This window comes from Nocardioides turkmenicus (assembly GCF_011045035.1).
Lineage (GTDB): Bacteria > Actinomycetota > Actinomycetes > Propionibacteriales > Nocardioidaceae > Nocardioides > Nocardioides turkmenicus.
Map to the genome: position 1 here is coordinate 1 of NZ_JAALAA010000028.1, position 56499 is coordinate 56499.

Annotated in this window: 50 protein-coding genes and 1 tRNA gene (1 of these 51 only partly in view); 27 read left to right on the forward strand and 24 right to left on the reverse strand. The window is 69.6% G+C overall.

What is annotated here, in order from left to right; genetic code table 11:
* The 3 genes from G5C66_RS23275 to G5C66_RS23285 form a co-directional block, all read right to left on the reverse strand.
* Nucleotides 1–1289 (reverse strand): protein kinase domain-containing protein (locus G5C66_RS23275; protein WP_165113616.1); only part of this gene is annotated, 1289 nt, incomplete at its 3' end.
* The gene (locus tag G5C66_RS23280; RefSeq protein WP_165113618.1) at nt 1286–2680 is read right to left on the reverse strand and encodes an FHA domain-containing protein; all 1395 of its coding nucleotides are present in this window, start codon (nt 2678–2680) and stop codon (nt 1286–1288) included. The genes G5C66_RS23275 and G5C66_RS23280, both read right to left, overlap by 4 nt.
* Entirely contained in the window at nt 2673–3500 is an 828-nt protein-coding gene (locus G5C66_RS23285) for a PP2C family protein-serine/threonine phosphatase (RefSeq protein WP_165113620.1), read from the reverse strand. Before G5C66_RS23285 ends, G5C66_RS23280 begins: the two co-directional genes overlap by 8 nt.
* A 226-nt stretch (nt 3501–3726) precedes the next feature.
* On the opposite strand from G5C66_RS23285, the gene G5C66_RS23290 reads away from it, so the two are divergent.
* The 4 genes from G5C66_RS23290 to G5C66_RS23305 all read left to right on the forward strand — a co-directional run bounded on the left by G5C66_RS23290 (nt 3727) and on the right by G5C66_RS23305 (nt 14549).
* Nucleotides 3727–10032, forward strand: a complete 6306-nt coding sequence (locus G5C66_RS23290) for an Ig-like domain-containing protein (protein ID WP_165113622.1) — start codon at nt 3727–3729, stop codon at nt 10030–10032.
* A gap of 10 nt (nt 10033–10042) precedes the next feature.
* Entirely contained in the window at nt 10043–11011 is a 969-nt protein-coding gene (locus G5C66_RS23295) for an AAA family ATPase (protein ID WP_165113624.1), read from the forward strand.
* Between the two features lie 155 nt (nt 11012–11166).
* Nucleotides 11167–12315 (forward strand): DUF58 domain-containing protein, encoded by a 1149-nt coding sequence (locus tag G5C66_RS26975; RefSeq protein WP_165113626.1) that lies wholly within the window; start codon nt 11167–11169, stop codon nt 12313–12315.
* Entirely contained in the window at nt 12312–14549 is a 2238-nt protein-coding gene (locus G5C66_RS23305; RefSeq protein WP_165113628.1) for a transglutaminase TgpA family protein, read from the forward strand. The genes G5C66_RS26975 and G5C66_RS23305 overlap by 4 nt, the downstream gene beginning before the upstream one ends.
* Nucleotides 14550–14978: 429 nt before the next feature.
* Here the strand turns inward: G5C66_RS23305 and G5C66_RS23310 are convergent, their stop codons facing one another.
* Complete coding sequence (locus G5C66_RS23310; protein ID WP_165113630.1) at nt 14979–15344, reverse strand: PPOX class F420-dependent oxidoreductase; 366 nt, start codon at nt 15342–15344, stop codon at nt 14979–14981.
* A gap of 355 nt (nt 15345–15699) precedes the next feature.
* Here G5C66_RS23310 and G5C66_RS23315 point away from each other — a divergent pair, with 355 nt between their 5' ends.
* Entirely contained in the window at nt 15700–16992 is a 1293-nt protein-coding gene (locus tag G5C66_RS23315; protein ID WP_165113632.1) for an HNH endonuclease, read from the forward strand.
* Between the two features lie 480 nt (nt 16993–17472).
* Here the strand turns inward: G5C66_RS23315 and G5C66_RS23320 are convergent, their stop codons facing one another.
* Nucleotides 17473–18978 (reverse strand): FAD-dependent oxidoreductase, encoded by a 1506-nt coding sequence (locus G5C66_RS23320; RefSeq protein ID WP_165113634.1) that lies wholly within the window; start codon nt 18976–18978, stop codon nt 17473–17475.
* A gap of 29 nt (nt 18979–19007) precedes the next feature.
* On the reverse strand, nt 19008–19469 hold the full coding sequence (locus G5C66_RS23325; RefSeq protein ID WP_165113636.1) for a DUF4383 domain-containing protein: 462 nt from the start codon (nt 19467–19469) through the stop codon (nt 19008–19010).
* Between the two features lie 153 nt (nt 19470–19622).
* Between G5C66_RS23325 and G5C66_RS23330 the strand changes: the two genes are divergently transcribed.
* The 3 genes from G5C66_RS23330 to G5C66_RS23340 are packed head-to-tail and all read left to right on the forward strand — an operon-like array spanning nt 19623 to nt 20779.
* Entirely contained in the window at nt 19623–20036 is a 414-nt protein-coding gene (locus G5C66_RS23330) for a VOC family protein (RefSeq protein ID WP_165113638.1), read from the forward strand.
* Between the two features lie 54 nt (nt 20037–20090).
* A complete protein-coding gene (locus G5C66_RS23335; RefSeq protein WP_165113640.1) occupies nt 20091–20360 on the forward strand; it encodes a type II toxin-antitoxin system Phd/YefM family antitoxin in 270 nt (89 codons plus the stop codon).
* Nucleotides 20360–20779: a type II toxin-antitoxin system VapC family toxin gene (locus G5C66_RS23340; RefSeq protein ID WP_165113642.1), complete on the forward strand. Its 420-nt coding sequence runs from the start codon at nt 20360–20362 to the stop codon at nt 20777–20779. Before G5C66_RS23335 ends, G5C66_RS23340 begins: the two co-directional genes overlap by 1 nt.
* On the opposite strand, the gene G5C66_RS23345 is transcribed toward G5C66_RS23340, so the two are convergent.
* Nucleotides 20760–21917: a PucR family transcriptional regulator gene (locus G5C66_RS23345; RefSeq protein WP_338144292.1), complete on the reverse strand. Its 1158-nt coding sequence runs from the start codon at nt 21915–21917 to the stop codon at nt 20760–20762. The two genes, G5C66_RS23340 and G5C66_RS23345, sit on opposite strands and share 20 nt — an antisense overlap.
* Nucleotides 21918–22013: 96 nt before the next feature.
* Here G5C66_RS23345 and G5C66_RS23350 point away from each other — a divergent pair, with 96 nt between their 5' ends.
* Entirely contained in the window at nt 22014–23174 is a 1161-nt protein-coding gene (locus G5C66_RS23350) for a ferredoxin reductase (protein WP_165113646.1), read from the forward strand.
* A gap of 30 nt (nt 23175–23204) precedes the next feature.
* Nucleotides 23205–24455: a fatty acid desaturase family protein gene (locus G5C66_RS23355; RefSeq protein WP_165113648.1), complete on the forward strand. Its 1251-nt coding sequence runs from the start codon at nt 23205–23207 to the stop codon at nt 24453–24455.
* A gap of 13 nt (nt 24456–24468) precedes the next feature.
* On the opposite strand, the gene G5C66_RS23360 is transcribed toward G5C66_RS23355, so the two are convergent.
* Entirely contained in the window at nt 24469–25368 is a 900-nt protein-coding gene (locus G5C66_RS23360; protein ID WP_165113650.1) for an SDR family oxidoreductase, read from the reverse strand.
* Between the two features lie 77 nt (nt 25369–25445).
* Here G5C66_RS23360 and G5C66_RS23365 point away from each other — a divergent pair, with 77 nt between their 5' ends.
* Both G5C66_RS23365 and G5C66_RS23370 read left to right on the forward strand, forming a co-directional pair.
* On the forward strand, nt 25446–26009 hold the full coding sequence (locus tag G5C66_RS23365) for a TetR/AcrR family transcriptional regulator (protein ID WP_165113653.1): 564 nt from the start codon (nt 25446–25448) through the stop codon (nt 26007–26009).
* An 83-nt stretch (nt 26010–26092) separates the two neighbouring features.
* Nucleotides 26093–26656, forward strand: a complete 564-nt coding sequence (locus G5C66_RS23370) for a RipA family octameric membrane protein (protein ID WP_165113655.1) — start codon at nt 26093–26095, stop codon at nt 26654–26656.
* A 14-nt stretch (nt 26657–26670) separates the two neighbouring features.
* Here G5C66_RS23370 and G5C66_RS23375 read toward each other — a convergent pair whose 3' ends face one another.
* Both G5C66_RS23375 and G5C66_RS23380 read right to left on the reverse strand, forming a co-directional pair.
* Nucleotides 26671–27384 (reverse strand): Type 1 glutamine amidotransferase-like domain-containing protein, encoded by a 714-nt coding sequence (locus G5C66_RS23375; protein ID WP_165113658.1) that lies wholly within the window; start codon nt 27382–27384, stop codon nt 26671–26673.
* A 72-nt stretch (nt 27385–27456) separates the two neighbouring features.
* The gene (locus tag G5C66_RS23380; protein WP_165113661.1) at nt 27457–30528 is read right to left on the reverse strand and encodes a M4 family metallopeptidase; all 3072 of its coding nucleotides are present in this window, start codon (nt 30526–30528) and stop codon (nt 27457–27459) included.
* 165 nt (nt 30529–30693) lie between these two features.
* On the opposite strand from G5C66_RS23380, the gene G5C66_RS23385 reads away from it, so the two are divergent.
* Nucleotides 30694–30993, forward strand: coding sequence for a WhiB family transcriptional regulator (locus G5C66_RS23385; protein WP_045547698.1), 300 nt, complete (start codon nt 30694–30696; stop codon nt 30991–30993).
* Here G5C66_RS23385 and G5C66_RS23390 read toward each other — a convergent pair.
* Nucleotides 30990–31871, reverse strand: a complete 882-nt coding sequence (locus G5C66_RS23390; RefSeq protein ID WP_165113663.1) for a sigma-70 family RNA polymerase sigma factor — start codon at nt 31869–31871, stop codon at nt 30990–30992. The two genes, G5C66_RS23385 and G5C66_RS23390, sit on opposite strands and share 4 nt — an antisense overlap.
* Before the next feature lie 147 nt (nt 31872–32018).
* Between G5C66_RS23390 and G5C66_RS23395 the strand changes: the two genes are divergently transcribed.
* Nucleotides 32019–32483, forward strand: coding sequence for a carboxymuconolactone decarboxylase family protein (locus tag G5C66_RS23395; RefSeq protein WP_241248794.1), 465 nt, complete (start codon nt 32019–32021; stop codon nt 32481–32483).
* Nucleotides 32484–32504: 21 nt separating this feature from the next.
* Here the strand turns inward: G5C66_RS23395 and pgm are convergent, their stop codons facing one another.
* On the reverse strand, nt 32505–34154 hold the full coding sequence (gene pgm, locus G5C66_RS23400; protein WP_165113665.1) for a phosphoglucomutase (alpha-D-glucose-1,6-bisphosphate-dependent): 1650 nt from the start codon (nt 34152–34154) through the stop codon (nt 32505–32507).
* A gap of 38 nt (nt 34155–34192) precedes the next feature.
* Between pgm and G5C66_RS23405 the strand changes: the two genes are divergently transcribed.
* Nucleotides 34193–34984, forward strand: a complete 792-nt coding sequence (locus G5C66_RS23405) for a crotonase/enoyl-CoA hydratase family protein (RefSeq protein WP_165113668.1) — start codon at nt 34193–34195, stop codon at nt 34982–34984.
* Here the strand turns inward: G5C66_RS23405 and G5C66_RS23410 are convergent.
* The 3 genes from G5C66_RS23410 to G5C66_RS23420 form a co-directional block, all read right to left on the reverse strand.
* Complete coding sequence (locus G5C66_RS23410; RefSeq protein WP_165113670.1) at nt 34966–35778, reverse strand: hypothetical protein; 813 nt, start codon at nt 35776–35778, stop codon at nt 34966–34968. The two genes, G5C66_RS23405 and G5C66_RS23410, sit on opposite strands and share 19 nt — an antisense overlap.
* A 70-nt stretch (nt 35779–35848) precedes the next feature.
* A complete protein-coding gene (locus G5C66_RS23415) occupies nt 35849–36790 on the reverse strand; it encodes an oxidoreductase (protein WP_165113672.1) in 942 nt (313 codons plus the stop codon).
* Nucleotides 36791–36864: 74 nt separating this feature from the next.
* Nucleotides 36865–37473, reverse strand: coding sequence for a LysE family transporter (locus tag G5C66_RS23420; RefSeq protein WP_165113675.1), 609 nt, complete (start codon nt 37471–37473; stop codon nt 36865–36867).
* A gap of 74 nt (nt 37474–37547) precedes the next feature.
* Here G5C66_RS23420 and G5C66_RS23425 point away from each other — a divergent pair, with 74 nt between their 5' ends.
* Nucleotides 37548–38462 carry an ArgP/LysG family DNA-binding transcriptional regulator gene (locus G5C66_RS23425; protein WP_165113677.1) on the forward strand — a complete coding sequence of 305 codons (915 nt, stop codon included), beginning with the start codon at nt 37548–37550 and terminating at the stop codon, nt 38460–38462.
* Here G5C66_RS23425 and G5C66_RS23430 read toward each other — a convergent pair.
* Entirely contained in the window at nt 38441–38797 is a 357-nt protein-coding gene (locus G5C66_RS23430) for a DUF6458 family protein (RefSeq protein ID WP_165113679.1), read from the reverse strand. The genes G5C66_RS23425 and G5C66_RS23430 overlap by 22 nt on opposite strands.
* An 89-nt stretch (nt 38798–38886) precedes the next feature.
* Nucleotides 38887–40107, reverse strand: a complete 1221-nt coding sequence (locus G5C66_RS23435) for an MFS transporter (RefSeq protein ID WP_241248795.1) — start codon at nt 40105–40107, stop codon at nt 38887–38889.
* 82 nt (nt 40108–40189) lie between these two features.
* On the opposite strand from G5C66_RS23435, the gene G5C66_RS23440 reads away from it, so the two are divergent.
* Entirely contained in the window at nt 40190–41065 is an 876-nt protein-coding gene (locus G5C66_RS23440) for a LysR family transcriptional regulator (protein ID WP_165113683.1), read from the forward strand.
* Between the two features lie 72 nt (nt 41066–41137).
* On the opposite strand, the gene G5C66_RS23445 is transcribed toward G5C66_RS23440, so the two are convergent.
* On the reverse strand, nt 41138–42991 hold the full coding sequence (locus G5C66_RS23445; RefSeq protein WP_165113685.1) for an acyl-CoA dehydrogenase C-terminal domain-containing protein: 1854 nt from the start codon (nt 42989–42991) through the stop codon (nt 41138–41140).
* Between the two features lie 198 nt (nt 42992–43189).
* Here G5C66_RS23445 and G5C66_RS23450 point away from each other — a divergent pair, with 198 nt between their 5' ends.
* Nucleotides 43190–43642 carry a nuclear transport factor 2 family protein gene (locus G5C66_RS23450; protein ID WP_165113687.1) on the forward strand — a complete coding sequence of 151 codons (453 nt, stop codon included), beginning with the start codon at nt 43190–43192 and terminating at the stop codon, nt 43640–43642.
* Nucleotides 43643–43725: 83 nt separating this feature from the next.
* On the opposite strand, the gene G5C66_RS23455 is transcribed toward G5C66_RS23450, so the two are convergent.
* The 5 genes from G5C66_RS23455 to G5C66_RS23475 form a co-directional block, all read right to left on the reverse strand.
* Nucleotides 43726–44763, reverse strand: coding sequence for a calcium-binding protein (locus tag G5C66_RS23455; RefSeq protein ID WP_165113688.1), 1038 nt, complete (start codon nt 44761–44763; stop codon nt 43726–43728).
* Nucleotides 44764–44805: 42 nt separating this feature from the next.
* Nucleotides 44806–45417, reverse strand: a complete 612-nt coding sequence (locus G5C66_RS23460; RefSeq protein WP_338144293.1) for a DUF2461 domain-containing protein — start codon at nt 45415–45417, stop codon at nt 44806–44808.
* Between the two features lie 56 nt (nt 45418–45473).
* Nucleotides 45474–46850 carry a class-II fumarase/aspartase family protein gene (locus tag G5C66_RS23465; RefSeq protein WP_165113692.1) on the reverse strand — a complete coding sequence of 459 codons (1377 nt, stop codon included), beginning with the start codon at nt 46848–46850 and terminating at the stop codon, nt 45474–45476.
* Between the two features lie 158 nt (nt 46851–47008).
* Nucleotides 47009–47084, reverse strand: a tRNA-Gly gene (locus tag G5C66_RS23470).
* Between the two features lie 50 nt (nt 47085–47134).
* Nucleotides 47135–47917: an SGNH/GDSL hydrolase family protein gene (locus G5C66_RS23475; protein ID WP_165113694.1), complete on the reverse strand. Its 783-nt coding sequence runs from the start codon at nt 47915–47917 to the stop codon at nt 47135–47137.
* 63 nt (nt 47918–47980) lie between these two features.
* Between G5C66_RS23475 and dcd the strand changes: the two genes are divergently transcribed.
* From dcd to G5C66_RS23520, 9 genes are all read left to right on the forward strand, one after another.
* Nucleotides 47981–48556, forward strand: a complete 576-nt coding sequence (gene dcd / locus G5C66_RS23480; RefSeq protein WP_165113696.1) for a dCTP deaminase — start codon at nt 47981–47983, stop codon at nt 48554–48556.
* Between the two features lie 30 nt (nt 48557–48586).
* Nucleotides 48587–49189 carry a DNA-3-methyladenine glycosylase I gene (locus tag G5C66_RS23485; protein ID WP_165113699.1) on the forward strand — a complete coding sequence of 201 codons (603 nt, stop codon included), beginning with the start codon at nt 48587–48589 and terminating at the stop codon, nt 49187–49189.
* Nucleotides 49190–49282: 93 nt separating this feature from the next.
* Nucleotides 49283–50341, forward strand: a complete 1059-nt coding sequence (locus tag G5C66_RS23490; RefSeq protein WP_165113701.1) for an ABC transporter substrate-binding protein — start codon at nt 49283–49285, stop codon at nt 50339–50341.
* Nucleotides 50342–50348: 7 nt separating this feature from the next.
* Complete coding sequence (locus tag G5C66_RS23495) at nt 50349–51380, forward strand: FecCD family ABC transporter permease (protein WP_338144294.1); 1032 nt, start codon at nt 50349–50351, stop codon at nt 51378–51380.
* Nucleotides 51377–52417: an iron chelate uptake ABC transporter family permease subunit gene (locus G5C66_RS23500; protein WP_165113703.1), complete on the forward strand. Its 1041-nt coding sequence runs from the start codon at nt 51377–51379 to the stop codon at nt 52415–52417. Before G5C66_RS23495 ends, G5C66_RS23500 begins: the two co-directional genes overlap by 4 nt.
* Nucleotides 52417–53232 carry an ATP-binding cassette domain-containing protein gene (locus tag G5C66_RS23505; protein ID WP_165113705.1) on the forward strand — a complete coding sequence of 272 codons (816 nt, stop codon included), beginning with the start codon at nt 52417–52419 and terminating at the stop codon, nt 53230–53232. The genes G5C66_RS23500 and G5C66_RS23505 overlap by 1 nt, the downstream gene beginning before the upstream one ends.
* 1 nt (nt 53233) lies before the next feature.
* Nucleotides 53234–54160, forward strand: a complete 927-nt coding sequence (locus G5C66_RS23510; protein ID WP_165113707.1) for a siderophore-interacting protein — start codon at nt 53234–53236, stop codon at nt 54158–54160.
* Between the two features lie 84 nt (nt 54161–54244).
* Nucleotides 54245–55975, forward strand: a complete 1731-nt coding sequence (locus G5C66_RS23515) for a sodium:solute symporter family protein (protein WP_206444490.1) — start codon at nt 54245–54247, stop codon at nt 55973–55975.
* 10 nt (nt 55976–55985) lie between these two features.
* Complete coding sequence (locus tag G5C66_RS23520) at nt 55986–56252, forward strand: hypothetical protein (protein ID WP_165113711.1); 267 nt, start codon at nt 55986–55988, stop codon at nt 56250–56252.
* A 10-nt stretch (nt 56253–56262) separates the two neighbouring features.
* Here the strand turns inward: G5C66_RS23520 and G5C66_RS23525 are convergent, their stop codons facing one another.
* Nucleotides 56263–56499: the final stretch of a DUF4097 family beta strand repeat-containing protein gene (locus G5C66_RS23525; RefSeq protein ID WP_165113713.1), read on the reverse strand. It continues 525 nt past the right edge of the window; 237 of the gene's 762 nt are visible here — the last part of the coding sequence; the start codon falls outside the window, past its right edge; the stop codon is at nt 56263–56265.

The following is a 56499-nucleotide window of genomic DNA, read 5'->3' on the forward strand; positions in this document are numbered from 1 at the left end:
GTCTCGACGGGCGGGGGCGGGGCCTCGTCGGGCTCGTCGTCATCGCCGCCGCGGGAGAGCACGATGCCGATGGCGGCCGCGACCAGGAACAGGACGACGACGCCGATGATCGCGGGCGTCTTGCTGCGGGACTCGGTCGGGGCCGGTCCGGTGAGGACCGACGGGCCCTCATCGGTGCGTGGGTAGCTGAACCGGGTGCGGTCGGCCGAGGCCGAGCCGGCGTCGGCGAACGGAGCCGCCTGGACGGGTGGCGGAGGCTGGGCGATGACCTGGGAGGGCGGCTTGACCTCGGTGACCAGCTCGGCCTCCGGGTCGGCCGGCGGGGCCGGGAGGTGCTTGCGGCCCGAGCCCGTGGTCGGCCCGTCGCCCCGGGAGGCCGGCACCATCGGTACCACCGGGACCGACCCGGTGCCTCCGGCGTCACGGTCGAGCACCTGCACCTCGGTGCGCCCCAGCCGGAGCTCCTGCTCGATCCGCTGGAAGTGGCGGGCGAGGTCGAGGACCGTCCGTGGCCGGTAGGCCGGGTCCTTCGCCATCGCCTGCTGCAGGACCCGGTCCAGCGACGGAGGTACGTCGGGCCGGCCCGTGGCCGGGGGAGGGGTGTGCAGGATGCGGGAGAAGACGGCACGGTCGGAGTTGTTGCCCCGCTCCGCGAACGGCGAGCGGCCGACGAGCAGGTGCCAGACGGTCGCGGCCAGCGAGTAGACGTCGGAGGCGACCGAGCCGTTGGACGCCGAGGTCAGGACCTCGGGCGGTGACCACGGCAGCGAGACCCCGATGTCGCCCTCGTCGTCGCGCGGACGGCCGGCGATGCCGAAGTCGGCCAGGCCGGGCACGTCGTAGCGCGACAGCAGGATGTTGGACGGCTTGATGTCGCGGTGGATGATCCCGGCGCGGTGGGCGGTCTCGACGGCCGACGCCATCTGGATCCCGAAGCGCAGGGCGTCCTGCACCTTCATCGGGTTGTTGCGTACGCGGGCCCCGAGGTCGGCGTTGGGGTAGTAGCCCATCACCAGGTAGGGCCGGCCGTCCGGCGTCTCACCGGCGCTGTGCACCGGCACGATGAACGGATGCTCGGCCAGCTCGGCCATCACCGCCGCCTCGGCGGCGAACTGTGCCCGCTGCGCCTCGGCGAGGTCGGAGGAGCGCATCAGCTTCACCGCGACCCGGACCTTCGGGTGGTGACGCTCGTAGAGGTAGACGTCGGCGAAGCCGCCCGAGCCGAGCCGGCCCAGGCAGGTCATCCCGGGGAGCTCGGGGCCGAGCTCCGGGTGTGGTGTCTGCGTCACCCGAGAACCTCGTAGGTCAGATTGATCGAGCCGGCCAGGCTCACCACGGCGCCGGGCTCCAGCGCGTACTCCTCCATCGGCCGCATCTGCTGCGGACGCCCACCGGGCAGGGTCAGGTAGGACCCGTTGGCGGAGCCGAGGTCGCGTACGAGGACCTGCCACTCCTCCAGCCGCACCTCGGTGTGGAGCCGGCTGATGTCGGGCAGCATCACCTTCACCAGATGCGGAGGTACGCCACCAGCCCCCGTGTTGCCGCTGGCATCGGCGCGCGGCGACCGCCCGAAGACCGCACCTCGGTCGAGGACGACGACCCGGCCGTCGCCCAGCTTGAGCTGGCCCAGCGCGGGGCGCGGGATCGAGACCGGCTGCTGGTGGGGCGGCAGCTGCATCCGGCAGATGCGGCAGGTCGGCGAGTAGGGCGGCGAGGCGTGACCCTGCGGACAGTAGACCGCCCACACCGTCGGGCCGCCCGCGGGCGGCACCGGGGTCGGGGTCGGCGTCGGGGTCGGCGTCGGGACGTCACGGACCCGGGTCGCCATGTCGGTGGGCGGGGTCGGCGCAGGCGCCGGCATCGGGGGAGGAGGCGCCGCGGGCGGCATCGCAGGCGTCGCGGGCACCGCGGGCGTCGCGGGCGTCGCGGGCACCGCGGGAGGAGGCGTCTGCGGCCGGTCCGGCGGACCCCACGCGTTGGGGTCGGGCTTCTTCGCACCCTTCTTGCGCCAGGGCAGCCCGTCGATGATGCCCTTCTTGGGCTCGGGCGCGGGCTGGGCAGGCGCGACGGGTGGCGGCGGGACTGGGACCGGTGGAGGGCTCTGGAACGGCGGCGCACTCGGCATCGCCGGCGGCGGCGCGCTGGGCGGCGGAGCGGCGGCCAGGTCCGAGCGCCGGATGGTGTGGTCCAGCTGCGGCGTCATGGTCGCGTCGACCTGCTGCTGCACCTGGACGTAGTAGTTGGGGTCGAAGACGACGTCGAGCGAGCGGGCGTGGGCGGTGTCGACCAGCGGCTGGTCCTCCTCCATCCCGCCCCAGGCCCCGTTGGCGAGCTCGGCCCGCTCGGGGACGGCGGCGAAGTGGCCGTCGGCCCATCGGCCCACGACATCGATGCCGTCGATGAAGACCGGCACCTCGTTGACGACCGCGGTCACCTTGGCAGGGGAGCGCACGGCGTAGCGCACCCGCGGCCCTTCGCGCGCGACCAGCGCGAACCCGGGGGCTCGCGGCCCGTCGGCGGAGAGGAGGCCGGCGATCGCGTCGACCGGGTGGGGGTCGGTCAGCGCGGCCTGGACACCGGTGACCCGCGGGTCACCGGGGCCGAGCTGGACCAGCGCCCAGCACCGGTCGCCCTTCAACGCCAGCCAGTGCCCGGCACAGTAGGTGGCGGTGTCACTCATGATGCGCCGAGACGTCCGCTTCAGATCGGTGGGAGCCGGACGCCGAGGGGTCGGTCTCCGTGGGGGCGGTGAAGAGCGAGGGCGGGGGTGTCACGAGTACCACAGTGACATTGTCGCGCCCGCCCGAAGCAACCGCGGCGTCCACCAGCCTTTGGGCCAGATTGTCGATGCTTCCGCCCACACCGAGCGTCTTGGACACGATCTCGTGGATCTCGTGGTCCTCGAGCTCGCCGGTGAGCCCGTCGGAGCAGAGCAGGAACATGTCGTCGGGCGTCACGTCGATCAGCCAGGTGTCGGCCGTGGGTGCCGGGAAGGTGCCGAGCGACCTGGTGATGACGTTGCGCAGCGGGTGGACGCGGGCCTCGGCCGGGGTGATCATCCCGGCCTCGACCATGACGGCGACCTCGGAGTGGTCGACGGTCACCTGCGTCACGCCCGCGGGAGAGAGCCGGTAGACGCGTGAGTCGCCGACGTTGAACACCAGCCAGCGGGGCGCACCCTCCGACTCGACCAGCGCGACCCCGGTCAGCGTCGTGCCCATGCCCTGCTTCGCGGAGCTGCGCGCCGCCTCCGAGGTGATCGCGGAGTTGGCGGCGTCCACGGCGTCGAGGATGTCGTCGGGAACCGGCCAGACGGCCGCGAATCGGTTCTGGAACGCCTCCACGGCGAGCGCGCTGGCGACGTCGCCACTGGCATGACCGCCCATCCCGTCGGCGACGACGGCCACCGCAGGCAGCATGACGAACGAGTCCTCGTTCACCTCGCGGACCCGGCCCACATCGGTCGCCCCCGCTGCGCGTAAGGCTGGGTATGCGGTCATGCGGTTCCTTTTGACGGACATCCGGGTCAGGATGCGAGATGGTGACGCTGGAAGCGGACACTTTAGAACATCACGTACGGTATCCGTGAGCGTGTTCACTGAGCCGTGTGCCACGTTTGGCTCATTCGTGTGGCTTCAATCCCGAGGCCCGCCTAGAGTAAGCCAGGCTTTTTGCGTCGGCTGGCCATTTCGCATGGTTCGCATGGAAGGACTTGGGAGAGTCTTGGTGGCACGTTTCGGGATGGCGCCCGGTTGGATGCGGCGTCATCGCACCTCGATCGCGTCCTGGGCCGCTCTGGCCGTGGTTGCGGGCGGGTTGACCGTCTACGCGATCCAGTCGACCGGCTACCCCGTGCACAAGGCCGACCTCGACGACGGTGGTATCTGGGTGACCAACCAGTCCTGGGGCACCCTCGGCCGGCAGAACCGACCGGTCGCCCAGCTCGACGGGGTCGTCTGGGCCGGCAACGAGACCGGGTCCAGGTCCGAGCGCGCCGGCCTCGACGTGGTGCAGAACGGCATCGCGGTGGCTTCCGTCGACCGTGACGCCCGCACGATCACGCCGGTCAACACCAAGCTCGCCGAGGGGCTCGACGACGACGCGGTGACCGTGAAGGACAGCCGGGTCGTGATGGGCGGCAACACCATCGGCGTCGCCGAGCAGAAGACCGGCAAGGTCTGGCTCACCTCCGTCGACCCGACCACCGGCGTCGGCGACCTCTCCGACCTCTCCGGCTCCACGAAGCCCGTCGAGACGGTCGGCGCGGACGCGGTGCTCACCATCGGCACCGACGGGACCGCGTACGCCGTCTCTGCTGCCAAGCGGACGCTGACCGCCTTCGCGCCGGACGGTGAGCGGTTCGCCGATCCCGAGGAGACCAAGCTCCCGAAGGCTCCGGAGTATGCCGAGACCCCGACCTCGGCGACCGTCGTCGGCGACGAGGTGATCACCCTCGACGGCGTCGGCTGGCTGCTCGGTGCGTCCAAGGGCTCCGACGTGGCGGCGGACTTCGGCGACACCGCGGAGAGCGCGGTGCTCCAGCAGCCGTCCGTCAAGGCCAAGGAGGTGCTCGTCGGCGACGAGCAGGGCCTCAAGGCCGTCGACCTGCGCAACGGCGAGATCCGCCGTGTCGCCGAGTCGGCCGGCGACCCGGCCGCTCCCGTGCGGCTCCGTGACTGCGTCTTCGGTGCCTGGGCCAACGGCTCGACCGGCTCGGTCGTCACCCAGTGCGGCGAGGGCGAGCCGGTCCTGGGCGAGATCCCGACGCTCGGCCCCGCCGCGGAGCTGGAGTTCCGGGTCAACCGCGGCCAGCTGGTGCTCAACGACCTGCGCAACGGTGACGTCTGGGAGATCGACGGCGCCGACATCAAGAAGATCTCCAACTGGGAGGCGTTCCAGCCGCAGACCCAGAAGCAGAACCAGAAGAAGGACAAGCAACAGCAGCAGACCAAGGCCGCCCAGGCGCCGAAGGCCAAGGACGACCAGCTCGGTGCCCGCGCCGGGCGCACCACGGTCCTGCACGTCCTCGACAACGACTCCTCGGCCAAGGACTCGATCCTCAGCGTCGTCTCGGTCGGCAAGGCCTCCGTCAAGGGCGTCGAGGCCACCATCGCCCCCGACCGGCAGTCGATCCTGGTCACCACCCCCGAGTCGGCCCGCGGGAAGAAGACCAGCTTCAAATACACGGTCGACGACGGCCTGAAGGGCAAGGCCGGCCAGGACGATGCCAGCGTCGAGCTCGACATCGAGGGCGACGACGGCGTCGGCAAGCCGACCCTGCGGGAGCACTACACCCCGACCGACTACACCGTCGCGGCCGGTGGCACCGTGGAGATCCCGGTGGTCGGCGACTGGCGCGACGAGCGCTACGGCGATCCGGTCACCGCGCAGTCCCCGACGGCGTCCAAGGGCAAGGCCAGCGTGACCCCGGACGGCCTGATCCGCTACACCGCGGCTCCTGACGCCACCGGCAACGAGAGCCTCGGCTACCAGGTCACCACCGGCGGCAAGCCGTCGAAGGACAAGGTACGCATCAACATCGTCGCCGGGGCCAACACCGCGTCCCCGGAGCCGAAGGACGACGTCGCGGAGGGCACCCAGGGCTCCTGGGTGACGATCCGTCCGCTCGACAACGACATCCCCGGCGCCGACCCGTCCAACCTCGACGCCAGCCTCACGCTCGCCGGTGACGTACCGCCCAAGGGCGGGCTCGAGGTGAGCACCGACCGGGAGACGGGCGTGGTCCGCGCCCGAGGAAGCTCGCCCGGCACCTACCAGCTCAGCTACAACGCCGGGTTCGGGGCGGCCAAGCCGGCCTCGGCGAAGATCCGCGTCGACGTCAAGCCCGCCGCCCAGGCGGCGGACGAGCCGATCGCCACGCCCGACACGACCGCCGTCCTCGGCACCTCGACCCGCACCCTCGACGTCCTCGCCAACGACTACGACTCCAAGGGCCGGCTCCTCGCCGTCACCCACGCCGAGCCGGTCGGCGACAGCGACCTGACCGTCGCGGTGCTCGACGGCCGGTGGCTGCGGATCCAGGCGTCCAAACCCGACATCAACCCGTCCACCCAGGCGATCCGCTACACGATCAGCAACGGTGCGGCCGAGGCCGAGGGGTCGGTGACGGTGAGCCAGCGCCCGGCGCTCCGCGGCGCCGAGAACGCCCCCGAGGCGGTCGACGACGAGGCCACGGTGAGGGCTGCCGACTCCGTCTCCATCCCGGTGCTCGACAACGACTCGACGCCGAGCGGCGACCCGGTCGGGCTGGTGGTCGACCAGACCATCGAGACCAAGGGCCAGCTGCAGGTGCTGGGCCAGCCGACGGTCGGCGAGGCCTACATCGATGGCAACCGGGTCCGCTACGTCGCCCCCGACGAGGTGAAGGGGCCGGTCGACGTCGACGTCCGCTACGTCGTGCAGAACACCGGCGACCCGTCCGCGGAGCACTCCTCGGGCAACATCCGCATCCACATCAAGCCGCTGCCGAAGAAGAAGGCCGACAACTCCGCACCCGCGCCGAAGGCGCTGGAGTCGCGGGTCGTGCAGGGTGACGAGGTCACCCTGCGGCTGCCCACGGTCGGCACCGACCCCGACGGCGACTCGGTCTCGGTGACCAGGATCAACAGTGCGCCGTCCTTCGGCCGTGTCCTGGCCCACGGCGCCAACACGATCACCTATCAGGCCTTCCCCAACGCCGCCGGCACCGACGAGTTCACCTACGAGGTCAGCGACCCGTTCGGCGCCGTCGCGACGGGCACCGTGCGGATCGCCGTCGTCGCGCCCGGCGCGCCGCAGCGTCCGGTCGCCGTCGACGACCTGGTCACGCTCGACCCCTCCAAGAAGCTGACCTACGACGTCCTCGCCAACGACCTGCGTACGCCGGGGACCGAGCTGCACCTGGCTTCGACCGAGACCGCGAAGGGGGCCGGCGTCACGCAGCGCTCGGACGGCATCGTCACGGTCCAGGGTGGCGCCGAGGAGCCGTTCCAGCACATCCCCTACCGTGCGACCACGGGTCTCCACGAGGACACCGGCGAGCTCGCGATCCGCTACCAGGAGGGCTACGACAACCCGCCGATGGCAGGGATCGTGGTCGCCCATCCCGAGGGCGACTCGTCGACCACCACCGTCGACGTGATGAGCAAGGTCACTGACATCGACGACTCGCTCGAGGACCTCACCGTCGACGCGGTCAAGGGTCCGTCGGTCGGCGAGGACGAGGCGAAGCCGAAGATCGACGACGGCAAGGTGACGCTGCCGGTGGGTGAGACGACCAGGGTGTGGACCTACCGGGTCACCGACCCCGACGGTGCCCAGGCGGTCGGCTCGATCTACGTCCCCGCACGCCCCAAGGACGCGCCCTACCTGAAGCCGGGCTCCGAGCTCCAGCTCGACCCGGGCGAGTCCAAGACCGTCGACATCACCGACTACGTCGAGGACCCCGAGGGCGACCCGGTGGTGCTGACCACGACCGACAAGATCGTGGCCGCGCCCGAGGGCATGTTCAACACCGGTGACACCACCGCGACGACCGTGCAGGTCACCGCCGGTGAGACCAAGGGTCCGGCGACCCTCACCTTCGAGGTCGCCGACCGCGAGAAGATCACCTCCGCGGACGCTCACCTCTCGGTGATCTCCCTGCCGGTCCAGATCGGCAAGGAGGAGCCGGAGATCAACTGTCCGAGCACCCCGGTCGAGGTGCCCGAGAGCGGCAACGGCGCGCTGGTCGACATCGCCGCCATCTGCCACGTCTGGACCGCCGACCCGGGCGACGCCGACGACCTCGACTTCACCGCCGAGGTCGGCGACGGGCTCGACGGTGTCGAGGTCAAGCCGGAGGACGGTGGCCTGCGGCTCACCGCCGAGCACGCCGACGCCGGCGCCCAGGGCGCCCTCGAGATCGGCGTCGAGGGCACCGACGCGACCGGCCAGCTGCTGGTGACCGTCATCGCGCTGCCCGCTCCGTCGCTCTCGCCGATCAAGCCGCTGCAGACCGAGGCCGGGAAGACGGTCGCGATCGACATGGCGAGCTACCTGCAGACGCCGGTGCCGTCGGAGTCGCAGGAGATCGTGGTCACCAAGCTCGACCCCGTGGACCGCGAGTCGCCCGACATGGGCAAGGTCAGCGGTTCGAAGATCACCTTCAACACCCCTGAGGAAGGCCACGGCCACTACCGCTACGCGGTCGAGGTCAGCGACTCCGGCAAGGACTCCAAGCGGGTCAAGGCCACCGGCGTCATCGAGGTGGACGTCATCGACGTCCCCGGCGCCCCGACGGGGCTGCGTACGACCTCCGACTTCCTCTCCAACGTGGTCGCGCTGTCGTGGAACGCGCCGAAGGACAACGGCGACGACCCGATCCAGCGCTACGAGGTGGAGGCCAACGGCGAGCACGTCCAGGACTGCCCGTCGACCTCGTGCCGGATCACCGAGCTGAAGAACGGCGTCGTCTACGACTTCCGCGTACGCGCGGTGAACTCCGTCGGCCCCAGCCGCGAGTGGAGCAACTCGGCCGAGGGCGAGCCCGACGCCTACACCGGTCCGGTGCAGAACCTCCGGGTCACCCGTCAGCGCGACCACAAGGTCGAGCTGAGCTGGAGCAAGCCGGCGCCGTGCGACTGCTCGGACGTCCAGAAATACCGGATCAGCTGGCCGGGCGGCGGCATCAAGGACATCTCCGCCGGTCAGACGACCTATGCGGCGGCGGTCAGCTCCAACGGCGACCCGGTGCAGTTCACCGTCGTGCCGCTCAACGACAAGGGCGTCAAGACCAACAAGGGCCCAACGTCCACCGTCGAGGGGATGGGTGCCGGCAAGCCGGACACCCCGGCGACCCCGACCTTCCAGTGGGCCAACACGGCCAACAACTCCGGCAAGGCGGTCACCGTCTCGTGGAGCCCGGTCGCGGCCAACGGCCCCGCCCCGGTCACCTACGAGGTACGCCGCACCGGCGGCACCGGGGAGAAGATCGTCTGCTCCTGGGTGGCCGAGACGAGCTGCCGCGACGACGTCGCCAACGACGGCACGATCTACACCTACGCCGTGAGGGCCCGCAACGCCGAGGCGACCTCGCCGCGCGAGACCACGTCCGGCGGATCGCCGGAGGCCCACATCTCCAGCTACTCCGCCGGCGGCAAGGTCGAGGCGGCTGCGACTCCCGACGCGGTCTCCTTCGCGAGCGCGACGCCCACCGGCGCCAACGGCACCGCGGAGATCGTCTTCACCCCGCGGGCCTCGCACGGCAAGACCAACCGGGTCGAGTGTGTGCGCAACGGCTCCTCGTGCGGCAGCTGGACCTACCCGCCCGAGGGCGCGGGCCAGCAGACCAAGACGATCACCGGCTTCACCAACGGCAACTCGACGCAGGTCCAGCTGCGGGCCTGCAACGACTCCTCCGGCGGCACCGGAGCGGGGGATTCCTGCGGCCCCTGGTCGTCGAAGAACGTGACCACCTACGGTCCGCTGGGCACGCCGTCGATCTCGGCGAGCGTCGACGGCAACAAGGTCAACTGGCGGGTCAGCTACGACCCCAACGGCAAGGCCGCGACCGTCACCGTCAAGCGTGGCGGCACCCAGGTCGCCCAGTTCGGCACCGGCACCGGCGCGGGCAGCCGCTCGGGCACCGACACCGCGCCCGAGTGGAACACGTCCTACACCTACACCGTGACGATCAGCGACTCGCCTCGTGCGAGCAAGTCCGACTCGGTCACGGTGCGGACCGACCCGCCGCCCGACCCGATCCTCGAGGTCAACAAGGCCGGCGAGTGCACGGGCGCGGCCTGCCCCGAGCCGGACGTGGCCTGCGGCGGCACGTGCTGGTACGTCGGCTCGACCATCACCGATCTCGCCTTCCCGGGCAAGACCTGGGAGTGCAGCACCAACGCCACCACCTCCCGGTGGAACGTGACCATCGGCAGCAACGGCAAGGGCTCGGGCAGCGGCCGCGGCTGGGTCGGCGCCAACACCCCGTTCCGGGTGACCTGCGAGACCTCCGGGCGACCCACCCTTTCGAAGAACGTTACGTGGTAGGAGACAAGAGATGACCGTCACGCACGAGCAAGCGCGCTGGTTCCACGAGACCTTCGAGAAGTTGTGCGACAACGTCGAGAAGGCGGTGCTCGGCAAGCGCAACGTGATCCGCCTGGTGCTGACCGCGCTGCTCTCCGAGGGCCACCTGCTCCTCGAGGACTACCCCGGCACCGGGAAGACCCAGCTCGCCCGCGCCCTGGCCAACACCGTCCAGGGCTCGCACGCGCGCATCCAGTTCACGCCAGACCTGCTGCCGTCCGACGTCACCGGTGTGACCGTCTACGACCAGGGCAAGGGCGCCTTCGAGTTCCACCCGGGGCCGATCTTCCACTCGATCGTGCTGGCCGACGAGATCAACCGTGCCTCCCCGAAGACGCAGTCGGCGCTCCTGGAGGTCATGGAGGAGGGCCGGGTCACCGTCGACGGTGCCACCCGCGAGGTCGGCCGGCCGTTCATGGTGATCGCGACCCAGAACCCGATCGAGCAGGCGGGGACCTACCGGCTGCCCGAGGCGCAGCTGGACCGCTTCCTGATGAAGACCTCGGTCGGCTACCCCGACCAGAACGCCACCGTCGAGCTGCTGATGAACTCCTCGGTCCGCGACCGCGCCACCCTGGTCACCCCGATCATCACCGCCCCGACCGTCACCCAGATGGCCGAGATGGCCGACCAGGTCTACATCGACCCCGCGATCGTCGCCTATGTCTCCGCGCTGATCGACGAGTCGCGTCGCCACAAGCACGTACGCCTCGGCGCCTCCATGCGTGGCTGCCTCGCCCTGGTGCGCACCGCCAAGGTGTGGGCGCTCGCCGAGGGCCGCTCGCAGGTGCTGCCCGACGACGTCAAGGCGCTCGCCCAGCCCGTGCTCTGCCACCGCCTGATCCTCGACCCGGAGGCGATGTTCAACGGCGTCACGGTCGACGACGTCATCGGCGACCTGCTCACCTCGGTCCCGGCTCCGCAGGAGCGGGTGTCGTGACCTCGCTGGTCGAGCCGCCGGAGCCGCTAGGCGGAGGCGTGTCGAGACCAACACAGTCGATTCGAGCGCGTCTTCGGACCGTGTTGGTCTCGACACGCTCGCTTGCGCTCGCGGCTCGACCAGCCCTGGGGGCGGTGTCGAAATGGTTCGGCACGGTGACCTCGATCGGCTGGGGCGTGCTGCTCCTCGGCGCGCTGGCCTGGGTCGCAGCGACCGCCCTCGGCTGGATCGAGGCGGCCGTCGTGGCGATGGCGGCGCTCTTCTTGGTGATCGGAGCGGCCTTCTTCATGATCGGGCGCACCCGGCTCGCGGTGGCGACCGTGGTCGAGCCGCCGCGCGTCGCTGTCGGTCAGGCACTCACCGGCGAGCTGCGCGCCCGCAACGAGGCGCGCGGCCCGCTCGTCTCGACCAGTCTGGAGTTCCCGATCGGGGCAGGCGGGGTGACGTACGACCTGCCGATGCTGCTTCCCGGCGCCGAGCACACCGAGCTCTTCGTGGTGCCGACGCAGCGCCGTGGCGTGATCGACGTCGGGCCCGTCCGGACCGTACGTGGCGACCCGCTGGGCCTCTTCCGGCGGGTGCAGGAGTGGACCGACCGCACCGAGGTGTTCGTCCACCCGCGCACCACCCACCTGGAGCCCTTCGGCGTCGGCCTGATCCGAGACCTGGAGGGTTCGACGGCGCAGAACACCTCGATGAGCGACCTCGCCTTCCACGCGCTGCGGGAGTACGTCCCCGGCGACGACCTGCGCCACATCCACTGGCGCTCGTCCGCGCGCCACGGTCAGCTGCTGGTGCGCCAGTTCCTCGACACCCGCCGCTCCCACATCGTCGTCATCGTCGACTCCTCGCCGATGTCCTACGACAGCGAGGAGGAGTACGAGACCGCGATGTCGATCGCCGGCTCGCTGCTCCGGCGCGGGATCCTGGACGAGTTCGACGTCTCGTTCGCGACCGGCGACGTGCTCCTGGTGCGTGCCTCCGCGGCGAGCGGGGGAGGGCGCTCGGCCCTCGACGCCTGCTCGCGCGCGACCCCGCAGCCGACCAGCCTGATCGAGGTCACCGCCGAGGCCGCCCGGCAGGCGCCCGACGCGTCGCTGGTGATGCTGGTGACCGGCCGCTACCCGGATTTCGTGACGCTGCAGCGTGCGGCCGGGCAGTTCTCGGTCGACGCCACCACCGTCGCCGTACGGGTCGACACGAGCCAGCGCGCTGGGTTCAAGGCCGTCGCCGACCTGCCGGTGCTCACCCTGCCTGACCTGGACCAGCTGCCGATCGTGCTGTCGAAGGGGTTGACCGGATGACGAAGCACCACGCCACCGACGCCCTGCTGCTGTTCCTGCTCGGCACCATCGCCTTCCTCGGCTTCGACGACACCTACGCCGGCTGGACCTATCTGATCGCCGGTGTCGCCGGCCTCCTGCTCGGGATCCTCATCGCCTTCGTCGGCCGCGGCCAGCCGGTCGTCGTGCTCGCTGTCGGCCTGCTCGCCGCGTTCTTCGTGCTCGGCGGCGCAGTCGCGCTGCACGGCATCGGCAACCTGTCGTTCCTGCCGGTCCCCGACACGCTCGGCACCCTCGCCGACAACTCCGTGCACGGCTGGAAGCGGCTGCTGACCACGCTGCCGCCGGTCGACGGCGGGGCGCTGCTGACGATCCCCTACATCCTCGGGCTGGTCGCGGGCTGTGTCGGCTTCGCGCTCGCGGTGCGGGTCAAGGCGGCGCTGCCGCCGGTGCTCGTCGCGTTCGCGCTGATGGCCGGGGTGATCCTGCTCGGCGTGCAGGACCCGTCCAAGACCGCCCTGCTCGGCGCCCTCTTCGGCGCGATCGCGATCACCTGGCTCTGCATCCGCGGGTTGCGGGCCCGTGCCCTGGCCGCCGGCGGCCGGCGGATTTCGCGCACCGCCATCGGCGCCGGCCTGTGCCTCGGCGCCGCCGGACTGGCGTTCCTCGGCGGGCCGCTGCTGCCGGGCCTCGCGCCCGAGCGCACCGTCCTGCGCGGCGAGATCGAGCCGCCCTTCGACGTCGGGCAGTACCCGTCGCCGCTGGCCGGTTTCCGGGTCTACACCAAGGGCTACCAGACACCGGAGGACGACCGCCGGCTCTACGAGAAGGACCTGTTCACCGTCTCCGGCCTGCCCGAGGGCACCCGGATCCGGGTCGCCGCGATGGATTCGTACGACGGCACCGTCTGGCGCGCGGCCAACGACTCCGGCGAGACCGAAGGGCCCGACGACACCTTCCAGAAGATCAGCTCGACGCTCCGCAACCCGCTCGCTGACGGCAAGCAGGTGCGCGGCACGATCACGATCGGCGAGGACTTCGGCGGCGTCTGGGTGCCGCTCCCGACCGCGCTGACCCACATCTCGTTCGACGGCCCCGACGCCGACTCGTTCCGCTACAACCTGGCGACCTCGACCGGTGTCCTGCCGTCCGCGCTGAAGCCGGGCGACTCCTACACCTTCACCGCCTCGGTCGACGACGAGAAGGTGACCAAGAAGAGCGAACCGTGGTCGGGCGGATCGCCGATCGGTGACGAGGCCGCCCAGTTCCAGGCGCTCGCGGCCGAGTACGCCGGCGGTGGTGACTCGCCGATCACCAACGCGCTCGCGGTTGCGTCGAAGCTCAAGGAGGAGGGGACGTACACGGACGGCGAGCCGCCCAACCAGCAGTACCCGGCGGGTCACTCGCTGCGTCGTCTCGCCGACTTCACCGCCAAGGGTGGCCAGCTCGCCGGCAACGACGAGCAGTACGCCGCACTGATGGCCGTCCTGGCCAACCAGGTCGGTGTGCCGGCCCGGGTCGTCCTCGGTGCCGTCGTCGGCTCCGACGGAGTCGTCCAGGGCAAGGACATGCACGCCTGGGTCGAGCTGCGGATGTCCGACGGGTCCTGGGCCACCCTGGACTGGTCCGAGTTCATGAACACCGAGAAGCCGCCCGAGCAGAACGCCCCTCAGCCCGAGGAGCTCGTCACCGGCAAGGTCGTCCCGCCGCCGGCCCCCGTGCGCCCGCCCGCGACCTCCGGCGACCCCCTGGACGAGTCGGTCAACCAGAAGGCCAACTCACGTCCGGACGGGTTCAGGCTTCCCGGATGGCTGATCGCCGTCTTCACGTACGTCGGTCTGCCGGTCTTGCTCATCCTGGCCCTGTGCGGGGCGATCATCGGCGCCAAGATCTGGCGCCGACATCGGCGACGTACGCGCGGCACCCCGGTCGCCCGCCTCTCCGGCGGCTGGCGCGAGACCCTCGACCACGCCCGTGACTTCGGCGTCGGGGTGCCCGTCGGCGCCACCCGCCGCGAGCAGGCCTCCGTGCTGTCCGCCTCTCCGGGCATGGACGGCGCACCAGGCCTGGCCCTGCTCACCGACACCACCATGTTCGGTGAGACCGGACCCGACGATGCCGAGGTCGCCGCCTTCTGGGAGCAGGTCGGGACCCTCCGCTCCTCGGTCTCCGGGTCGCGCACCAGGTGGCAGCGCATCCGCGCGGCCGTCAACCCGCTCTCGCTGTTGCCCTCGCGGGTGTGGCGGAGGCGCTAGGTGCGCCTGGAGGCCGCCGGCGCCTACCGTCGTACGCAGGCTGAGCGGGACGACCAGCGGTTGTCGTGGATCCGCTCCGATCGGGCCTTCTTCGCCTCCGGCGCGTGTCACATCCTGGCGTGGGCCTGTCGTGAGGCGTATCCCGATCATGCGGTCGGGATCGCCGCGATGCGGTTCGTGGGGGAGTCCCGGGCTTTTCATGCGTACGCGACATGGGGATCCTGGAGCTTCGACCACTCCGGGTGGAACGCGGAGTCCGCCCTTCTCGCCGTGAACTCGGAGTTTGAGGGGCGCCCCATCGAGCGCTTCGGGGTCAGCTCTGGGTTGGCAGCCTTCTGCCAGGACCACTATTCCCGAATGCCAGCGGACTACTGGGACGACCCGGGCGCGCGGGCTCGGGCGTACGTCCGTCGGTTCGAGCCGCCGTGGTCAGGAGTGGAGCCCGTACTCGATGATCCGGGTCGGCGTGATCCGCAGGATCTCGCGTGACATGCCCTTCATCGGCGGGTCCACGTCGGTGAGCGCCTCGGCGGTTCCGCGGATCTCGATCATCCGCGGCTTCCAGGGGTTGGTGGACTCGAGGTCGTCGACGACGAACGCGACCTGGTTGTGCTTCTGGGCGTTCCTGAACTTCCTGGACCTGCCCATCTGGTGGCCGCCGATGACGATCCGGTGTTCATCGTCGATCTTGAAGCCCACGGGGTTGTTCTGCAGGCCGCCGTCGGGGGCTAGCGTCGCGAGCCTCCCCAGGGGTTGGGTGCGGAGGTAGCGGAGCTGGGTCTCGGTGAACTTCATGGGTCCAGGGTCGAGGCTCAAGTTGAGTTGAGGTCAAGGGTTGTCTGCCGACTCGGCACCACCTTCTGGAAACCTTGCTTAACGACTGCGCTTTCGGGTCCGGGTTCGCCGCCGACCCGTTCTTTGATTGTTTCTCCATCACGCACCGCGTCAAGGACGCCCTTCGGGCGCCGGCTTCGCCGGCCGCTTCGCGGTCCTTGACCCGGCGCCCGATCGAGAAAAGATTTCGCCTGTATCGGGGCGGCGGCGACAGAGTGGCGCAGCACTCATGATTCCTGTTCGCCGACTGCTTAACATGGGTCTGACCAGCCAAAAGGTGTCGCGAAGTGCTGGTCGCTCGCATATAATAAGACACATGTACGAGACCATCGACCGCCTCCTCGACGGACCACCACCCGGTGCGTCCGAGGGGGAGCTGGTCGACTGGATCACTCGTCTCGAAGCGGTGAAGTGTCGGGCCGAGGCTGTTCAGGCAGAAGCAGGGGTGCGTCTCGAGGAACCCGCCCGGGCACGGCAGACCAGGGTCGGGGTGCCGGCTCGGAAGCTGGGTGAGGGCGTGGCCTCGCAGGTGGCGTTGGCGCGGCGGGTCTCGCCGGCCAAAGGTGCGAAGCTGCTGGGGCTGGCGAAGATCCTGATTGCGGAGATGCCACACACGTTCGCCTTGATGCAGGCCGGATTGTTCTCGCTGTGGCAGGCCACCATCCTCGCCCGGGAGACCGCGTGCCTCTCCCTTGATGACCGCCGCGTCATCGACCACGAGCTCTGCGCCGCTGGACCCGATGGGGAGCCCGCGAAGGCGGTGGCGATGGGGCTACGCCAGCTTGAGAACGCCGCCAAGAAGCTCGCCATCACCCTCGACCAGGAATCCGTCGTCAACCGCGCCGCCAACGCGGCCAAAGACCGACGCGTCAGCCTGCGGCCGGCACCGGACACGATGACCTGGCTCGGCGCCCTCCTCCCGGTCAAGGACGGGGTCGCGGTATTCGCGGCCCTCGACCAGGCCGCCAAGACCGCTGCCGCCGCTGGCGATGAACGGTCGCGGGGTCAGGTCATGGCCGACACCCTCGTCGACCGAGTTACCGGGCGTGAGGCCGGGGTGAAGCCCCGGATCGAGGTCAAGATCGTGACGACCGCCGAGGCGCTGGCCCACGATGCCGATCAGCCCGCGATGGTGGAGGGCTACGGACCCGTTCCCGCGGCGTGGGCGCGTGAATCCCTCGCTGACGCCGAGGTGTTCGTCCGTCGCCTGTTCACCGACCCGGTCGGGCAGTTGGTGGCGATGGAATCGCGCTCCCGGATGGCGCCCGATGGACTGGCGGAGTTCATCACGACCCGTGACGGTGGGATCTGCAGGACCGTCGGCTGTGATGCCCCGATCCGCAACATCGACCACGTCGAACGCCACGCCGACGGCGGCACCACCCGCGCCGCGAACCTCCAAGGTCTCTGCGAACGATGCAACCAAGCCAAGGAAGCGATCGGCTGGCAGGCCAGACCAGGACCCGACGGCTCCATCACCACCATCACACCCACCGGCCACGTCTACACCAGTCCACCACCCGACACCTGGCGGCCGGACCCACCACCACTGTCCCGGGCAGAGTTCGCGCTGCGCGACGTACTGCTCGACCACACGCTCGCCGCGTGACCGACGACCCGGGCCGCGAGCAATATCGGTTGCGCACCGGCGCGGTTCAGCGCTTGCATGCGCACGTGAGCGACGCCATCTTCGCCCTCGAACGTGGAACCGGAACTCCGGTGGTCATGATCCACGGCTGGGGTGTCGACCACCGGCTGCTGCTTCCGCTCGATCCGCTGTTCGAGGATCACCGACAAGAGTGGCGGTGCATCTACGTGGACCTTCCGGTTCTCGACAGTTCACCTGGACGTACGCCGCTGGGAGCTCTTCCGCGATGCTGTCGTGCCGGGGCTCGAGGCGTTCGACCGAGACTTCGTCGACTGTGTCACGCCTGGCTGGGAGGACCAGCTGGCACTGCTGCGGCACTACCCGCGTACGACCGCGGTGGTCCTCGACGGCTGTGGCCACAACGCCCATCTCGAGTATCCAGACGTCGTCGGGACCCCACCTCAGGAGCTGGCTCGACACGGTCGGCTGACCCTTCTCCGATCAGTCAGCGGGAGGTCGTCCGAGCGGCCTGACGGCGGGGCCGTCGAGGACGGAGCCGTCGGGGGAGAAGCGGGAGCCGTGGCAGGTGCAGTCCCAGCTGGTCTCGGCGGGGTTCCAGTGCAGCGGGCAGCCGAGATGGCTGCACCTGGTGCTCACGGTGTGCAGGACACCCTCCAGGTCGCGGTAGCCACCGACGGTGTTGCCGCCGACGTCGATGAGGCCGCCTTCGCCGGGGCGCAGATCGGCGGCGGGCCGGGAGTCCGGGTCTCGGCGGTGCCCGGTCAGGAGCTCCTGGCCCACCTTCAGGTTGTCCTTGACGATGCGGCCGACGGTCCCGACGCCGCCGATGCGGCCGGCGTCGAAGGTCGGGAGCCAGGGGTTGTCGGTGCCGGCGAGCAGGTCGGCCAGGATCATCGCGGCCGCGGTGCCGCTGTTCAGACCCCACTTCTGGAAGCCTGTCGCCACCAGGACCAGCTCGCTCATCGGTGAGCGGCCGACGTACGGCACTCGGTCCGGGGTGAAGTAGTCCTGGGCCGACCAGCGGTAGTCGATCGCCTCGACGTCGAAGGTGGCCCGGACCCAGCTCTCCAGGTCGGCGTACATCGCCTCCGTGTCGGGCTCGGTGCCGGTCTCGTGGCCGTTGCCGACCACGATCATCCCGTTCGGGCCGGGGTCCAGCCACGGCCGCGTCGAGCGGCTGGGCGTGTCGACGCTGATCGCCATGCTCGTCGGGGCCTCGTCGCGCAGGCGGACCGCCAGCCCGTAAGAGCGCGACGGCCGCGTACGTGCGAAGTACCCACCCAGCAGGCCCGGCGGGAGCAGCGTGGCGACGACCACCTGGCGGGCGACCACGGTCGCGGCCCGGGTGGTGAGCTCCACGGTCCGGTCGCGCTGCTCGTCGATGGCGGTGACCCGCGCCCCCTCGAACAGCTGCCCACCTTCGGCAGTGAACGCGGCGGCGAGGCCGGCAACGTACCTGCCCGGGTGGAAGTGGATCTGGTCGTCGAAGACGACCGCGGCCTCGACGTCGAAAGGCAGGTCCGTACGCTCGGCGAGCCGTGCCGGGAGCCCGAGCCGGGCAGCAGCCCGGACCTCGTCCTCGATCCGCGAGCGCTGCTCCGGCAGCCGCGTGTAGGCGACCGCCGGCGCTCGGGTCAGATCACACTCGATCCCCAGGCTCGAGGCGAGATCGGCGACCTGCTCGATCCCCGCCCGCATCGCGTCGGCGTAGCGACGGGCGTTGTCGTCCCCGTGCCGTTCGACCAGGTCGGCGTAGATCAGCCCGTGCTGCGCGGTCACCTTCCCGGTGGTGTAGCCGGTGGTGCCGCCGCCCACCGTCCCCGCCTCGAGCACAGCGACCCGCAGGCCACGTCGCTGCGCGAGGAGGGCGGTGGTCAGTCCGACGATGCCCGCACCCACCACGGCGACGTCGACGCCGAGATCCGAGTCCAAGGTGGCGTACCGCTGCCTCTCGGCCGTGGCCCGCCACACGCTGTTCCGCTCCATCGAGTACGTCCTCTCCCGGAATCGGACGGTCAGTGTGCGATGTGGTTTCCGCTGCGCGGCGTACGTCCCAGCGCCAGGCCGAGCGCGAGCATGCCGGCGCCGAGCACCAGGTGGAGCCAGTTGTCGGCGTCGTCGAGCGGCACGAAGTTCGCGGCGCTCTCGTGGTCGATGGCCAGGCCGTAGATCCACAGGACCAGATAGATCGCCCCGCCGGCGATCAGATAGGCGCGGGCGCCGTTCCAGGTCCTGGCCAGCACGAGGCCGGCGATCCCGAAGAGGAGATGCACGATGTTGTGCAGGATCGACACCTGGAAGATGCCGAGGAGCTGCGCGTTGGACTCGTGACCGGCGAAGGTCATCGAGTCATAGCCGGTGGTGATCCCCGGGATGAATCCCAGGACTCCGACGAGCAGAAAGGTTCCGGCCACGACCGTCGCCGCGAGCTGCAGCGTCGTCGCGGTCAGGGACCGAAGGGCAGAGGCGTCAGTCATCCCCGAGCGGTACCCCTCGACAGGCATAAATATGCCGACCAACGCCGCCAAGCGGACGGCATGCGTCCGGATCCCGGCCTAGCCTCATGTTCATGACCACCATCGACAGCGCCCCAATGACGTCCGTGAGGACATGGCTGGAGGGTGAGTGACATGGCGGGGATCCGCGGCGTGACCGGATGGATCGGCGTCAACCTCGCCTGCACCGATCCGCTCGCCCTCGCGAGGTTCTACGCGGATCTGTTCGGCTGGGAGATCACCAGCGCCGAGCCGGAGTGCGCCACCGTCCTCATCCGCGACCCGTCGGGCAACGGCACCCACAGCAACCTCGCCTTCGAGCTCGACCGCCACTACCGCCCGCCGGTCTGGCCGAGCGAGCCCGACTCCCAGCAGCAGATGGTCCATCTGGACATCGGAGTCACCGATCTGGCTGCGTCCGTCGAGGACGCTGTCGGCCTGGGTGCGCAGCTCGCGGACTTCCAGCCCCAGGACGACGTACGCGTCATGCTCGACCCGGACGGACACCCTTTCTGTCTCTACCTGGATGAGGTCGACGAACGAGACTGAACCGGCTGATCATTCGTAGTAGAAAAGTTCTACTTTCCGAGTTATGGTAAAGGCATGAGCGAAGTACGCGTGGGGGAGCTGAACCAGCAGACGGGCCGAGTACTGAGGCGTGTCCAGGCTGGGGAGTCGTTGGTCGTCACGGACCACGGACGTCCGGTGGCGATGTTGGTGCCCGCGCCGACGAGCAGGTTCGAGCAGATGGTGGCTCTCGGTCAGATCCGAAAGCCCAAGGGCTCGGGCGGTGGGTGGAGGTCCGTTAAAGGTGTGTCGCGGACCGAGGACTTGGATGAGGTCCTTGCAGAGCTTCGCGAGGAGACCATCTGATGCTGGTCTACGTCGACACCTCGGCGCTGGGCCGAATCCTGCTGGAACATGCCGATAAGCCAGCGTTGATGGATTACCTGGACGCGGTCCTGGAGCGAGGCGATCGGCTGATCTCGTCCGACATCCTCGGCATCGAGCTGGCTCGCCTCTGTGTGCGGATGGACCTTGACCCGGTTGAGGCCGAGCGTGTCTGTGAAGACGTCCATTTCATGGGCATCCTGCCTGAAGTCGTCGAATCCGCGAAGGACATCAAGCAGACGCTCAAGTCTCTCGACGCCATCCATCTCGGCACCGCACTTCTGCTCGCGGAAGAAGCCGAAGGAGATGAGGCTGTCGAGCAGGTGGTCACCTACGACAAGCGGATGGGTCAAGTCGCCGAAGAGCTCGGCTTCGAGGTGGTCAGCCCAGGGCGACCGTGAGGGCCAGGAGCATCGCGGGGTCGTCCAACCGGTCCCCGTACGCATCGCGCAGCTGTCCCATCCGATAGCGGACGGTCTGGGGGTGGATGAAGAGCTCGGCGGCGACCTCGTCGCGCCGGCCCTGGTGGAGGAGCCAGGAGCGGAGGGTCTCGGTGAGCTTCTCGGCGGTGGCGGGACGCAGCTCGGCCAGGGGAGCGAGGACCTGGGCGCGGAGGTCCTCGCGGGCGTCGGCGTCGGCGGAGAGGACGAGCTCGACGAGGTGCTGCTCGGTGTCGGAGCCGAGGCCGGCGACGTGGGCACGTCGGGCGCGCTCGTAGGAGACCCGGGCCTCACGCCACGGCTTGGCCGGCCCGACCACCGCCCGGCGACCCTCAAGCGCCTTCATCAGGGGGCGGCGTCGGTGGCCGTGGGCATCGGGAACGAGCAGCAGGGTGTGGTCGTCGAGGTCGCGAAGATCGTCGAACTCCAGCGTGGACTGGTTGACCTTGGCGAGGATGCTGCCGACCTGGGAGTTGGGCACCAGCACGGCGGTCAGTGTGCTGGGCGGTGTCCATTCGGCGCGCGCTGCCGCGTCATCGAGTTCCTCAGGGGCTGCCTCGGCGAGCAGCCTCCGGGCCAGGCGTTCGCGCAGCTGGCGTTGGACGCGTCCGGTGGTGGCGCGTTCGTCGGCATGTCCAGCAGCCGAGGCCTCCGAGATCTCGTCGATCCAGGCGAAGACCAGCGCGGAGAACTCGACCAGCATCGCCGGCTCCATGCCGCCCTCGACGGCTTTGCTGGCGAGCTGACGCCAGGCGACCCTGGCGCCGATGCGGTAGGCGGCGAGCAGGGCTTCCATGGTGCGGCCGCTCCTGGCCTCGCCGCGCCCCAGGTCGTAGGCGCCCTGGAGCGCCGGCGGGGTCGCGGCCGACACGTCGGCAGCGAGGCCGGCGCCAGAAGCGAGCGAGAGAAAGCCGCCCAGCGCGACTCCCACGGCGGTCCGGATCGTCTCGCCCATGTGTCCGGAGAGCGCGTCCTGATAGGGCGGCACCTCGGCGATGACCGCGGCGACCACGTCCTCGCCGACCTGCGGGAGCACCTCGCGGATGGACGCGACGATCTCGGGTGTCAGCTGGACGTCATAGGACGAAAGAGCTGGCACATCTCGGGAACTTTTGTTCGTCACGTATAAATCCGCCTATCAGATTCACGTCCCTAACACAGGAGTTTACCTCGATTAAGTAGCACCATGGGATACATGGCTGAGATCTCCACATCCCCCGCCCTGTTCGCCCCGGGCGAGGCCAGGCGACCCGCTTGGCGGGAGAGGTTCGCCCGCAAGGCGTGGGAGGTCGCCGAGACGATCGCCACGCCGCTGGCGCCGGCTGACTACCTCGACATGTTCAACCCCCTCCGCCCCGGCGCTGACCTGCGAGGACGCGTCGTCAAAGTCACTCCGGAGACCGCCGACGCGGCGACCATCGAGATCAAGCCGGGCGCCGACTGGCAGGGCCACACCCCCGGCCAGTACGTCCGCGTGGGCGTCGACGTCAACGGCGTACGCCACTGGCGGGCCTACTCGCTGACCCACGGCCCCCGCAAGGACGGACTCATCTCGATCACCGTCAAGGCCGTGCCCGACGGCAAGGTCTCCAGCCACCTCGTGCGCCGCCTGCGCCCTGGCAAGATCGTCCACCTCGAGCAGGCCGCGGGCGACTTCGTGCTGCCCAGCGACCTGCGCGGCCACAAGTTCCTGATGGTCACCGCCGGCTCCGGTGTGACCCCGGTCATCGGGATGCTGCGCAACCTCTTCCCGGTCACCGACGAGGGCGTCGTCGAGCACCAGCGCCTCGACGTGACGGTCGTCCACCTGGCCCCGAGCCGCCCCGACTCGATCTTCATCCGCAACCTCGAGTCCCTCCACGAGGCCGGCGCGATCCGCCTCGTCACCCGCTACACCGGCTCCGAGGGCCGCCTCGACATCGACGCCCTCACCGAGCTCGTCCCCGACCTGAAGGAGCGCACGGCGTACGCCTGCGGTCCGGCCGGGCTCCTCGACAGCCTCCAGGCCTGGTACGACGCCGAGGGCCTGCCGCTCCAGACCGAGCAGTTCCGCCTGGCCACGGTCGTCACCGGAGAGGGCGGCACGCTCGCCTTCACCGGCAAGACCGTCGACGCACCCGGTGACAAGCCGATCCTCGACGCCGCCGAAGAGGCCGGCGTCCTCATGCCGAGCGGCTGCCGGATGGGCATCTGCTTCGGCTGCGTGCTCCCGATGAAGGAGGGCGCCGTCCGCGACCTCCGCAGCGGCGAGCTCACCGTCGCCCGCCCGGGTGAGACCGGTCCCGAAGGGGTACCGATCCAGACCTGCATCTCCGCCGCCGCCGGCGAGTGCGTGATCGACCACCCCGCCTCCTAGACACCCCCCACGACGAGAAGCGAGACAGCAATGACCATCGCACCTGACGCCCCGGCCTACACCGGCCCGATCGCCCACCTGACCCGCGACGACATCGAGCAGCTCGGCCGTGAGCTCGACGCCATCCGCCAAGAGGTCATCGACACCCGCGGAGAGCGCGACGCCGCGTACATCCGCAAGGTCATCAAGGTCCAGCGCTCGCTGGAGCTCGGCTCCCGCGCCGTCCTGCTCGCGAGCATCTTCCCGCCGGCGTTCGTCGTCGGCACCGTGGGTCTCTCGATCGCCAAGATCCTGGACAACATGGAGATCGGCCACAACATCATGCACGGCCAGTGGGACTGGATGCGTGACCCGAAGATCCACTCGACGGTGTGGGAGTGGGACAACGCTTCCACCGCGGAGGGGTGGAAGCACTCCCACAACGAGCTGCACCACACCTACACGAACATCGTGGGCAAGGACAACGACCTCGGCTGGGGCATCATGCGCGTCGACGAGGAGCAGCGCTGGACGCCGTCCAGCCTGTTCCAGCCGGCGATGAACTTCATCAACATGTGCATCTTCGAGTATGGCATCGCGATGTACGACCTCGAGCTCGGCCGGGTGATCCGGCAGAAGAAGAAGGGTCGCCGCCCGTCCGCCGAGTGGGAGATGGCGGCGAAGCGTACGCTCGCCAAGGTCCGCCGCCAGGCGTTCAAGGACTACGTCGCCCACCCGGCGCTCTCGATGGTCACCCTCTCCGGACCGACCACGCTGGTGGCCAACCTGATCGCCAACTTCACCCGCAACGTCTGGACCCACTCGGTGATCATGTGCGGTCACTTCCCCGAGGGCGTCGAGACCTTCGAGCTCAAGGACATCCCGGAGAACGAGAGCCGTGGTGAGTGGTACGTCCGGCAGATGCTCGGCTCGGCCAACATCTCCGGCTCGAAGTTCCTGCACGTGATGACCGGCAACCTGTCGCACCAGATCGAGCACCACATCTTCCCCGACCTGCCCTCGAACCGCTACGCCGAGATCGCGCCGAAGGTCCGCGCGCTCTTCGACAAGTACGGCCTGAACTACCACACCGCGCCGATGCCGCAGCAGGTCGCGTCCGCCTGGCACAAGGTCGTGCGCCTCTCGTTCCCCAACGGCTTCCTCGAGTCGACCAACGTCCGCAACGCGCCGAGCCAGTTCGTCAAGCTCGTCAAGGCGGTCCGCGGCGACACCCGTACGCGACGCCGGCTGCTCAAGGAGTTCGAGGCCGCCGGCGCCGCCTCCGTCGGCAAGGCCATCTGAGCCGGCTGAGGCTCTACGCGTCGTAGGCGCCGGCCGCGATGTCCTCGAGCAGCGGGGGCATGGTCGGCTCCCAGCCGAGCAGGCGACGGGTCTGCTCGGCGGACGCCCAGGCGTCGAACCCGAAGAACGTGCTGATCCAGCCGAAGTGAGCCTCGGCGTCCGCGGGGTCGATCGAGGCCGTGGGCAGGCCGAGCCGGCTGCCGATCGCCTCGGCGATCTCGCGGGTGGGGATGCCCTCCTCGGCCGCGGCGTGGGCGCGGAAGCCGGCTGGCGCCTTCTCCAGCGCGAGCCGCACCATCCGGGCCGCGTCGGTGCGATGCACCGCCGGCCATCGGTTCAGGCCGTCGCCGATGTATGCCGCGACCCCGTGCTGCCTGGCGATGGACGACAGGACCGCGACGAAACCGTGGTCGCCGCCCGCGCCGTGGACCGAGGCCGCGAAGCGGAGCGCCACGGGACGTACGCCACGGTCGGCGAAGCCGAGCGCGAGATTCTCGCTGCCGCCACGCATCGAGTCGGGGCCGTGGTTCGGGTTGGCGTCGTCCTCGGTGAAGGGCCGTCCGGTGACGTCGCTGACCAGCCCGGAGGCGAGCAGGAAAGGCTTCCCGGTGCCCTCGATCGCGGTGAGCATCGCCTCGACCGTCGCATGCTCGGTGCGGCCGGCGCCGGCGTAGTCGGTGAAGTCGTGCTTGAAGGCCAGGTGGATCACGCCGTCGGCGGCCTTCGCGGCGGTGGCGAGCGTGTCCGGGTCGTCGAGCGAGCCGCGGTGGACCTCGGCGCCCTTCGCCTCGAGGGCGGCGGCGCTCGCGTCGGAGCGGGCCAGGCCGGTGACGGAGTATCCGTTCGCGAGGAGCTCGTCGGTGACCGCCGAGCCGATCCAGCCCGAGGCGCCGGTGATGAAGATGGTCGTCATGCTTCCTCCTATGTCAGTGACTGACATCAACTGTAGCACGTGATGTCATGAACTGACATCACGTTAGGATGGGCTGCATGGCGAGATGGGAGCCCGACGCGCGTGGCCGGATGCTCTCCGCTGCCCTCGACCTGTTCGCCGAGAAGGGCTACGACAAGACGACCGCCGGCGACATCGCGGCTCGCGCCGGCGTCACCGAGCGCACCTTCTTCCGCCACTTCGCCGACAAGCGGGAGGTGCTCTTCGCCAACCCGAGCCCCCTCGACGAGGTGGTGGTGAAGGCGATCGCCGCCGCCGACGAGGGGGCGACTCCGCTGCAGATGGTGCTCGGCGGCGTACGCGAGGCGGCGGTCGGGATCGCCGAGGCACGCAGTCGGGAGCAGGCCGCCCAGCGAGCCCGGATCATCGAGGCGACCCCGGCCCTCCAGGAGCGTGAGCTGCTCAAGATGGCCGCGATGACGACCGCGGCGCAGGCCGCGCTCGCCGAGCGTGGCGTGGGCGAGCCGACCGCCGCGCTGGCCGCCTACAGCGCGGTCGCCGTCTTCCAGGCGGCATTCTCCCGGTGGGTATCGGGGGAGACCGACCTCGCTCTTCCGGAGTGCGTCGACGAGGCCGCCGCCGCGCTGCGTTCTCTGACCTAGGTCACACCTGCGCCACGGTGACGAATCTCGTATGGACATCGTCCGCCGAGACGGGTAGACAACTAGGCACTATGGAGAACGAGTTGATTCCCGGAGCTGAGTCCGGCGTCGAGTCCCGGACCGCGGTACGCAGCTATGTGACCGCCAACCAGCCGAACCCGTCGGCGCTCGCCGAGGGCCTGTGGGTGCTGCCTCCCGACGTGCTCTCCAGTGGTGACCGCGCGGTGCTCTTCGACCAGTACAAGCTCTACGTCGCCGAGGCCGAGCGCCTCAGCGTGCGGCGCACGCTCACCAGCGCGTTCTTCCTGATCGTCAACATCGGCGTCCTGGTCGCCGGCACGGCTCTCGTGGCCGCCGCCCCCGAGCGACCCTGGGTGTTCTCGATCGCGCTGATCGCCGCCCTCGGCCTGTGCCTCGGCTGGTTCTGGATCGTCCGCTCCTACCGGCAGATGGCCGCCGGGAAGTACGCGGTCATCTCCCAGCTCGAGAAGCAGCTCCCCACGGCGCCGGGTGCTGCCGAGTGGTCGGCGGTCGGCCTCGGTCGCGACAGCTCGCGCTACCTGCCGATGAGCAACATCGAGGTGTGGGCGCCGGCGCTCTTCGGCTTCTGCCACGTCGCGACGTACGTCCTGCTCTACCTGCCCTAGCCGCAGCCGTAGCCCTAGCGAAGCACCCGCACCTCGAGCGGGGTCTCACCGTCCGGCCCGACGGCGTACGCCACGCCGTCGGGCCGCTCGCTGAGCACCTCGACCAGCTCGCCGTCGCGCCACAGCAGCGCGACGCCGTCATCGGCCGCATAGCCGGCCGGCAGCGCCCCGGAGCCGACGAACCGGACGTACGTCTCCCGTCGGTCCTCCTCGCCGAGGTAGTGCGGGCAGAACGAGCCGGGCAGGAACCCCAGGCCGTCGGGGAGCGGCGCGGTGGGGCCGAAGGAGTCGGTCGAGGAGGCCTCGTACCAGCAGTTGGCCCCGGCCGAGATGCCGGCCAGGATCGTCCCGCCGGCGGCTGCCTTCTCCAGCAGCGCGGGCAGCCCGTGCAGCCGCCACACGGCCAGCAGGTTGGCGGTGGAGCCGCCGCCGACGTAGACGATGTCCTGGTCGAGCAGCCGTTCGAGGTCGTCGATCGGGAGCTCGTGTCCCTCCGGCGCCTTGTTGAACAGCGACAGCACGGTCGCCTGGGACCTGTCGGCGTACGCGGCGAGGAACTTGTCGTGGTAGCTGTCGGCGTCGCCGCTCGCGGTCGCGATGAAGCAGACCTTGGGCCGCGGCTTCCCGGTCAGCCGGTTGAGCTCGGCATCGAGGGGCGAGAAGTCCTGCCCGTGCACCTCCGGCATCGAGAAGCCACCGCCGCCCAGGGTCAGGATCGTTCCACGCATGAGGGCGAGTGTAGGGACACAGAAGGCCCCGCCGGACGTTGTTTTCCGGCGGGGCCCTCGAAGGTGTGGCTGCTACTTGACCCTGACGGTCACCGTCTCGGTGATCGCCTCGTTCTTCCGGTCACCCGAGTAGGCCACCTCGTAGGTGTGCGTGCCTCGGAGCGCCCGGAAGGTCGCCTCCTCCTTCTTCAGGGTGAAGCGGCCGATGCGGATGCCGTTCTCCTTGACGACGATCTCGCCGGTGGCGCGCTCGCCGTCGACGGTGATCGTGACCTTGCCCCACTTCGGCGAGGTGGCGGAGATCTCCGGGACCGCCTTCTCGGTGCAGTAGCTCACCGTGACGTTGTCGATGGCCCAGCCGCGGGCACCGCCACAGCCGTCGCGACCGAAGTCGAAGCGGAACTGCACCTTGTCACCGGCGGCCGCGATCGAGTCGAGCTTCACGATGGTGGTGCCCCACTCACCGGTGAAGCTGTTGCCGTCCGACCCGGTCCAAGCGGGCTCGCCCTCCATGTATCCGCTGTCGGCGTTCATCGTGCCGCCAGGTGCGTTGAAGGCGTACGCCGCCTGGTCGATCGGCTTGAACTCGCCGCCGTTGACCGAGGCCTTGACGTTGCCACCGTCGTAGCCCCACTCGGTGAGCACCGAGTGGTCGAAGCTCAGCCGCGGCGACAGGCCGTCGGGCACGGTGAGCGTCGGGCTGAGCAGGCCGTTGCGGCTGGTGATGTCACCGGTCGCGGACCCGCAGGCGCCCTCGTTCGGACCCGGCGCGAACGCGAGGCCGCTGGTGTTGCCCTCGACGTCGGAGCCGGCCTCCCAGGGATAGTCGTTGCCGGGGACCAGCGCCTCGGCGTCCTGGGTCCAGCCGCTCAGACCGTCCTCGAAGTCCTCGGTGTAGGTGGTGACCTCGTTGGTGCCCTCACCGCACAGCGCGGGGGTGTTCGGGTCGAGCATCGGACCGAAGTTGCACTGGACCGGCTCCTTGGTGAGCTCGGTGGCCGTGTTGGCCGCCGCGACCGCCGCGCAGTCGTCGGCCGTGATCGGCTCCAGGGCCGGCGCCTCGGCCTCGCCGCCCGGGGTCTCGCCGCCGCCGGTCTGCGGCGTCGAGGTGCCCAGGGTGAGCTTCTTGAGCGTGGTCACACCCATCAGGTCGGCGCAGGAGGAGACCATCGCCTGGGCGTACTCGGGGAAGCCCGAGGTCGGCGTCAGGTAGTTGGTCTGGGCGTGCCAGATCAGGTTGGCGGCCTTGTCCAGACCGATGCTCGCCACGGTGGTGTCGTTGTAGGAGCCACCGTCGACGAGCAGGGCGTAGTGGTGGTTGATGACGCCGGAGTTGACGTGGACGCCGCCGGAGTCGGTGGCACCGTCGCAGTGGTACTCCTCGTCGGAGACCTTGCCCGGGTCGCCGTAGCAGTTCGGGTTCCACATGTCGCGGATCGCGCCGCCGAAGGCGGTCGAGTCCTCACCCATCAGCCAGCGCACGGACTCGTCCTTGGTCTCGGTCGAGGCGTCCTTGATGGTGATGTTGACCGTGCCGGTGGCGTTCTTGATCTTCTGGCCGGTGGCGTAGTCGGTGGTGGCGCCGTAGATGTCGGAGTTGCCGGAGATGCTGCCGATCGACTGACCCTGCAGGAACGCGATCACGATGCCCTTGGCACCGGCGTTCTTCGCGTTCGCGACCTTCTGGGTGAACGCGCAGGTGCCGCGGTCGACGAGCACGAACTTCCCGTTGACCGCCGCGGCGTTCTCCAGCGGCGAGCAACCGTCGGTGGTCGTCGGACCGCCGCTGTTGGCGGCGTCGAGGCCGACCACGATGTCGCTGGTCACCCCGGCGGTCGGGTAGACCGGGCCGAAGTTGGCGGCAGCGGCCGGGCAGTCCCCGGCGACGTCGGCCGGCGAGTTGATCGTCAGCGTGATGGCGCCGCGCGTGGAGGAGGAGCACTTTCCGTCCGTACGGGCCACGTCGTCGGTGGTGTTCTCACGCGCGTTGAGGAAGTCGACCGTGTTGCCCCACATGTCGGAGTACGCCTCGTTGAGCGCGCCCGACTGCCACTGGTAGATCAGGCCGGAGGTGTGCTCGGTGTAGGCGTGGCCCCACTCGTGCGCGACCACGTCGTCGGAGGTGACGCCGGAGCAGTAGTTGGTGGTCTCGCCGTTCCAGTTGGCGTTGGGGCACGAGATCGCCGGGTCGTTGTTGACCGTGACCATCTTCGCGCCGTTGCCGTCGTAGGAGTCGCGGCCGAAGGTGTTCTTGAAGAGCCAATAGGACTCGCCGGTGCTGGCGACCTCGTTCTGCTGGTCCTGGTCGAGCGAGCCCGGGAAGGCGTCGTTCTCCCGCCAGACGGTCGCGTCGTCGGTCGTGTCCGGGGTGTTGTGCTTCTCGACCAGCTCGCGGTCGGTGGCCGAGTGGAGCATCGAGTAGCGGTTGACCGGCTTGCCGCTGGCGGCGTCGAGCACGACGGTCTCGCGCACGGTCGACTGGTTGGACACCTCGATGACCCAGGCGAGCAGGCTCTTGCCGGTCACGCCCTGGGCCGCGCCCATGCGGTAGATGTTGAGGTCGGCCTTGACGACCTCGACGCCGGTGGTGTCGATCTTGCTGTCGGGGTGGGCCTGGGCCGGCTTCGCCTTCACCAGTTCGAGCGCCTTGGCGCCGGCCTTCTCCTTCGACCACGTCGGGGTCGTGCTGAGGTCGAGGTCAGGGGCGGCGAAACCGTTGACCGAGGTCAGGTCGCCGGACTTGTCGACGTGGGCCTTCAGGACGCCACCGAAGACCGGCACGCCCTGGTAGGCCTGCTCGAACTCGACCGTCCAGCCGGCCGGGGTCGAGGTGACCTTCCTCTGGTCGAGCTGGCTGGCCTCGGCGCCGAAGACCGAGGCGTACTCGTCGAGGTATTCACGCGCCTTCGCGGCCGCTTCGGACTTGGAGTCGGCGGCGACGCGAGGCAGCAGATCGCCCTTGGTGGACACGAAGCCGATCCGGCCGGTGGCGCCCTCCTTCTTGAGCGTGACGGTCTGGTCCGCCGCGGCCTTCAGCTGGTCGATGCCGCTGGGATCCGGTTTCGCAGCGACCGCGGCGACCGGTGTGATCACCAGGCCGGCGGCGACGAGCGCAAGGCTGATTCCCTGCTTTCCGAGCTGCACGGGGTTGCTCCTCTCGGGGATGCGCCGCGTCAGGTCGCGGCGATTTCGCATCGTAGAGAGATTTGCGCCGAAGATGGGTGCAAACGCGAATCACGAGTCCGAAACGATTCCTGCTCGGGAGATCCTCAGGAGGGGGCCTCAGGGGCGATCTAAGGTAGTTTCCCGATGTGCGGGCCTACCTCAGGCGCAGATTCTCGAGGGGTGCCCTTGGAGATCATCCCGCCTTTGTACGCCGCCGGCCTGCCGTGCCATGGAGACGACTCTGCGTTGTGGTTCTCAGAGTCCCCCGCCGCCCTCGAGGTGGCCAAAGACCGCTGCCTCGACTGCCCGGTGATGCGCGAGTGCCTCTCGGGTGCTCTCGCGCGCTCCGAGCCATGGGGCGTCTGGGGCGGCGAGATCGTCGAGCGCGGCCAGGTGGTCACCCACAAGCGCGGCCGCGGCCGACCCCGCCGCCAGGCGGCCTAGGAGTGCGCTGACTCCAGGCCCAGGTCCTCGGCGAGCTTCGCGACCTGGGCCGGGGCTGCGTACGCCTCGATCTCGGTGATCTGCCCGTCGACCACGGTGAAGCCCATGACGCTGAAGAGCTTGCCGTGGTAGGTGACGATGACGCCGGCAGAGCCGTTGACCAGGGCGTTGTGGGTGACGCGGTCGGCGTGGGCGTACATGACGGCGTTGCCGGCGACCTTCTCGGCGCCGCGGTAGGTGGTGATCCCGGCGCCCATGTCGGCGCGCAGGACGACGTCGGGATGGAGGGCGCCGATCAGCCGGTTCAGGTCGCCGTCCTGGGCGGCGGCGAAGAAGGCGTCGACGACCTCGCGCTGCGCGGCGACGTCTCGGTCAGGCGTGCGGCCGCGCACCCGGCGCCGCGCGCGGCTGGCGAGCTGGCGGGTCGAGTCGGAGGAGCGGTCGAGCATCGTCGCGATCTCGTCGAACGGCACCGCGAAGAGGTCATGGAGCACGAAGGCCAGCCGCTCGTCGGGGGAGAGCTGGTCGAGCACGACCAGGAGAGCGAGGCTGACGGAGTCGGCGAGCATCGCGCGTTCGGCCGGGTCCTGCGTAGTGCCGTCGTCGAGAACGACCGTCGGGTCCGGCAGCCGGTCCTCGATGGAGACCTCGCCGCGGGTCTTGCGTGAGCGGAGCATGTTGAGCGAGACGCGTGCGACCACCGTCGTCAGCCAGGCACCGATGTTGTCGATCTCGTCGGCCTGGGTTCGGCTCAGCCGGAGCCAGGCGTCCTGCACGGCGTCCTCGGCCTCGGAGGTGGAGCCGAGCATCCGGTAGGCCACCCCGTACAAGTGCTGCCGTTCCTGCTCGAAACGCTCGGCCAGCCATTCCTGCTGCATCGTCCGTCCTCCGGGTCTCTGGGTCTCGGGGCAGGTCGTCCCCTATGGACCCGACACGTGAAGGAGACCAGATGTGACCGGTCCGGGCGAAGAATTTTTTCTTTCGCCGATCTGTCACATCTCCCCGCCGGGCCGGGTCGAGATGGCATGAGCAACCGAATGAAGAACCCCGCTGAAGTCATCCCGCAGGCCTACAAGGGCATCGGCAACCTCCTTGCCGCTGTCGCGGACGGCGGCCTGCCCGAGTCCACCACCGAGCTGATCGCGATGCGGGTCAGCTCCCTCAACGGCTGCGCGGCCTGCCTCCAGGGCCACGCGCTCCGTGTCGACGAGGTCGGTATCCCGATCGAGAAGATCGTCGGTCTCGCCGCCTACCGCGAGTCGCCCTTCTTCAACGAGGCCGAGAAGGCGGCCCTCGCCCTCGCCGACGCGGTGACCCGTCTGGCCGACGCCGAGGACGCCGTGCCGGACGAGCTCTGGCGCGAGGTCACCAAGCACTACGACGAGCGGCAGACCGCCGCTCTGGTCCTCTGCATCGCCACCCACAACCTCTTCAACCGGGTCAACGTGACGGTGCGTGAGGACGCCGAGAACCCCTTCTGGATGCGGTGAGTCCCCGCTGATGCCCGAGGATCAGGCCAGGGCGGTCGAGACGACCGCCCTGGCCTCCTCCTGCACCTCGGCCAGGTGGTCGGGTCCGCGGAAGGACTCGGCGTAGATCTTGTAGACGTCCTCGGTCCCCGACGGGCGGGCCGCGAACCAGGCCGACTCGGTGGTCACCTTGAGGCCACCGATGGCCGCGCCGTTGCCGGGCGCCTCGGTGAGCTTGGCGGTGATCTCCTCACCGGCCAGGGACGTTGCGGTGACTGCGTCGGGGGAGAGGGCCGCGAGCTTCGCCTTCTCCTCGCGCGAGGCGGGGGCGTCGATCCGGGCGTACGCCGGCTCGCCGTGTGCGGCGACCAGCTCGGCGTAGCGCTCCGAGGGCGACTTCCCGGTGTGCGCCAGGATCTCGGAGGCGAGCAGCGACAGGATGATGCCGTCCTTGTCGGTGGTCCACACGGTGCCGTCGAAGCGCAGGAACGAGGCGCCGGCCGACTCCTCGCCACCGAAGCCGAACGAGCCGTCGATCAGCCCCGGCACGAACCACTTGAAACCGACCGGCACCTCGACCAGGGGCTTCTCGATCGCACCGGCGACCCGGTCGATCATCGAGGAGGAGACCAGCGTCTTGCCGATCCGTGCGGTCGCCGGCCAGTCCGGACGCGCGCCGCCGAAGAGGTGGTCGATGGCGACCGCGAGGAAGTGGTTTGGGTTCATCAGCCCGGCGTCCCGGGTGACGATCCCGTGGCGGTCGGCGTCGGCGTCGTTGCCGGTGGCGATGTCGAACTCCGGGGTGTTCTCCAGGAAGCGCACCAGCTCGGCCATCGCGCTGGGGGAGGAGCAGTCCATCCGGATCTTGCCGTCCCAGTCCAGCGGCATGAACCTCCAGGTCGGGTCGACCAGCTCGTTGACCACGTTGAGGTTGATCTTGTGCCGCTCGGCGATCTCGCCCCAGTAGGCGACCGAGGCCCCGCCCAGCGGGTCCGCCGCGATCCGTACTCCGGCGTCGCGGATGGCGGTCAGGTCGACCACGTTGGGCAGGTCGTCGACGTAGGAGCCCAGGAAGTCGTACGCCTCGGCCTTCCGCCTCGCAGCCGCGAACGGCACGCGCTTGACGCCGGCGAGGCCGGCCCGGATCAGCTCGTTGGCACGGGCGGCGATGACCTTGGTGGCGTCGGAGTCGGCGGGGCCGCCGTGGGGCGGGTTGTACTTGAAGCCGCCGTCGGAGGGCGGGTTGTGGGACGGCGTCACGACGATCCCGTCGGCCAGGCCGGGGCCCGAGAGTCGCCCGGCGTTGGCACGGAGGATCGCGTGCGAGACCGCCGGCGTGGGGGTGTAGCCGTCGCGGTCGTCCACCAGGACGCGTACGTCGTTGGCTACCAGCACCTCCAGCGCGCTCGCCCACGCGGGCTCGGAGAGGCCGTGGGTGTCGCGCCCGATGAACAGCGGGCCGTCGATGCCCTGGGAGGTGCGGTAGTCGACGATCGCCTGGGTCGTGGCCAGGATGTGCGTCTCGTTGAAGGCCGACCGGAGCGAGGACCCTCGATGCCCCGAGGTGCCGAAGACGACCTGCTGGGCCGGATCCTCCGGGTCGGGCTGCAGGTTGTAGTAGGAGGCGACCAGGTGAGGTACGTCGACCAGGTCGGCGGGCGTAGCGAGCGTTCCAGCGCGTGGGTCAGCCATGTGTCCCATCATGCCTACTGCCCCGTAGTGTTCTCCTCATGCCCCTCGTCACCACCGAAATCAACGACGGCATCGCCCAGGTGCGTCTCAACCGCCCTGACAAGCTCAACGCGCTGACCCTGGAGCTGCTCCAGGAGCTGGTCGACACCGCCAAGGAGCTCGGTAAGAACCGCGATCTGCGCGCGGTGGTCATCGCCGGGGAGGGGGACGCGTTCACCGCCGGCCTCGACTTCGCCTCCGTCCTGCGCGACCCGAAGAAGATCGTGGGCGCGTTCATCCCGGTGCCCTTCCGCGGCACCAACCTCTTCCAGGAGTCGGTCTGGGCCTGGCGCCGGCTGCCGGTCCCGGTGATCGCGGCCGTCCACGGCCACTGCCTCGGTGGCGGCGTACAGATCGCCCTCGGCGCCGACTTCCGCATCGCCGAGCCCGACTCGCAGTGGTCGGTCCTCGAAGGCAAGTGGGGGATCATCCCCGACATGACCGGCATCCGGTCGCTGTCGGAGGTCGTCGGCATCGACACCGCCAAGAAGCTCACCATGACGGCCGAGCAGTTCTCCGGCGAGCGCGCCTACGAGCTCGGCCTGGTCACCGAGCTCTCCGCCGACCCGGTCGCGACCGCGACCGCCTTCGCCCGCCGCCTCTCCGAGCGCTCCCCGGACCAGCTCGCCGCCGCCAAGCGCCTCTTCAACGACACCTGGTACGCCCCCATCAAGCGCACCTTCTCCCGCGAGCGCATCGAGCAGCTCCGCCTCCTCTTCGGCGAGAACACCAAGATCGCCCGCGAGGCCGCCTTCAAGCGCGAGAAGCCGACCTACAAGCCCCGCCGCTGACCCAAGTCAGCCGAGTCCGCACTTGTGGCGGCCGAGTCCTCAGTTGTGGCGGCCGAATCTGTAGTTGTGGGTGACGAAAGTCGAGTTTCGTCGCCCACTTCTGCGGTTTCGTCCGCCACTTCTGCAGTCTCGGCGGCTTGTGCATGCTTGCGACGGCGCTTGATCTCGCCCTGGGCCAGGACGAAGGCGAGGACGACGGGCCAGACGTACTTCAGGTGGTCGGCGACCCACGTCACCCATTCGGGGACCTGTACGTCCGGCAGGTCCGGCCACGGGATCGACGGCCACGGGATGCTGGGGAGGTCGGGGAGGGGCAGGTCGGGGAGGTCCGGCAGGTTCGGGAGTGGGAGGTCGATGTCCGGCAGCGAGATCCGGGCGAGGATCCACGCGACGACCATCGCGGCGACGATGCCGCCGACGACGCCCGCGGCGCCGCCGAGGGTCTCGATCAGCGCATAGCGCCGGGGGTGCTCGATCACCCGACGTTCGTACGCAGCCGCCCGTGACCCCGGTTCGGGAGTGAGGTCCGTGCCGCCGATGCCGGCCATCCCGGCCAGGTCCTCGCCGGGCGCGAAGTAGGTCGCGCGGCGCGGGGTGCCGAGCCCGGAGTGGATCACGAGCATGCTCCCGTGGTCCTCGGTCTCGAGGCGGGCCCGGTCGTCGGCGGTCTTCTTGGTGAGGACCTCCTCGCCGTCGACGGTCCACACGAACGTACGGACGATCTCGCCGGTCACCTCGAGACGGTGGGTGTGCCCGGAGATCGTGCGCGACCAGATCTGGACCTTCTTGCTCACCCTGCTGAATCTAGGATCCGGGGGACCACGACGGCATCGGCCTGAGGTAGCGACCGTGGTCAGACTTTGGTCAGGGGTAGGCGATACCGGTGGTCTGCTCGGAGAGCTCCCACAGCGCCCGCGCCGCCTCAGGGTTGCGCGCGAGCCGCGACGCGGTGACCGGCTTCGGTGCACCGCGGGCCTCGAAGGCGTCGCTCGGACCGACGTACGTCCCCGGCTCCAGAGCCGGGTAGGTCGCCGCCATCAGGGCAGGCCAGGCGCCGGCCTCGGGGGTCTGCGCCATGGCGTGGACGGCGGCCTCGCTGATGCTGGCGATCGGGGCGATCAGCCTCCGGGACGTGCCGTTCGCCATCAGCCGCGTGGAGGCGAGCCCCGGGTGGGCGGCGTACGCGGCGATCGGCAGCCCCGCCTTCTCCAGGCGCCGCTGCAGTTCGAAGGTGAAGAGCAGGTTGGCCAGCTTCGACTGGGAGTAGACGGTCCACGGCGAGTAACGCCCGACCTGCACCGTCGGGTAGCCCAGCGGCGCCTTGCGGGCGAGCTTGTGCATCATGCTCGAGACGGTCACGATCCGCGCGTCGCCGCTCTCGGCCAGCGGCTCGAGCAACAGCCCGGTCAGCAGGAACGGCCCGAAGTGGTTCGTCGCCATCTGCAGGTCGAGGTCGTCGACGGTGCGCGACTGCGGTGTCGCCATCACGCCCGCGTTGTTGACCAGCAGGTGCAGCGGGCCGCCGCCGTCGAAGGTCGCCGCGGCGATCGCCTCGGCTCCCGCCCGCACCGCCTGGAGCGAGGAGAGGTCGAGGGCGACCCGGTCGAGCCGGGCGCCCGGGACCTCGTCGGCCAGAGCCGCCGCGGCAGCGTCGAGCTTCTCCCAGGACCGCCCTGCCAGGATCACCCGTGCGCCTGCAGCCGCGAGGCCGCGCGCGGTGAAATAGCCGATCCCGCCCAGCGTCGGTCCGGTCACCACGGCGTTCTTGCCGGTCAGGTCAGGAATGTCGGAGGTCGTCCACGGCATGCGGCCACACTAGGCGGCGACTCCACACAATGGATGCATTTGACGGTTGGCCCCGGCCTGTCAGCCCCGCCTTGTCAGCCCAGCCCGCCGAGCGCGAGCCCGCCGGCGATGGCGAGCATCGTGCACCCGATGAGGCTGTCGAGCACCTGCCACGCCCGCCGGCTGGCGAGCAACGGCCCGAGGAGGCGGGCGCCGTAGCCGAGCCCGGCGAACCAGATGATGCTGGCCAGGCACCCGCCGATGGCGAACCCCCACCGCGCCGATCCGTACGTCGCCGCGATCGACCCGTGGAGCACAAGTGTGTCGATGTAGACATGCGGGTTGAGCCAGGTGAAGGCGGCAGCCTTGGCGATCACCCGGGGGAGCGGCTCGCGGGGTGCGTCAGCGGCATCGAGACCCGACGGCCGCAGCGCCCGCCGGAACGACGCGATGCCGTACCAGCCGAGGAACGCCACCCCGAACCAGCGCAGCACCTCCACCGCCCAGCCCGCACGCGAGACGACAGCGCCCATCCCGCCGACCCCGGCGCAGATCAGGACGAGGTCGGAGACCGCGCACACGCTCACCACGACGAGGACGTGCGAGCGCAGGATGCCCTGCCGCAGGACGTACGCGTTCTGCGACCCGATGGCGACGATGAGACTGAGCCCGGTGAGGAGTCCGGCGAGGCTGGCGTTGAACACACCAGCGACGCTAAGGCGCCGAGGATCTACAGACCAGCGAAAGAATCTTACCGAAGATAAGTCACACTTAAGCCATGCCCGCCCTCGACCCGACCCAGCTCGAGACCCTCGTCGTGATCGCCGAGGAAGGCACCTTCGATGCCGCCGCCCGCCGCCTCCACATCACCCCGAGCGCCGTCAGCCAGCGGATCCGGGCGCTCGAGCGTGCGGCCGGTCAGGTGCTGGTGCGGCGTACGACTCCCTGCACGCCCACCGAGGCCGGTGAGCCCCTGATCCGCCAAGGCAGACAGCTCCGCCTGCTGCTCGCCGAGGCGGCGGCGACGCTGAGGACAGGCGATGCCGACGACGACACGGTCGTCGACCTCTCGGTCGTGGTCAACGCGGACACCCTGGCGACCTGGTTTCGCCCGGTGCTCGACGAGGTCGCGACCTGGGACCGGACCGCGCTGCGGATCACCGTGGAGGACCAGGGCTACTCGGCCGACGCGCTGCGCCGCGGCGAGGTGCTCGCGGCCGTCACCAGCGAGCCGAAGCCGGTCCAGGGCTGCACCGTCGAGCCGCTGGGAAGGCTCCGTTACACGCCTGGCGCGACTCCGGCGCTCGTCGAGCGCTACCGCAAGGGCCGTGGCATCGACTGGAGTGCGATGCCGATGATCGTCTTCAACGAGAAGGACCACCTTCAGGACGAGGTGCTCGCGGCCCACGGGGCGACCCGGCCGCCGGTCGTCCACCGGGTCCCGAGCAGCCACGACTTCCACGAGGCGATCCGGCGCGGCCTCGGCTGGGGGATGCTCCTCGACGCGCAGGCGGCGGCCGACCTCGCGTCCAGGACCACGATCCCGCTCCCCGGCGCGAAGCCCATCGACATCCAGCTCTTCTGGCAGCGCTGGCGCCTCGACTCGATCGCCCTCGACGACCTGAGCGAGGCCGTACGCCACGCAGCCCGCTCCCAGCTACGTCAGGGTCGTCAGCCCCGACCGCCCGGATAACCACCCTGCGACGGACCCTGGCCGGGAGGGTAGTGGCCCTGCTGAGGTCCGGCGGGAGGGTAGTGGCCCTGCGGAGGCGGGCCGGGGTAGGGCCCCTGAGGCTCGTTCGGGTAGGGCCCGACATCGTAGCGGCGGTGCTCGACGGCAGTGGTGTGCTGCGAGCGGTTCACGGACAGCAGGACGCCGATCGCGATCGCGAGGCCGCCGGCGATCGTCAGGATCCAGCCCAGCGGTTCGGTCGCGATGGCGTTGGCGATGTCGTCGGGCAGATCGACCGCTCCGGTGAGCAGGATGAGTCCGAGGATCAGCAGGATGATCCCAAGGCCGATGGTCATGGCAGAGCTCCAGACGTGAGAAGACTGGCGTTCAACGCTACCCACCTGTCTCGGCCGTGCATACCGTCCCCTGCATCGCGGCCCACCGGTCAGGCCGTACGCCGCGCCCCGGTCACCCCGCGAGCAGCGACCCCGAGCAGCACCAGCAGGAGCGCGCCGAACGTGAGCATCGCCGGGTCGGTGGCGACGTACTGCACCAGGATCCCGAGCAGCACCACCGGCACCGTGATCCCCAGATAGGCCATCAGGAAGAGCCCGGCCAGTGCCTCGCCGCGGCTGCTCGGCGGTGCCACCGAGATCACGGTCGCGACCGCCGCCTTGAACGACATCCCCGATCCGGCGCCGGTGACGACGGCCCCGACGACCAGCACCCAGAACGTGCCGGACAGCAGGGCACCGACCACGAGCAGCAGCCCGGCGGTCAGGGCGACCAGCCCGGTGACGTACAGCCTCCGTCGCTGCCAGCGCCCGGCCAGCACCTGGAAGAGCGCCGCGGCCCCGAAGATCGAGAACCCGACCGCGCCCGCGACCACGTGCGAGTGGAGATCGAGCTCGTCGGCGAGGAACGACGGCACCAACGAGGTGAAGAAGCCGAACATCGCGAACGCCACGAAGCTCGCCATCCCGGCGGCGAAGTAGGCACCGCGCGCATCGGCCGGCACCCGCACCCGCTGCGGCCGGTAGGTCCAGTCCGGCTGGTCGGTGTCGACCGTCTCCGGCGCTGCGACCACCGCGAGCAGACCGATCACCATGAGGAACGCGAACACCGCGTACGGTGTGTAGAGCGGTCGGGGCACCCACTCGGCCAGTGCACCGGCGACCAGCGGACCGAGGCCCAGCCCGCCGATGTTGGCCGCCGTCGCGACCACCTCGGCTCGCGTCGCCGGTGCCTCCGGCCGGCTCCGCCGGTGCAGTTCGGCGAGATGGGCCGTCGCCGTCGCGGTGAGCATCCCGACGCCGAGCCCGGACAGCAGCCGCGCCAGCAGCAGCCAGCCGAGCTCGTGGGTCGAGAGGAAGATCAGCGCAGAGAGCACGTTGAGCAGCACCGCCGGCGCCACCACCCGCCGCCGCCCGAACCGGTCGGAGAGGTGGCCGGCGAGGAAGAGCGAGACCACCACCCCCGCGCCGTACGTCGCGAACACCACCGTGATCACGAACGAGCCCCATCCCCGTTCGTCGACGTAGAAGACGTAGAGCGGCGCCGGCGCGGCCGCGAAGGCCATCGTCACCGCGAACAGGAACGCCACCGACCAGAACCCGCGGAGGTGGTGATGCCGCTCGGTTCGGGGCGCGGTCTGGATTGTCGTCATGCCCCTATGCTCGTGGATGGACAGGATCATCTCCAACGAATCCTGTCGAAGGTACACATCACCATCTGCGATAGTGTGGAGCATGCAGCCCCACCAGCTGGAGTACTTCGTCGCCGTCGCCGAGACCGGCAGCTTCACCGCCGGCGCCGACCGGGTCGGCGTGGTGCAGTCGGCGGTCTCCGCCGCCATCAAACAGCTCGAGCGTGGTCTGGGGGCGCCGCTGATCGAGCGCGGCTACCACCGCCTCGCGCTCACCGCCGAGGGTGAGGCTCTGCTCCCGCGCGCCCGCGAGGTGCTCGCCGGCATCGAGGCCGCCCGCGAGGCCGTCGCCGGCGCCCGGGGCCAGGTGGTCGGCACGGTCCTGTTCGGCACGCTCTCCTACACCGGGCGCTGGGACATCGCCGAGGTCCTGCAGGGCTTCGCTGCCCGTCATCCCGGCATCACCGTTCGCCTGCGCCAGACCATCGCGGGCAGCGCCACCAGCGAGGCGGACGTACGCTCCGGAGCCCTCGATCTCGCCCTGGTCTCCACGGCCGCCGACTCGCTGCCCGGTCTGACCCTCACGCGCATCCACGGCGACGAGCTGGTCTTCATCTGCGCGCCCGGCCACCGCCTGGCGCGGGCGCGTGCGGTGTCCGCCGCCGATCTCGCCGGGGAGACCTGGGTCGACTTCCCGACGGGGTGGGGCAACCGTACGGTCGTGGACGCCGCGTTCGCCTCTGCCGGCGTCCCACGGACGGTCCGCACCGAGGTCACGAACTTCGAGCTCGCGCGCAACCTCGTCTGCCGTGGGCTGGGCGTCGCGGTCGTGCCCCGGGCGTTGATCGAGGGTGATCCCGGCGTCATCGCCGTCCCGATCGGCCTGGAGTGGTCCTTCCAGCTCGCCGTCGCGAGCAACAGACGGATCTCCGCGGCCGCCGCCAGGCTCGCCGAGGCGGTCACGGCCTCCGCGATGTGAGCAGCGGACGACGAAACGGCCCGCCCGGAGAACCGGGCGGGCCGCAGCGTACGTGCTGTCAGAACCTGAGGATCAGAAGGCCGACTCGGGCAGGTCCATGATCGAGTTGTCGATCGCCTCGGCGATGGCCCGCTCAGCGGTCAGCTTGGGCAGGTTGTAGGAGGCGAAGAACTTCGCGGCGGCGACCTTGCCGGTGTAGAAGTCCTTGTCCTTGCCGGGGTCACCCGCGAGCGCCGCGAGAGCGACCTCGGCCTGGCGCAGCAGCAGCCACGCGACCACGACATCGCCGACGGCGAGCAGCAGGCGCGAGGTGTTCTGGGCGACCTTGTAGATGTTGGTGATCTCCTCCTGGGAGGCCATCAGGTCGTTGAACATGTGGCCGACGATCGCGTTGACGTCCTCGAGCGCGGTCGCGAGCAGGGCACGCGACTCCTTGAGCTCGGCGGAGCCCTCGTTGTCGAGGAACGCCTGGATCTCGCCGGCGACGTGGCCGAGCGCAGCGCCCTGGTTCTTCACGATCTTGCGGAAGAAGAAGTCCTGGCCCTGGATCGCCGTGGTGCCCTCGTAGATCGAGTCGATCTTGGCGTCGCGGACGTACTGCTCGATCGGGTACTCCTGCAGGAAGCCCGACCCACCGAAGGTCTGCAGCGACTCGGTCCCGAGCAGCGTCCAGGCGCGCTCGGAGCCGTAGCCCTTGACGATCGGGAGCAGCAGGTCGTTGACCGCGGCGGCCAGCTTGTTCTCGTCGGAGCCGTCCTCGGTGAGGACGACCTTCTCCTGCCACGAGGTCGTGTAGTAGACCAGCGCGCGCATGCCCTCGGCGAACGACTTCTGCACCAGCAGCGAGCGGCGAACGTCGGGGTGGTGGGTGATCGTGACGCGCGGGGCGTCCTTGGCGGCGTTGGTCAGGTCAGCGCCCTGGACACGGGTCTTGGCGTACTCCAGCGCGTTCAGGTAGCCGGTGGACAGCGTCGCGATCGCCTTGGTGCCGACCATCATGCGAGCGTTCTCGATGACGTCGAACATCTGGCGGATGCCGTCGTGCACCTCGCCGAGCAGCCAGCCCTTGGCGGGCTCGCCGCCGCCGACCTGCGGGTCGCCGAAGGTGAGCTCGCAGGTGTTGGACACCTTGATGCCCATCTTGTGCTCGACGTTGGTGACGTACGCGCCGTTGCGCTCGCCGGTGAGCTCACCGGTCTCGTGGTCGAAGTGGTACTTCGGCACGAGGAAGAGGGAGAGGCCCTTGGTGCCCGGGCCACCGATGCCCTCGACACCCTTCGGGCGAGCGAGGACGAGGTGCATGATGTTCTCCTGCAGGTCCGACTCGGCGCTCGTGATGAAGCGCTTCACGCCGGTGATGTTCCAGGAGCCGTCCTCGTTGGGGGTGGCGTAGGTCTTGCCGGCGCCGACGTCGGAGCCCGCGTCGGGCTCGGTCAGCACCATGGTGGAGCCCCACAGGCGCTCGACCATGATCTCGGCGATGCGCTTGTCGCGGTCGTTGCCGTTCTCGTAGACGACCTTCGAGAAGAACGGGCCGGCGCCGTACATCCAGATCGCCGGGTTGGCGCCCAGGAGCAGCTCAGCGGTCGCCCAGACCAGCGAGTTCGGGGCCGCCTGGCCGCCGATCTCCTCGGGGGTCTGCAGGCTCCAGAAGCCCGACTCCATCCACGCGTCGTACGACTTCTTGAACGAAGCCGGGACGGGGGCGGTGTTGGTCTTCGGGTCGAAGACCGGCGGGTTGCGGTCGGAGTCGACGAACGACTCCGCGAGGTCCTCGCGGCTGATCCGGTCGACCTCAGCGAGGATCTCCTTCGCGGTGTCCAGGTCGAGCTCGCCGTAAGGGCCGGTGCCGAGCAGCTTGTCGGTGCCGTTGACCTCGAACAGGTTGAACTCGATGTCGCGGAGATTGCTCTTGTAGTGGCTCACTGATCCACCTTCATAACCTTTGTCGGATGTACCAGTTGCGGGAGCGCCGGATGGCACGCACTACTGGCGGGTAACATTAAGAATAGGCTCGCCCTCAAGGGGTGGCAAGCCCGGGGCTACTCGCAAGTAGGGGCCTTGCTCACATCTGCTAGCAGAGATCGGTAGAACACGTTTCAGTTTCGGCGTACGATCTGCCGCATGATCTCCTCCGACGCCATCACCTGGAACGCCCCCGACGACGAACACCCCGCACGTACGGCCGGGCAGCGCTCCTACGCCGCCGTCGCCAAGGGTGACCTCGACGAATGGCTCACGATCTACGCCGAGGACTGTGTGCTCGAGGACCCCGTCGGGCCGTCGATGTTCGACCCGGAGGGCAAGGGCCACCACGGTCACGAGGGACTCAAGGCGTTCTGGGAGAAGGCGATCGCCTCGGTGCACAAGTTCGAGTTCGAGATCAACGACTCCTTCGCCAACCCCGGCGGCAACACCTGCGCCAACATCGGCCGGATCAAGACGTCGTTCCCTGACGGCAGCTACACCACCACCGACCTGATCATGGTCTACACCGTCAACGACGAGGGCCGCATCAAGTCCATGAAGGCCTTCTGGGAGCCCGAGCGCACCATGGCGAGCTTCACCTCAGCATGAGCGCCAGATAGTCCGAGACGTTCGGGCCCACCTACCGACTGGTAATGGGCCCGAACGTCTCGGACTATCTCGTGTGGTCCCGGTCAGGGGGTCCAGTAGGTGCCGCCGCTCGGCGGCCCGGTCGGCAGGTGGCGCGTAGCCAGGCAGGAGTACGTCACGCCTGCGCCGGGTTCGGACGCGCACTGATCTGCGCCGGACTCACCGTGTACGACATCGGCGAGCGGGCCGCCGTTGAGCCGATCGTCGCCGCCGCCCCCGAGAAGGCGATCACGGCCGTCTCCGCCGACGAGCGAGTCGCCGTCGGCGCCTGCGGCCAGGTAGTCGGCACCATCGAAGCCCTTGAGCCAGTCGCGACCCGAACCGCCGTAGATCCGGTCGTTCCCTGACATGCCGTGAAGGCTGTCCCGCCCGGCGTTGCCGTAGATGAGGTCGGCGCCGCTGTCGCCGACGACGACGTCGGCGCCGTAGCTGGCGTAGATCTGGTCATCCCCGATTCCGCCTCGGAGGGTGTCGTCTCCCGCGGAGCCCCACAGCCGGTCGTTGCCGCTGTTGCCGTTCAGCGCGTCTGAGTCGTCCTCGCCGTAGAGGAGGTCGTTGCCCCCTTGACCGGAGAGGAAGTCCCGACCGCTGCCGCCGTAGAGACGGTCACCGCTGTCGGTTCCCGCCGTGGAGTCGAACGTGCCGGAGATGTAGTGCCCAGCGAGTGTGTCGCTCCCGATACCGCCATAGATGACGTCGGCACCCGTGCTGCCGGTGAGCTCGTCGTTGCCGGACGTCCCGTGGAGCGTGTCGTTGCCTGACTCCCCGTTGGCCCAGATGCTGCCCCGGATCTCGTCGTTCCCGGGGCCGGCGAGCACGCGACTTCCGCCGCGGATCCGGTCGTCTCCGGAGCCACCGCAGACGACGTCGTTGGAGTCGGCGGCGATCGAGTCGGCGCCGGGAGTGCCGAGGATGACATCGCGGACAGCCGGATCAGTCCGCTTCTCTCCCTTGTTCAGGTCGACGGTGACCGGCCTGTCGATGCAGCCGGTCACGGCTACACTGCTCGAGCTGGTCAGCAGCACGAAGCCGGGGATGATCAGGAGCGATGCTGCGCCTGCTAGAGACAGAGTGGTACGCACGGCGCGCACCGTAGTGGGTATGGCGCCGCCGCGCGCGGGCAATTAGGCGATCGCGTGCTCGGCGATCCACTCGACGAGGGGGCGTACGGCCCGCCAGTCCTTCTTCACCTCACCGACGAGGTCGGAGGTGTGGATGACCGGCTCGAAGCCGATCGTGCGGCCGAGGTGGATCGACTTGTGGCGGAGGAGCTCGATCTTGGGGTGGTTCTTGTCGAAGCCGCGCGGGGCGGTCTTGAGCCGGTCGCCGGTGACCTCGTAGCCCTTCTTCTCCGCGACCGCGAGGCGCTTCTCCAGGTCGGCGCCGTAGTGGTCGTGGACGATGGCGTCGCGGAAGGCGGCCAGCCGGGGCGGCTCGAACCAGTAGCAGCCGCCGCCGGTGCGGATGCCGCGGGGCGAGACCTCGACGTAGTAGCCGGTCTGCGGCGCGACGGCTACGAAGGCTCCCTGGTGGGTCTTGTAGGGGAGCTTGTCCTTCGAGAAACGTACGTCGCGGTAGGGCCGGAAGATCTTGGCGCTGCCGAACTCCTCGGCGAGCTCGTCGGTGAGCGCCTTCATCGGCGCGTGGACCGACTCCTTGTAGATGTGCTTGTGGGCTTCCCAGAACGACTTCGTGTTGTCGATCTCGAGGTCGTCGTAGAAATCGAGCGCTGCCACGGGAAAACCTTCGAAAGCCACGTACGCAGCCTATCGACGTCCGTGCAACGCCGGCCTCAGGCGGCGGGGATCTGGATGGTGTCCGCGACCCGGCGCGCGTGCTCCGCCATGGCGCGGGCGATGTTGGCGGACTCGCCGAGGTGGCGGCAGGGGTCGAGCAGGTCGGCGATCTCGGCGCGGGTGAAGTGGGCGGAGACCTCGGGGGAGGCGGCGAGCAGCGAGGCGAAGTCGAGCTCCTCGACCGCGGAGCGCTGGGCGAGCTCGAAGACGACGTCGTGGGCGACCTGGCGGCCGATGCGCTCACCGAGCTCGAGCATCAGGGACTCGGAGCCGATGAGGCCGCCGGAGAGGGCCAGGTTGGCGCGCATCCGCTCCTCGTCGAACGTCAGGCCGGTGAAGATGACCACGAGCCGGGCCAGGACGTCGCCGGCGAGATGCGAGGCCTGGGCGACGGCGTCCTCGAGGATGCCGGTCATGGCGCCGTTGGCCTCGTGGTCGTGGAGCATCGACTCCATCGCCGGAGCGACGAGCCCGCGCAGCTGGGTGGCGGCGGTGATCACGTCCAAGGTCAGCTGCGGGTTGCGCTTGTGGGGCATCGTCGAGGAGCCGATGGTGCCCTCGGGGATCGGCTCGAAGGCCTCGCCGAACTCGGGCTGCATCATCGAGTAGACGTCCTTGCCGATCTTGCCGGCGGTGCCGCCGAGGAGGCCGAGGATCGAGACCCACTCGACCATGCCGTCGTTGATCGCGCGCGACGGCACCGGCATCGAGCCCATGTCGAGCCGGGAGGCGGTCTCGGTCTCGATGGCGCGGGCGTGGGAGCCGAAGGAGGCCATGGTGCCGGCGGCGCCGCCCATGAGCAGACGGAAGACACGGTCCTCGACGGAGCGGAGCCGGTCGACGTGCGCGGCGATCTCGTCGATCCAGATGGCGACCTTGAAGCCGAAGGTGATCGGGACGGCGTGCTGGGAGTGCGTACGTCCCGGCATCGGCACCTCGGCGCCGGCCTCGGCGACCTTCGACAGCGAGCGGAGCAGGTCGCCGAGCAGGTCGAGGATCTTGTCGTGCGCCTGGCGCATCAGGATCAGGTCGGCGGTCTGGGTGATGTTCTGCGTGGTGGCGCCCCAGTGGACCCAGCCGCCGTGCTTCTTGCCGACGACCCGGGAGAGCTCCTCGACCAACGGGGTCAGCGGGTGGCTGTGCTCCGCCGTGGCCTTCTCGATGCGGTCCAGGTCGAGCTTGTCCAGGTCGGCGGCCTCGGCGATCGCCTCGCCGGCCTCTGCGGGGATCACCTTGACGGCCGCCTCGGCCTCGGCGAGCGCTGCCTCGACGTCGAGTCGTGCCTGGAGGCGTGCCTCGTAGGTGAACAGGTCTCCGATGCCGTGGTCGGGGACTCGTCCGTCGGTGAATCGGGTGCTCGAGCCCGCGGGCATGTCGAGAGATCCTTTACGCGTCGTTCACACAGAGATTGGAAAACTGAAACCCAATCTTAATGGACCCAAAGCGCGAACACCCGCGATCGTGTGCCGTATCACTTGGATCGTGCAAGTGAACCGAAACAGGTCGTGCCAAACGGCACGACCTGGATCTGTGGAGCGGACGACGAGGCTCGAACTCGCGACATCAACCTTGGGAAGGTTGCGCTCTACCAACTGAGCTACGTCCGCAGGTGCGACCAGGATGTTACCGCACACTCCCAGTCAGGTGTGAAACCGGTTCAGGAAAGTCGCGTCAACCGGGGATAACGCGCCGACAGCCCGTCGCCGACCGGGCCACGGATCATGCGGCGTACGGCCCAGGGGAGTGCCCGGGCTGCGAGCCGCCGGACCTCGCGGATCGCGCCACCCGCGCTCGGCTCCTCGATGACGACCAGCGGCTTCGGGGTGGGCAGGTGGTGACGAACGCCGAGGGTGTCGAGCACCTTGATCGCCATCAGCTGGTGGCCGGGTGCGCCGAGGAAGCCGTGGCCGTCCCAGTAGCCCGCGTCGTCGTACTCGGTCATCCGCCAGAAGTCGACCAGCGTGGCTCCGCGGCGCTGCGCGATCTCGCGGACGGCCTCGTTGTAGACCGCGAAGCGACCGCGCATCAGCCGCCCGACGGTCGTCGCCCGGGCGCCGTACGCGGTGAAGACCAGCACCTTCGCGCCCGTCTCGACCAGGTCGCCGATCGCGGACTCGTAGGTCGCGAGCAGCTCGTCGATGTTCACGTGTGGCCACATCAGGTCGACCGAGCCGCCGTAGATCGTCACCACGTCGGGCTCGAGCGCGATCGCCGGCGCCACCTGCTCCTTGACGATGCGGTCGATCCCGCGTCCACGCACGGCGAGGTTGGCGTAGCCGAACTCAGGCGTCCGCTCGCCCATCACCTCGGCGACCCGATCGGCCCAGCCGCGTACGCCGTTCGGACGGCGCGCATCGGTGTCGCCGACGCCCTCGGTGAACGAGTCGCCCAGCGCGACGTACCGGCGATAGCCGCCGGGGATCAGCGCATCCAGTGCCATGCCTCAGATTCAACCGCACGCAGCGACGGTCGCGTCAGGCCCGGGCTGGGCTAGATTTGCCCCGTGCTGCTGAGCGACAAGGACATCCTGACCGAGATCCACGACGGCCGGATCGTCATCGACCCCTGGGACGAGTCGATGCTGCAGCCGTCCTCCGTAGACGTACGTCTGGACCGGTTCTTCCGGGTCTTCGACAACCACAAGTACGCCACGATCGACCCCGCCGTGGACCAGTCCGAGCTCACCCGGCAGATCGAGACCGAGGGTGACGAGCCGTTCATCCTGCACCCGGGCGAGTTCGTGCTCGGGTCGACGTACGAGACGGTGACCCTGCCCGAAGACATCGCCGCGCGCGTGGAGGGCAAGAGCTCGCTGGGGCGGCTCGGGCTGCTCACCCACGCCACGGCCGGCTTCGTCGACCCCGGCTTCTCCGGTCACGTCACGCTCGAGCTGGCCAACGTCGCGACGCTGCCGATCAAGCTCTACCCGGGCATGAAGATCGGTCAGTACTGCTTCTTCCGGCTCACCTCGCCCGCGCAGAACCCCTACGGCAGCGAGAAATACGGCAGCCGCTACCAGGGTCAGCGTGGCCCGACCGCCTCGCGCAGCTTCCAGAGCTTCCACCGCACCAAGATCTGACTGTCGGTGGTCGCCGCTAGGGTCGGGTGGATGAGTGAGACACCGTTCCTGGCGCCCGACGGTCAGACGCGATGCGCGTGGGCCGGAGGGGCGCCGGAGTTCTTGGACTATCACGACACCGAGTGGGGATTTCCGGCCGGTGGTGACGTGCGGCTCTTCGAGAAGATCTGCCTGGAAGGGTTCCAGAGCGGGCTGTCGTGGCGCACGATCCTCAACAAGCGGCCCGCGTTCCGCGAGGTCTTCGAGGGGTTCGACTTCCACAAGGTCGCCGAGTTCGACGAGGGCGACGTCGAGCGCCTCCTGCGGGACGCGCGGATCATCCGCCACCGCGGCAAGATCGAGGCGGCGATCAACAACGCCCGCCGCGCGGTCGAGCTCGTCGAGGAGCGCGGGTCCCTGGCGGCGTACGTCTGGGACTTCGAGCCCGAGCCGCTGCAGGTGCCGGAGGTGGTGGCCACCTCGCCCGCCTCGGTGAGCCTGTCGAAGAACCTCAAGAAGCGTGGCTGGAAGTTCGTCGGGCCGACGACGATGTACGCGTTCATGCAGTCGATGGGGATCATCAACGACCACTCGCTCGACTGCGTGATCCGGGAGCGGGTCGAGGCCGAACGGGCGGCGTTCGTCAGGCCCTGACCTGTCCACAGTGCGGGGGCCGATCCTTCCGTGGAGCCCAGATGTGTTTAGGCTGTCCTAACTAAGCATTGCCTAACCCGAGGTGGTTCCCCCGTGATCCGTCGATCTGTACTCATCGCAGCGAGCCTCGTGCTCGCTGCCACCGGCCTGGCTGCGTGCAGCACAGGCGCGACCGACTCCGCGGACAGCTCCGCAGACTCCGCTTCGAAGGCAGACAAGGGCGCCTTCCCCGTGACCGTCGAGCACGCCTACGGCAGCACCGAGATCACCGAGGAGCCGACCAACGTCGCCACCATCGGCTGGTCGGACCACGACGTGGCGCTGTCGCTGGGCGTCGTCCCGGTCGCTGCCCAGGCGATCACCTGGGGCGGCAACGACCAGCAGTCGACCGACTGGTTCGACGCGGAGCTGAAGGAGGTCGGCGGCAAGCAGCCCGTGCGCTACAACGCCGACACCAGCATCCCGTTCACCGAGATCAGCAAGGCGGCGCCCGACCTGATCCTGGCCACCAACTCAGGCATCACCGAGGCCGACTACAAGAAGCTCAGCGAGATCGCCCCGACCGTCGCCTTCCCCGGTGACCCGTGGCTGACCTCCTGGCAGGACTCGCTCGAGATGATCGGCAAGGCCACCGGCCGGGTCACCCTGGCCGAGGAGGTCAAGAAGGAGACCGAGGACAAGATCGCGCAGGCCCAGAAGGACCACCCGCAGATCGTCGGCGCCAGCTACCTGGTCACCGGTGTCCAGGACAACTCCAAGCTCGGCACCATCGGCCTCTACGGTGCCGGTGACGCCCGCCCGCAGATGCTCACCCAGCTCGGCATGGAGCTGGCCCCGGTCGCCGACAAGCTCGTGCCGAAGGGTCAGTTCTACACCGACGTCTCCGCGGAGAAGGCTCCCGAGCTGGAGTCGGAGGTGCTGATCAACCTCGGCTACACCGAGGGCAGCTTCGAGGCCCTGCAGAAGGACAAGCTGCTCAGCCAGATCCCCGCGATCAAGAACGGCCACTACCTGGACATCACCGACCAGCCGCTCTCCCTGACCTTCTCCGCCGCGAGCACCCTGTCGATCCCTTACTTCGTCGACGAGCTCGTTCCCTCGATCGCCGAGGCGGTCGACGGCGGGAAGGTCAACGTCACCGCGGCGAAGTGATGCCCGCGTGACCATTCGTACGCCACTCGCCCCGGCCGACCCGGCAGCACCTGCCGCCGCGGTCGTCCGGGGCCGGCGGCTGCCCGGCGTCGGGCTGATCCTGGCGGCGCTGCTGGTCGCGGCCGTCGCCTCGGTCCTGCTCGGTGCCGAGTGGGCTCCGCCCACCGCGCTCCTCGACGACGGCAGCTTCGGGCACGCCATCCTGGAGAACCGGATCGCGCGCACCGCCATCGCCTTCGCCGTCGGCGGCGCGCTCGCGCTCGGCGGCGCCTGCCTGCAGGGACTCACCCGCAACCCGCTGGCCGACCCCGGGCTGCTCGGCCTCAATGCCGGTGCGGCCTTCGCGGTCGTCGTAGCCCTGGTGTACGTCGGGGCCACCGGCCTCGACTCGCTGCTGTGGGCCGCCTTCATCGGCTCCGCCCTGGCCGCGATCGTCGTGCACGGCATCGCCGCGATCGGCCGTGACGGCGCCACCCCCGCCAAGCTGGTGCTGGCCGGCGCGGCGCTGACCGCGGCGCTGACCAGCTGGACCAGCGGCATCCTGTTGATGGACCACAAGGGCCTGGAGGTCTTCCGGCAGTGGCAGGTCGGCACCATCGGCAGCGACTGGGGTGACCTCGCGGTCTGCGCTCCGTTCCTCGTCGTGGGCGCCGTGATGGCGCTGCTGGGTGCCCGGGTCCTGGACGCGCTCGCGCTCGGCGACGACCTCGCCAAGGGGCTCGGTCGCCGCACCGGCCTGGACCGGGTGTTCGTCGGTATCGCCGTGGTGCTGCTCAGCGGCACCGCCACCGCGCTGGTCGGCCCGGTCGCCTTCGTCGGCCTGGTCGTCCCGCACGCCGTCCGCGCCCTCGTCGGTCCGAGCTACACCCTGGTGCTGCCGCTCTCGATCGCCGGCGGGGCCGCGCTCACCGCCATCGCCGACGCGCTCGGCCGGGTGGTGCTGCCGCCCACCGAGGTGCAGGTCGGCATCATGACGGCCGTCGTCGGCGTACCTGCCTTCGTGTGGTTCCTGCGACGTGGACGGATGGCCGGACTGTGAGCACAACTCTCTCCGGACCCACCCGGCCCGTCGATGTCGTACGCAGGGCCCGACGGGCCCCGCGACGGCACCACGCCTACCTGGTCGTGGGTCTGTCCGTCGCCCTCTTCGGAGCCTTCGTCGCCCGGGTGCTGCTCGGCAACTTCATCATCACCGTGCCCGACTTCTTCCGCATCCTCGGCGGGGCCGAGATCCCGGGCGCGACCTTCCTGCTGATGTCGGAGAAGCTGCCCCGGGCGATCCTCGGCGTGCTCGTCGGGGTCGCGTTCGGCAGCGCCGGCGCGGTCTTCCAGAGCACCCTGCGCAACCCGCTCGCCAGCCCCGACATCGTCGGCGTCTCGCTCGGCGCGAGCGCGTCGGCGGTCTTCGCGATCGTCGTGCTCGACCTGCAGGGGCTGGCCCTGAGCATCGCCGCGATCGTCGGCGCGATCGCCATCGCCGTGGCGGTCCGGCTCGTCGCCGGCTCCGACGGCAGCTATCGGCTCGTCCTCGTCGGTGTCACCGCCGCGGCCGCGATGACCGCGGTCGTCCACTACCTCTTCACCCGTGCCAACGAGTTCGACGCCCTGCTCGTGCTGCGCTGGCTGACCGGCGCGCTCAACGGCGTCACCTGGCCGACCATCTGGACCCTGCTGGGTTTCCTGGTCGTGCTCGTCCCGGCGCTGGCCTGGACGGCCCGCTCCGCCCAGATCCTCCAACTCGGTCCGGACGTGGCCACCGGGCTGGGCGTCAGCCGGCGGCGTACGGACCTGCTGCTCCTGCTCGCCGTCCTGCTCACCGCCCTCGGTGTCGCCGCCGCCGGGCCGGTCGCCTTCGTCGCGTTCGTAGCCGGGCCGATCTCGCGGGCGCTCAACGGCGGGCGTACGACCCTGGTCGGCGCCGCGCTCGTCGGCGCCATCGTGATGGTGGCGGGCGACTACATCGCCGACTATGCGGTTCCTGGCGTCTCCTTCCCGGTAGGCGTCGTCACCGGTGCGTTCGGGGCGCCGTTCCTGCTCTGGTTGCTCGCCGCTGGGCGGGCTGGAAGGAAGGCTTGATGAGACTCGCTGCGGAGAGTGTGAGCCTCGGCTACGGCGCGGAGCCGGTCGTCGACGAGGTCTCGCTCGAGATCCCCGACGGCCTCACCACGGTCATCGTCGGCGCCAACGGCTGCGGCAAGTCGACCCTGCTGCGCGGGATGGCGCGCCTGCTGAAGCCGATCTCGGGGCAGGTCGTGCTCGACGGCAAGGCGGTCCACAAGCAGCCCACCCGTGCGGTCGCCAAGACCCTCGGCCTGATGCCGCAGTCGCCGGTCGCCCCTGAGGGCATCACCGTCGTCGACCTGGTCGGCCGCGGACGCCAGCCCCACCGCAACGCGCTGCAGCGCTGGTCGGCCGAGGACGACGCGGCCGTCGCCGAGGCGCTCGAGCTGACCGACACGCTCGACCTCGCCGACCGTGTCGTCGACGAGCTCTCCGGCGGTCAGCGGCAGCGGGTCTGGGTGGCGATGGCGCTCGCCCAGCAGACGGACCTGCTGCTCCTCGACGAGCCGACCACCTTCCTCGACGTCGCCCACCAGGTCGACCTGCTCGATCTCCTGCACGGCCTCCGTGAGACCCGGGGGACCACCGTCGTGATGGTGCTCCACGACCTCAACCTGGCGGCTCGCTACGCCGACCATCTGATCGCGATGAGCGGCGGCAAGGTCGCCGCCACCGGCACGCCCGCCGAGGTGGTGACCGCCGACCGGGTCGAGCAGGTCTTCGGGCTGGAGTGCCAGGTCATCCACGACCCCGTCTCGGGCACACCGCTGGTCGTCCCCATCGGACGTCACCACCGACCCTCAGCTCACCCCCACGCACAAGGAGCCTGACATGCCCATCCTCGCCCGCGTCTCGGTGCGCTCCGTCGAGCGCCTCTCGCCGTCCTTCGCCCGGATCGAGCTGGTCGGCGACGACCTGGCCGACTTCGGCAACGACGGCCCGACACTCGACCAGCGCATCAAGCTCTTCTTCCCTCCCGCGCCGGGTGTCGCGCTGCCCGAGCTCTCGGGCGAGGACTGGTACGCCGAGTGGCTCGCCCTCCCCGACGACGAGCGCCCGCGGATGCGCACCTACACGATCCGCTCGATCGAGGGGGACGGCATCGAGAAGCGTCTGTACGTCGACTTCGTGCTGCACCCCGGAGCGCACGGTCCCGGCTCCGACTGGGCCGGCGCGGCCCAGCCGGGTGACGAGATCCTGGTCGCGGGCCCCAAGCTCGGCGAGCCGTACGGCGGGATCGAGTGGCTCCCCGGCGACGCGACCCGGCTGCTCCTGGTCGGCGACGAGACCGCCGTCCCGGCGGTGGTCTCGATCATCGAGTCCCTACCGGCGGACGCCACCGGGTCGGTCTTCCTCGAGGTGCCGGTCGCCGGTGACGTACAGGAGGTGGCCGCGCCCGAGGGGCTGAAGGTCACCTGGCTGCCGCGCGAGGGCGCGCCCGTGGGTGGCCCGGCCCTGGCTGCCGTCGGCGGCCTGCTCGGCTTCGAGGCGAAGCCCGAGGACGTCACCTCGGTCGAGGTCGAGGACCCGGACCTGTGGGAGACCCCGATCTACTCGTCCTCCGGCGAGGAGGTCACCGCCGAGATCGGCTCCGCGAGCACCGCCGACAGCGGCGAGGACGGGCGCTATGCGTGGATCGCCGGCGAGTCGCGGATGGTCACCGCACTTCGCCGTCACCTGGTCAACGAGCTCGAGATGCCCCGCAAGCAGGTCGCTTTCATGGGCTACTGGCGCGAAGGCGTGTCGATGAAGGGGTGACCCCGCGCGGTTTCGATGCGTACGCGTGGTTAAGTTTGGGTGCGCCCAATCAAATAGAAGGGTCTCGGAATGCAAGCAAGCATCCTGGCCGCGGACACCCTGATCCAGGCCAACGCGGTCGACTATCTCCTCATCGCGATCTACTTCGCGTTCGTTCTCGGCATCGGCTTCCTGGCCAGCCGCGGCATGTCGAACTCGGTGGACTTCTTCCTCTCGGGCAGGTCCCTGCCCGCGTGGGTCACCGGACTCGCCTTCATCTCGGCGAACCTCGGTGCGGTCGAGATCATGGGTATGTCGGCAACGGGGGCACAGCTCGGGCTTCCCACCGTCCACTACTTCTGGATCGGTGCGATCCCGGCGATGCTGTTCCTGGGCGTCGTGATGATGCCCTTCTACTACGGCTCGAAGGTGCGCTCGGTCCCCGAGTTCATGAAGCGCCGTTTCGGCACCGGAGCTCACCTGGTCAACGCACTCTCGTTCGCGATCGCTCAGCTGCTCATCGCCGGTATCAACCTCTACCTGCTCGGCTCGATCGTGCACGCGCTGCTCGGCTGGCCGCTGTGGCTGGCGCTGATCGTGGCCGCGGTGATCGTGCTGTCCTACATCACCCTCGGCGGTCTGAAGGCCGCGATCTACAACGAGGTCCTGCAGTTCTTCGTGATCGTCGCCGCGCTGCTGCCGCTGACCATCCTCGGTCTCCACCGGGTCGGCGGCTGGGACGGCCTGACCTCGAAGATCGAGAAGGCCGCGGCCGCCAACCCCGACACCATCGCCCCGGCGGCCGACCAGCTCAACTCCTGGCCGGGTGCCGCGCTGACCGGCTTCAACTCCGACTTCCTCTCGGTCGTCGGCATCGTGTTCGGCCTGGGCTTCGTGCTCTCCTTCGGCTACTGGACGACCAACTTCGTCGAGGTCCAGCGCGCGATGGCCGCCGACTCGATCTCGGCTGCGCGGAAGACGCCCATCATCGGTGCCTTCCCGAAGATGTTCGTCCCGTTCATCACCATCTTCCCCGGCATGATCGCGGCGGTCCTGGTCACCGAGATCGCGCGTACGAAGGCAGGGGAGGCGGTGCCCGGCGGCGCCTCCGGTGAGGGCGTGACCTACAACGACTCGCTGCTCTACCTGATGGCGGAGGTGTTGCCCAACGGTCTGCTCGGCCTGGCGATCACCGGTCTGCTGGCCGCGTTCATGGCCGGTATGGCGGCCAACGTCTCCGCGTTCAACACGGTGGTGTCCTTCGACATCATCCAGGAGTACATCATCAAGGACCGCCCCGACGACTTCTACGTGAAGCTCGGTCGCTGGGCGACCGTCGCGGCGACCGCCATCGCGATCTTCACCGCCGTGCTGGCGTCCAACTTCTCCAACATCATGGACTACCTGCAGACCCTGTTCGGGTTCTTCAACGCGCCACTCTTCGCGACGTTCATCCTGGGTATGTTCTGGAAGCGGATGACCGCGACGGCCGGTTGGACCGGTCTGGTCTCCGGCACCCTGGCCGCGGTGCTCGTCGGCATCCTCGCCGAGGGCACCCTCGGCGGACTCTCCGTCGGCGTCCTGCCGCTCTCCGGCCAGGGCGCCTCGTTCGTGGCCGCCGGTGCCGCCTTCGTGGTCGACATCGTCGTCAGCGTGATCGTCTCGCTGGTGACCGCGCCGAAGCCGGAAGGCTCCCTGAAGGGTCTGGTCTACTCCGAGACCCCGAAGGAGGACCTGGTCGACGCCGAGGACGCCGGCCGTCCGTGGTTCGAGCGTCCGGTGCCTCTGGCGGGTGTCGCGCTGGTCCTGGTCATCATCCTGAACGTGATCTTCTGAGGAGGCTGAGATGTCCACCGACACCAACAAGGGGTTCCTGGCGACGCTGCTGTCGCTCTTCGACATCCGCAACGTGATCGGGGCCCTGCTCGCGGTCTACGGCATCATCCTGCTGCTGATGGGCCTCTTCGCCGACCCCGAGGTCGAGAAGACCGGCGGGCCCAACGCCAACCTCTGGGCGGGCATCATCCTGCTCGTCATCGGCGCCGCCTTCATCGCCTGGGGCGTCCTCCGGCCGGTCGTGCCGGACGCCCCGGGCTCCCACGAGGAGGAGTAGCTCCCAGGGCTCAGATTCCGATCAACGTGATGTCACCACTGACGGTGGTGGTCCGGAGCTCGACGTAGGGCTCACCCGCGGCCGGTGCGCCAGCGCTCTCGACAGTGCTGGAGCACCGGCCGGTCACTGTGTTGATGTCGGTCCACACCGGGGTGCCGTTCGGGATCCCGATGCGTACGTCGGAGGAGGCGCCCTTCACCGAGATCCGCCCCGCGCTGACCGAGTGGATCGCGAAGTCGCCCGCGCC

Excerpts from the sequence above, each read along its gene's own strand:
- G5C66_RS23280 (WP_165113618.1), bottom strand. The coding sequence starts at position 2,680 with ATGAGTGACACCGCCACCTACTGTGCCGGGCACTGGCTGGCGTTGAAG.
- G5C66_RS23285 (WP_165113620.1), bottom strand. The coding sequence starts at position 3,500 with ATGACCGCATACCCAGCCTTACGCGCAGCGGGGGCGACCGATGTGGGC.
- G5C66_RS23295 (WP_165113624.1), top strand. The coding sequence starts at position 10,043 with ATGACCGTCACGCACGAGCAAGCGCGCTGGTTCCACGAGACCTTCGAG.
- G5C66_RS23305 (WP_165113628.1), top strand. The coding sequence starts at position 12,312 with ATGACGAAGCACCACGCCACCGACGCCCTGCTGCTGTTCCTGCTCGGC.
- G5C66_RS23310 (WP_165113630.1), bottom strand. The coding sequence starts at position 15,344 with ATGAAGTTCACCGAGACCCAGCTCCGCTACCTCCGCACCCAACCCCTG.
- G5C66_RS23315 (WP_165113632.1), top strand. The coding sequence starts at position 15,700 with ATGTACGAGACCATCGACCGCCTCCTCGACGGACCACCACCCGGTGCG.
- G5C66_RS23320 (WP_165113634.1), bottom strand. The coding sequence starts at position 18,978 with ATGGAGCGGAACAGCGTGTGGCGGGCCACGGCCGAGAGGCAGCGGTAC.
- G5C66_RS23325 (WP_165113636.1), bottom strand. The coding sequence starts at position 19,469 with ATGACTGACGCCTCTGCCCTTCGGTCCCTGACCGCGACGACGCTGCAG.
- G5C66_RS23330 (WP_165113638.1), top strand. The coding sequence starts at position 19,623 with ATGGCGGGGATCCGCGGCGTGACCGGATGGATCGGCGTCAACCTCGCC.
- G5C66_RS23335 (WP_165113640.1), top strand. The coding sequence starts at position 20,091 with ATGAGCGAAGTACGCGTGGGGGAGCTGAACCAGCAGACGGGCCGAGTA.
- G5C66_RS23340 (WP_165113642.1), top strand. The coding sequence starts at position 20,360 with ATGCTGGTCTACGTCGACACCTCGGCGCTGGGCCGAATCCTGCTGGAA.
- G5C66_RS23350 (WP_165113646.1), top strand. The coding sequence starts at position 22,014 with ATGGCTGAGATCTCCACATCCCCCGCCCTGTTCGCCCCGGGCGAGGCC.
- G5C66_RS23355 (WP_165113648.1), top strand. The coding sequence starts at position 23,205 with ATGACCATCGCACCTGACGCCCCGGCCTACACCGGCCCGATCGCCCAC.
- G5C66_RS23360 (WP_165113650.1), bottom strand. The coding sequence starts at position 25,368 with ATGACGACCATCTTCATCACCGGCGCCTCGGGCTGGATCGGCTCGGCG.
- G5C66_RS23365 (WP_165113653.1), top strand. The coding sequence starts at position 25,446 with ATGGCGAGATGGGAGCCCGACGCGCGTGGCCGGATGCTCTCCGCTGCC.
- G5C66_RS23375 (WP_165113658.1), bottom strand. The coding sequence starts at position 27,384 with ATGCGTGGAACGATCCTGACCCTGGGCGGCGGTGGCTTCTCGATGCCG.
- G5C66_RS23385 (WP_045547698.1), top strand. The coding sequence starts at position 30,694 with ATGTGCGGGCCTACCTCAGGCGCAGATTCTCGAGGGGTGCCCTTGGAG.
- G5C66_RS23390 (WP_165113663.1), bottom strand. The coding sequence starts at position 31,871 with ATGCAGCAGGAATGGCTGGCCGAGCGTTTCGAGCAGGAACGGCAGCAC.
- G5C66_RS23395 (WP_241248794.1), top strand. The coding sequence starts at position 32,019 with ATGAGCAACCGAATGAAGAACCCCGCTGAAGTCATCCCGCAGGCCTAC.
- pgm (WP_165113665.1), bottom strand. The coding sequence starts at position 34,154 with ATGGCTGACCCACGCGCTGGAACGCTCGCTACGCCCGCCGACCTGGTC.
- G5C66_RS23405 (WP_165113668.1), top strand. The coding sequence starts at position 34,193 with ATGCCCCTCGTCACCACCGAAATCAACGACGGCATCGCCCAGGTGCGT.
- G5C66_RS23415 (WP_165113672.1), bottom strand. The coding sequence starts at position 36,790 with ATGCCGTGGACGACCTCCGACATTCCTGACCTGACCGGCAAGAACGCC.
- G5C66_RS23425 (WP_165113677.1), top strand. The coding sequence starts at position 37,548 with ATGCCCGCCCTCGACCCGACCCAGCTCGAGACCCTCGTCGTGATCGCC.
- G5C66_RS23430 (WP_165113679.1), bottom strand. The coding sequence starts at position 38,797 with ATGACCATCGGCCTTGGGATCATCCTGCTGATCCTCGGACTCATCCTG.
- G5C66_RS23435 (WP_241248795.1), bottom strand. The coding sequence starts at position 40,107 with ATGACGACAATCCAGACCGCGCCCCGAACCGAGCGGCATCACCACCTC.
- G5C66_RS23440 (WP_165113683.1), top strand. The coding sequence starts at position 40,190 with ATGCAGCCCCACCAGCTGGAGTACTTCGTCGCCGTCGCCGAGACCGGC.
- G5C66_RS23450 (WP_165113687.1), top strand. The coding sequence starts at position 43,190 with ATGATCTCCTCCGACGCCATCACCTGGAACGCCCCCGACGACGAACAC.
- G5C66_RS23465 (WP_165113692.1), bottom strand. The coding sequence starts at position 46,850 with ATGCCCGCGGGCTCGAGCACCCGATTCACCGACGGACGAGTCCCCGAC.
- G5C66_RS23475 (WP_165113694.1), bottom strand. The coding sequence starts at position 47,917 with ATGGCACTGGATGCGCTGATCCCCGGCGGCTATCGCCGGTACGTCGCG.
- G5C66_RS23485 (WP_165113699.1), top strand. The coding sequence starts at position 48,587 with ATGAGTGAGACACCGTTCCTGGCGCCCGACGGTCAGACGCGATGCGCG.
- G5C66_RS23505 (WP_165113705.1), top strand. The coding sequence starts at position 52,417 with ATGAGACTCGCTGCGGAGAGTGTGAGCCTCGGCTACGGCGCGGAGCCG.
- G5C66_RS23510 (WP_165113707.1), top strand. The coding sequence starts at position 53,234 with ATGCCCATCCTCGCCCGCGTCTCGGTGCGCTCCGTCGAGCGCCTCTCG.
- G5C66_RS23520 (WP_165113711.1), top strand. The coding sequence starts at position 55,986 with ATGTCCACCGACACCAACAAGGGGTTCCTGGCGACGCTGCTGTCGCTC.